Source organism: Dokdonia sp. Dokd-P16 (assembly GCF_003095655.1).
GTDB lineage: Bacteria > Bacteroidota > Bacteroidia > Flavobacteriales > Flavobacteriaceae > Dokdonia.
On the sequence record NZ_CP029151.1, the window covers coordinates 3,284,026 to 3,341,696 of the forward strand.

Consider the following 57,671-nt stretch of genomic DNA (forward strand, 5'->3'; position numbering starts at 1 on the left):
AATTACATTTTAGGGGTTTGCACTTTAACTAGTAATTAGGGAGAATATATTTTCAATACATTCTTCAAACCTATTTATAGGTTGACATCGATTTTTATTTTAGACCTACACACCTCTTACCACAACCTCTCTATTTATATTATTTTTCTTTCTGTCTTTTTGAATCAAGGACACCACTCCAATAATTATATATTTAAGTATATTTCCCTAGAAAAGCGAGAAATTATCGTTTAAAGGCATATAAAGACTACTTTTATAATTTAAAATCTTAAAACTTTAAGATTTTCTTATCTTCGCAACACCCTTAAATACCCCACTAATGCAGATGATTTATAATTTGTCTGAAATTGAGCATATTGCAAAAACAATAATCTCTTCTTCAAAAAGTAATATCCTTCTCTTTTATGGAGAAATGGGAGCAGGAAAGACTACACTTGTAAAATCGCTTGCAAAACAATTAGGAGTACAGGAGACTGCTAGTAGCCCTACCTTTTCAATTGTTAACGAATATATTTCTGATAATAACGAACTGTTATACCACTTTGATTTTTATAGACTAGAAAAAGAAGAAGAGGCTTTGGATCTCGGTTTTGAAGAATATTTAACTCAAGGAGATTGGATTTTTATTGAATGGCCAGAAAAAATCACCTCCTTTTTACCATTAAAAGCACAAAAGATTACGATTAGCACAATAGGTGCAAGTAAAAGACAATTAACCTTACATTAGATATGTTAAAAAAATGTTAAAGTGATTATTTTGCATTGTAGGAATTTTCTCTTTAAGCTTTTTTTAACAAAGGCAAAAAACAAAGGTTAAAACCTTTAAACGAAATTAAAGAATTTAATAGATAACCCCTTAAACCGTACATATATAATACTGGGTGCCTTTTTTTTCAAAACGGGCGCGAATATACATAAAAAATTAATTAGCAATATTTTGAGAGATTAGGGTGATGTTTGCAACAACAAATCATTACTCAAAACACTCTAAATTATGAAAATTAAAGCTTTATTTTTAGCACTAGTGATCGCTGGTGCAACAGCATTATCGTACACAGTTCATACTCAAGATGCAGAACAAGCAATCGAAAAAAGTAAAATTAAAGTACCAACATACGGATAAGAGACGTATACTTTCTATCAGTATGTTTACAGCCTTAGTTATAATGCTGTCACCTCTATTATTTTATGCATACCAAGGATTCCCAGACGTAAAGTCTTGGGAATCCTCTGTTTTTGGTACGATTCAAAGTAATTATTACGGAAGCATACACACACTAGCTTGGGTTTTATTTGGTAAGATTGTTCCGTTTTTCCTTTTATTTATTTGGTTTTTTACATGTAAACATTGGTGGTATCATGTTATACTAGTACCCATATCTATGTATGTGTTTCAAATTTTTAATATATTAAATGATGATTTAAAATTTATCGATACTGGTGAATTAGTATTAATTATACCTATAATAGCAATAGTCGCTGCATTATCCTACACTATTAGAACCAAAATTTTCGATCGCTTATATGGAGTAGATTTAGATCAAGAATTAAAGCGTGTTCGCTGGAATGGGAAAATTGTAAAAATCCCTGCAGACTCTCCACTTAATATTCCCGAGGTAGGTGATGATGAAGTAGATGACGAAGAGCTAGATGATTAGTCCGTAGGATCATCAAAGTTTCATGTTACAATAATGTCTCAGTTATTACTATCTAACAAACATTTAATAAACCTCTTTCTTTTTATCAGGGCGTACCCCTATCCTTCTTTCATTTCATTCTTGAAGTCTAGTGACCGGGCTTTACGTTTATACGCTTCGTGATGCTACGCTATCGCTTCACAACACTGCAGGGTAACCACTGCTATCCCTCACGCAAAAAATTAAACGGTATCCAAGAATTACATAGAGCTAAAGCTTGTTTAAACGCTAAGATTGCTTAGCAGATAACTGATTATTTCTATCCTAAATATCAATACACAAAAAAGCCCCAGTAACACATACTGAGGGCTTTTTGTAATCAATGCATGCTTTGCTTATCTCTTCAACGTAAAGTGTCCGTTTACGGTTCTTTGTGTTCCTTCCTCATCTACTTCTGTAAACTCTACGCGGAACCAGTAATCGTTTGATGGCATAGGCTGTCCATTAAAGGTACCGTCCCATCCAGCACCTACTGGGCTGATCTGCTTTAAGAGTTTTCCGTATCTATCAAAGATGAAGATCTTTGCATTTAAGTTTGGTGCTACTCCCAGTCCTATGATATTCCATGTATCGTGGAAACCATCTGCGTTTGGTGTAAAGAATCGTGGGTAGTCAATTATCCCTATCTCTACTTCTGATACGCTACAGTTACCACTGGCTAGTCTTCCAAAAACAGTGTGTGTTCCCAGTGTTACTCCTGTAAAAGTAGTACTGCTCTGGAACGGCCCATCATCTATGGCAAACTCATATTCTGAACTAGCATCTGCTCCTGTGATATTAATGACTTCTACCGTGTATAATCCGCTATTGTTAAAAGAAGATTCTACAACGACCGCTTCAAAAACAGGTGCGCTCTCTGCGCTATACACCGCTTCTGCCACATAATCACAGCTTGTACCATCTCCATAAGTAGCGGTAATCATCACTTGATACGTCCCTGCAGAATCAATAGTCACCTCAGGGTTTAAGGATACTAATGCACCATCACGTGTCCATGCATAACTATAAGTCACCCCAATCTGTGGACTCTCCACCGTACCATCAATGGTAAACGGATTAAGCGCTTGGCCTGTAATCTCATCTACACAAATCTGTCCGCCTTCATTAGTTAAATTGGTGTATGGTAACGGTTGTACAAATATCTCAAAATCTACTACCGTGCTACTTTCACAGCCACTTGCAGTGTTTACCGCTCTAGCATAAATCACCTGAGGATTTATGGTGTTTTCAAAAGCACTAGGAGTAGCAATCGCATTGACCATTGCCTGGGCATCTGCAAGGCTGGTGTAATAACTCACGGAAGTTGCTGCTACGTTTCCAGTGATAACAGCGTTTTGCTGAGTAAGATCAAAAGTTGCCGTACTCTGCTCTGGTGCGATATTTACTCCAAAATCGTCTGCACATTGCACGATATTATCAGCTGGAAATACCTCTGGACGTGATTCTACCGTAAAGATGATGCTGGTAAAATTCACGCATCCTGTGGTCGCATTTTCAATGCGCACAAATAATTCTTGATTATCTGCCACCGTGTATGGCGAGCTAAGCGCTGCTTCATTTGCTGCCGCTTGCACTTCTAGTTCATGGTAAGTAATGATAAAATCACTGGTTACCTGCGGCGCCGCAAGTAGTCCAGCCAAATCTGCGAGGGTTGTAAGATCTACACTTCCCATCGCGTCATCACCATCAAATTCTTCACAGAAGGTATAATCTACCGGTCCAGCTGCTGCCAAGATCGGTAGCGGATTTACCACTACTTCAAAAGGAACGACTACAAAACATAGATTTCCGTCGCTATCCAAGTCACTGTTTCCTGGCACATCACGTTCCACTCTTGCGTATAATGTTTGGTTGCCAGTCACCGTATTGATAAACGCAGTCACATCTGCAATGGCGAGCGTGGTGTCTTCTGGGTTCGCTTCCGCGAAAGCGAGTTCTGTATACACCGTTATATTCACCGGTTCTGCTCCAGCAATCTGCGTGATAGCAGCTGTTAAATCAAATATTTCAAAACCATCTGTTGCCGAACCTGAACCTGCATCAATCACCCCGTCACCATCAGTATCAATATCTGTAGTCGTATCACATACTTCTAGTGCATCTGGATTGGTATTTGGCGTTGGCAGTGGTAACACTTCAATATTAAAGGTCGTTCCATCACTACACCCTGCTGGGCTTGATACTACTGCCTGGATGGTCTGAGGATTTAAAACATTTGTGTACGCCGAAGGATCTACAATAGGAGTTCCTGCATTCAAAGCAGTAAGACTCTCATAATACACTACCGTAAGCAGCGGATCACCACCAGTGAGACTGGCTTGGTTTACGCTCAAATCAAACACCGTAAAGGTATCTGTATCATCATCACAAATCATAAGGTCTAGCTCGTCACCATTCGGGTTTGCCGTAGGTGGTGTCTCTACCGATATCTCAAAGGAACCGATGGCAGCACATATATTTGGAGAGCCGTCACTTACTTGTAAGCGTACCCAGATAGTTTCTAGTGGTGCTATCTGCGTTGCTGTATAAGCGGTAGGGTTTACAATTGGATTGATTCCCAAATCGGCATCTGCTTGTGTATTATGGTAAGTAATAACAAGGATTGCTGGATCTTGCGTTCCTATAATCGCAGCCTCATTTTGAGTAAGGTCAATAACCTCCATTAAATCATTATTATCATCACATGCTGCAAGAGTTTCAAGGGTTGTAGGAAGTTCTGGAATAGGGAATACTATAAGCTCAAACTCATAAATCTTCGTACAACTTGTGGCTGTGGTAGCGTCTGTATCTTGTGCAACTACATACAACGAAGTCATCCCTGAGATGTTATTATAAGGAACCGTAATATCTATCTGACCTGCGCCTGTATCTGCCGTTGCATTATCTAGTGTTTCATAAAAACGTAAGTCTATGTTTGTTACTGTTGCTAGTAAGTCGTCATTATACTGCTGCAAGTCAAAAGCTCCAAAGCCGTCATTATCTTCATCACAAGCAACTGCTGCTGGTAAAGGTTCTCCAATTACTGGCAGCGGATTCACCTGAAGGTCTACCGTAGTTTGAGCACCACACATTCCTGCCTGATCACTTGTAACTAAGATAAAAATAGTCTGCGGACTCATGCCTGTATTTACATAGGCTGTTGGGGTCGTTATCGCATTAGTTGCTCCAGCATCTAAGTCGGCTTGCGACTCATAATAGCTAACACTTAAAGTGGTGTCTCCTCCAGTGATTAAAGTATCAAGGCTCGTTAAATCAAAACTTGTAATCCCATCAGTATCGGTGCCTACCAGTGCTCCTGCGCTATCACACTCCTCAAAAACTCCAGGAGGTGTGATTGCTGGAATCATCGCTATGTTTAGATTGAAAGTGCCAACGACCGTACATCCTGTAGTTGTATTTTCTAGACGCACCCAGATTGGCGTGATTGGCGCACTTGCTAAGTAGTTCAGCGGATCTGCAACTGGCATATCACTTGCGCTTCCTACCATCGCCTCTGCGCTAGCCAGCGTTTCATGATACGTTAAAGTAACATCAGCAGTGGTTTGTGTTCCTAGAACAATTGCATCATTTTGAGTAAGATCAAAAAGCGCTTGTCCATCTACATTATCATCGCAAGAGGTTAAATCTGGGATTACTGTAGGAAGTACAGGTGCTGGTTGTACAGTAAGTGCTAGTTCGATAACACGGTAACACTGTGTTGCTGTTGCCGGGTCCGTATCGGTTGCTCGTACATATATTGTTCTAGATGCTGTTTCATAAGCCGCCGGAGTTGCTATCGATGGACTTCCCAGTTCCGCGGAAGCGAGTGTCTCGTGAAAAGTGAGTGACATAAACGTCTCTCCATTAATAATATCTGTAGTTACTTGGCCTGTAAGATCAAATACTGCATCTCCATCATTATCTGCATCACCATCATTTGCCATGGTATCACATTCTTCTACCGCTGCAATAGTGGTAGGTGATGGTAATGGGTTTACCACTAAAGTAAGTGTGGTGGTTTCAAAACAACTAGTTACGATATTCTCTACTCTAGCAAAGATGGTTTGGTTAGCCATTACGGTGTTTTGATATACATCTGGAAGAACAGGTGTCCCTGCATCGGCATCGCCTTGGGTAAGGTGATAACTCACTGCCCAGTCATTATTACCGCCAGTAATCTCATCATCACGGCTACGCAAATCAAAACTTGCAAACTCATCGGTATCACTACCGCTCTCTAAATCATCACAAAGCTCATACTCGGCAGGTTGTACCGGTGTAGGCAGCGGATTCACAATAAGGGAAAGGGTCGCTATATTACTACAAAAAGTAGCCGTGGTCGTTGGTTGCGCCGTATCTGTAACTACTGCAAAAACGATTGCCGTGTTACTGGTGTAAGCGGTAGGAGCTGCGATGGCAGGCGTTCCATTTTCCGCGGAAGCGAGAGAAGAAAACCATTCCACGCTGTGAGTTGCAGGGTCTAAACTTCCTAAAATATTTACTACCTGTGTACTTAAATCAAAAATCTGTAGTCCGTCGCTATTATCATCACACAGTGCAAAAGGAGTTGCATTTTCATTAGGCATCGGAGTATTAAGTACTCTCAGGGTAAGTGGTGTCGTGTCATAACAACCTATCGCATTAAATACACGAGCAAAAACTATTTGCTCAAAAGGGTCGTTGTTGATATACATTGCTGCGTCCAGTTCTTGACCTACAGGCGCATTATCTGCATCTGCTTGGGTGAGATAGTAAGCAACACTCAAACTAGTGTCTCCACCAGTAATTTCAGCATCTCTAGAAGAAAGCACAAAAAAGTCAAACACACCATCATTATCATCATCACAAGCCTCATAGTCGGCTGGAGTGACGGCCACAGGTACTGGGAAACTACGGATGCTCATACTCGTCGTTGAAAAACAACCTGTTGTATTATTAGTCACACGAACTCCTACAACCTGAGGATTGCTCGTGGTGGTAAACATCGTGCTATCTGGAATGCTTGTATCGCCAGTAGCAGCGCCAGCAGCGTCCAAGTGATAGGTTACCGTAAGATTTGCATTAAAACCACTGGTGATTTCTGCATCTTTTTGAGAAAGATCAACCGTTGTAAATCCATCTGCTACACCATCATCATCACACACTTGAAGCTCAGATGGCGTGATAGCCACAGGGTTCTGATTCACAATAATCTCAAAATTCATCGCAGTATCAAACGTCGTACACGTGCTACTCGTACTTCTTAAACTATAGAAAATAGTTTGAGGATTACTACTGTTTGAAAAAGATGCAGGACTTGCAATCGCTACTGGAGGTGTTGCTGTATAAGCTGCAATACTCTCGTAAAAAGTAACTTCTAAATCTGCATCTCCACCAGTGATCTCCGCTACATTCTGCGTTAAATCAAAAGTAGCTGCATTGGCTACAGCAGAACAAGTCTCAATACTACTGATTGTAGGTAGGAATGTTGGGTTGGGAGTGACGGTGAGTCTCACGTGCTCTCCAAGACCTACACATCCATTATCTGTATCTGCCTCTACACGAACCCAAATATCTTGCACACCACCAGCATTTGTAAATAACGGATTATTGCTATAAGCAGCTATATCCGTAATAGGATTAATCTCAGATAAGGCTTCTTGTTCTGTCTCGTAATAAGCAACAGATACTACCTGTGGTGAGAAAAATGTTTCTATCGTAGCGGTAGCTCCAGAGAAATCAAATACAGCAATACCATCACTATCGGTATCACACTCAATCTCATCTGCGAAGAGTGTTCCTGTTGGAATTTGAGAAGCACTCACAACCACATTGATGACGCCTTCTCGTGAACATCCATCTAGATTTGTAACAGTCACAGCAATAGCCTCATTAAAAGGAGAACCACTATTTACATAAGCCGTTGGATCAGTTATAGGTGTGCCAGAAGCGTCTACATAAGTAAAGGTCTCGTTAGCTGAATTTGTACTCAACTCGCTTTGTGACTGTGTTAAGTTTAAAGTCGTAACACCATTTGTATCATCATCACACTGACGTAAAGTTACTGGCGTGGTTAGGACTGGGAGCTCACCTACCACAAGTGAAATATTTCTAGTAGCAAAGCAATTTACATCACTATTATTTTCCACGCGTACTACAATAGTTTCTCCGCCGGCATTAGAATTAGTGTAAGCGAGTGGTAAAGGATTGTCATTATTGTTAGCATCTACACCTCCACTATGAAAGCTCACATTAAATAAAAAAGGGTCTTGAACTCCTAAAATAGTATCCGTAATACTAGATAAATCAAAAACAGTAATTCCATTAGTATCGTCTCCATCTGTAGCATCGTCACAAACTAAAAATGGCCCAGGATCATTTGCTACAGTTTGGTCGCTTACAGATATTACAAACGAACCTACTTCAAAACAATTTGAACTTAGCATGGTCTCTATACGGACAAAAATCTCTTCTGATGGACTTGTGTTTGTATAAGCCCCTGGGTTAGATATGTCATTTATATCCATTTCTGCATCCGATTGAAGCGTATGAAATGTAACCATTACATCTGTTTGGCCTGAGATAATAGCGGGTAACTGATCATTTAAATTAAATACTTCAACTCCATCGCCAGATGGATCATCGCAAACCATAATATCCATAGGATCATTATACATAGCAGACGCAAACTCTATCGCTACTGAATCCTCACCTATACAACCACTTCCAGTATCTACAAAAACTTTGTATTGACCATTAACCATTACATCGAGCGTTCCATTAACTTGAGCCGGTACAAACGGCTCAAACATACTAGTTGTAGTATTAAATTGTTGCCACTCAAATGTTGTAGTTGCAGTTGTATTATCTGTTGCATCTAGCGTTATAGTCTCTCCTTCACAAGCAGCATTGAAATTAATACCAACTTGATCTGCTCCAATATCTACACCCAAACTCAAACTACCACCACGCAAAAACACAGCTGAGTCAAAACCGTTATCAGAACGATCTGCAATTACCATTTTGAGCGTGTACGTTTCATTAGGTACTATTGCTACTGTCGTTGTGGTCAATACTGTAGTCAATCCATCAAACTGAGTAGGGATATCATTAAGATTATCATTAGAATTACTTACATACAATTCTGGAAAATAATTTACACCTAAGTCCTCTGAACCGCATAAAAATCCATTGATGGCATCTTGCGTAGGATCTAAATGTATTGTTGCTGTACTTACAGCAACATTTGAAGATCCTTGTATAGCGGCAATATTAGTACCTCCAAAAGCAGTACCCGAGTCATCTGGAATTCCTGGACCTTTTACTAAAAAAGCAAAGCCATCTCTAAAATTATCATCACACTCAAATTCATTTTCATATTCTTCAGAAGCAAAAATAAATTCGAAATCTACGGTGTCTATATTTGAAGAAAAAGTAAATTCAAATACAGTGGCATCATTAGTGACTGCGACGGTTCCATATAAGTTATCTAAAATCGTTTGAAGGTCAGTATCTCCATTCCAGCCACCTGCACTATTACCACCTCCATCATTATTAGGACCTTCTGCAAGTCTAGAAAAACCAGAGGTCAAAATAATCCCATCTTGAAAAGGAAAATTAGAACCATTTGCATTAAAGTAACCCCAGCTTTTTTCACTTGGGTTTGTAGCTCCTCCAGGGTTTTCTTGAAAATTAGTAAGCGCTACTTCTGCACATGAAGATCCGCTTATTAGAACATTTTGGATAAGCTCTTCTGCAGTAAAAGCAGATTCTGGATAAACTGGATTATTTACAGCTATACTCTGCGCTGATAAACTATTGTAACAAGAAAAAAATAAAATAATAGCTAGTAAAAATACTCTCATATAAAAATGCTTGAAATTTAAAAACAGAAAAAATATCTAGCGCATGAGTCTAGATTGAGATTTTCAAAACCTTCAGTATGTAATTAATAATTTACTTTCACTATTCTGTATTATAGAACAGTTGAGATTATAAAATCCATAACAAACATTGAAAATTAATTCTCATAATTATTGAGAATACTAAAAATATCTAAGCTATTGATTTTAAGGTTCGAATATATAAAAACATCGAGCTATAAATAAGAGGATATCCTCATATTGTGATAAAAAGAGTTATTTAATTAAAATCAATCCAAAAAAAAACCACATTCTAAAAAGAATGTGGTTTTTAAAGTGATGTGAGCCCTGCAGGATTCGAACCTGCGACCGCCTCCTTAGAAGGGAGGTGCTCTATCCAGCTGAGCTAAGAGCCCTAATCAACAATAAGTCGGGGTAGCAAGATTCGAACTTGCGACCTCCTCGTCCCAAACGAGGCGCGATAACCGGGCTACGCTATACCCCGAAATATACACTAAGTGTATAAATCTTTAAATAACAAAACAGATGGTTACTCATCTGTTTTGTTATGACTTGCGGAGAGACAGGGATTCGAACCCTGGGTAAGTGTTTCCACCTACGACGATTTAGCAAACCGCTCCTTTCGGCCACTCAGGCACCTCTCCTTTAATAAAATAATGAACTTGCTTGTTGTAAGCGGATGCAAATTTACATCAACAAATAGAAGAAAACAAGAATAATTTCAACTTTAATTCAAAAAAAAATAAAGATTATATACAGTGCTATTCTATTCAATTAAAAATCAGATACTCACCTCTAATTATTGCCAATAAAATAATTTAAAAAAAATCACATTTTCGCGAAAGCGGTATTCATCAATACCTTCTCAAAGCAAAATATCCAGTAAACGTCACGTTTGAAAGGGTATTTGCCTTATACCAAAATCCATTATCAAAAAGCATTTTACCATGATAGTTTCCATCCCAACCTTGACCATAAGGAGAAATAGTCTTGAGACGCTTTCCAAACCTGTCGTAAATTTCTATACTCGTAACTGTCTCTCCACGTATTACTACTCCCCTCACTTGCCAAGTGTCATTAACACCATCTCCATTAGGAGTGAAGTATTTTGGAAATCCCGGGTCAGGTTTGATACGCCTGCTATCCAAGCCACAACCGTTGCGGTCTCTTACATAAACCTGAATATCTGTCGCATCAATATTTGTAAGTAATGGACTAGATTGATAAGGGCCATTCTCACTAGTGCTAGAATATTCAAAATCACCTTCCTCTTCTAATTCTACAAGAACGTTTACTGTGTTTCCTTGATTTGAAATCACTAAGTTATCAATGATAGGAGGATCAATTATAGAAACCTCAAACGAGTGGGTTGCTGTACAAATAATAATTCCAGAATCAATAACTGTTTCTGTACTCACCTCCACCATATATACTCCTGAGGTATTGATTGTAACTAGAGCGTCTGATGATATACTCACCATTTCACCATCACTTATTGTACTCCACACAATGCGCTCATACGGTTCTAGATAGCTCAGGATTAATGGAGCATTATCTCTGCAAATCTCATAATTTTCGGCGAGATCAATTATGGGATTTAAATCAACCATTTCACCTGTAATTCCATCTGTGTAAGGGCCACAACCATAGGTGGTCGTAAAGCTTGTTTGCGTACAATTTTGTGCCTCTCCAGCAGCATTAAAAGGTGTTATGGTTACAAAGTATAAAGTTCCTTCAAGAAAGTCAAGTACGGCTGTAGATGTAGCTAGACCAATATCTGTATTTGCAAGTACGTCTGATCCTCCGGGTGTTGTACCTATTCTTATAAGATAACCCTCTACATTAGTCACTGCTGGCCATTCAAGTATTGGTGTGAGTGCAACTTCAGTTGCTCCATCTGCTGGCGCTATAAGTTGGGTGCAGTCTGGTATTTCCGTAGCAATATTTTCTGTAGTAAATGAGGTCTCTGCACAACCTGTGGCTTGTCCATTCTCATTATATGCTATCACGGTAACAAAATACGTCGTATCAGGTTCAAAATTTACATCGTTATTATACGTCAAAGTATTACCTAAATTCTGGGCACTTACGACATCGATTCCTCCAGGTGAAGTACCTATATTTATAATGTAGCCCGTAGCTCTAGGCGCATAAGGCCAACTTATTGTAGTGTTTAAAGAAACGTCTACTGCTCCATTTACTGGAAAACTTGCTTGCGTACAGGACGGAATAACGGTAACATCTTCCGTAGTAAAAGACTGACTATTGCATGACTGCGAGCCACTTACAAAAAAGGCTCGGATCGTAATGTAGATGATTGTACTTTCTGGCATTCCCTGCGGAGGATTAAAACTCGCTGAAATACCTACACTAAAATTATTGAGTATGTCTGCACCTCCTGCAGTAGTACCTAAGTCTATAAAATAATTAACTGCTCCTGCTACTGGCTCAAAACTTATTGGGGCAATTACAGAAACATTGGTTTCTCCTTGAGCTGGAGAAATAAGCAAAGCACAGCTGGTGTCTTGAACGGCCGCTTTCGCGAAAACGTGAAAAACACAAAACAGTCCTATTAAATAGAACCGAAGGCAACTCTCTTTACAGCTCAAGTTCATTCCACAAAGTTTTCAAAATAAAGACCTATCAAATATACTGACTAGTCGTTAAAGCATCTTGTAGGAAAAATAGGTGTGATTTTAAATCAATTAAAATCTAAAATAAAGAGGTTTGCGACTCAGAATCATCATCATCGTTGCCTACTTCACCATCTGCTTTTTTTACGGGTTGAGAAGAACTCTTTTCTGGAATTACTTCTTCCTCACCTACCACTTCAATATTTTCTTTTTCCTCTTCTACCTCCTCATAAGGTAAAGACTCCATCCAGTTTACACCTTTAAGCTTTTCTGTATAAAACGTATTACCTAGGGCACTTATACCTTTTACAGCTATAAAGTCTTCCATGGATACAATCTCATTTTCCTTAGCCTCCTTACCTCGCTGCTTGTAAAATATCATTTCGGCTACTGGTCGCCAGTCGGTAGAGACAAGCTCTAGCACGCTATTCTCATGATCAGATATAAATGTTTCTTCTTTATCTGGAGTATCTATAAGAAAACGCTTACCGTAATAACGATCTTTATTACCGTCCCAATAGATAGCCGTAATAGGCTTTTGCGGATTCCATTTTTCTAACACAATCATATCTTCATCAAAATGATGAGTCACTTCTGGAATAATCGTGCGCACATTACCATGCTGATTGATAATCAATAAACGGTCATCTGGACGGAATTCACCCAGAAGATCTCCGCGCTCATCTAGGTTAAGACGCTGTACCGTATTATCAAACCAAATTTTACGTGGTTTAAGCGTAGATAACCCTTTTTCTTTAAGCTCTACAGATTTAACTGCATTTTTAGAAACGATGTTACCTTTGGAAGATCGGCCTTTTATAATTACATCTGCAAAGTCTATTTCTAATCGGAGCTTCTTTATAGAGGCAACTGCTCTCAAGTATACCGTAACTAGTTCTGCTTCTCCATTAGGGTTTGCACTAAAATAAAGTACCTGAGCGCTTTTCTGGTCTCCAGCAAGCTTATAATCATTATTACGCGTAACAGAGGTAACGTTAAAACGCTTAACGTACGTAGGTAATCCATTACCTGCTCTGTAAATCATATTGTATGTTGTACGCTTATCCTTTTTCTTGAAAATAGCGACATGCAAAATATCCTTACCTATAAAGGTTTTAGACTCCACCTTTACCACCATCATCGTTCCAGACTTTGTAAATACAATTACATCATCTATATCAGAACAATCGGTTACATACTCATCTTTTTTAAGAGATGTTCCCACAAATCCTTCTTCACGGTTTACATAAAGTTTCGTATTTCTCAATACTACCTTGGCTGCTTGAATATCATCAAAGATTTTAATCTCTGTTTTGCGTTCTTTTCCTTCGCCGTAGTCCTTTTTTAATCTTGTGAAATAATCTATCGCATATTGCGTAAGATTATCTAGGTGATATTTTACTTGAGTGATTTGATCCTCTAATGCATCTATCTTCTGTTGTGCTTTGTCTATATCAAACTTAGAAATACGTTTTATACGTATCTCCGTTAGTCTTGTGATATCCTCAACAGTAACCGCTCTTTTTAGATGACCTATATGTGGTTTTAAACCGTCATCAATTGCCTTAATTACACCATCCCAAGTTTCTTGCTCTTCAATGTCACGGTAAATTCTATTTTCAATAAAAATACGCTCTAGTGAAGCATAATGCCATTGGTTTTCAAACTCACCTAACTGAATCTCAAGTTCTGCTTTTAATAAATCTTTTGTACGGTCTGTTGAGCGACGTAACATCTCTGTTACTCCCACAAAGAGTGGTTTATTATTTTCTATAACACAACTAAGCGGTGATATAGAAGTCTCACAATTTGTAAATGCATACAATGCATCAATTGTTTTATCTGGTGAGATTCCAGCAGGAAGATGTACTAATATCTCTACGTTTGCAGAAGTATTATCTTCTATTTTTTTAATCTTAATCTTACCCTTGTCGTTTGCTTTAAGAATAGAATCTATAAGCGATGTAGTAGTCTGCCCAAAAGGTAACTCAGTAATAACGAGCGTGTTTTTATCCTGCTGACTTATACGCGCTCTACAACGTACTCTACCACCTCGTAATCCATCTTTATAGTCAGTAAAATCGGCTATACCTGCTGTAGGGAAATCTGGATATAATGTAAATTTCTTATCCTTAAGATGCTTGATAGAAGCATCTATTAGTTCTATAAAATTATGAGGAAGTACCTTTGTACTCAAACCTACAGCAATACCTTCTGCTCCAGATGCTAGCAACATTGGGAACATTACTGGTAGATTTATCGGCTCCTTCTTTCGTCCATCGTATGAAGCTTGCCATTCTGTAATTTTTGGATTGTAGACAACATCAAGTGCAAACTTGGTAAGTCTTGCTTCTATGTAACGAGATGCCGCTGCGCGGTCACCTGTTAGAATATTTCCCCAGTTACCTTGGGTATCAATGAGTAGATCTTTTTGCCCTATTTGCACCATGGCATCACCTATACTCGCATCACCATGAGGGTGATACTGCATCGTGTGACCTACCACATTTGCAACCTTGTTATAGCGACCATCATCAAGCTCCTTGAGAGCATGCATAATACGACGTTGTACCGGTTTGAAACCATCTTCTATAGATGGAACGGCACGCTCTAGAATTACATAAGATGCATAATCTAGAAACCAGTCTTCAAACATCCCCGAAACTCGAGTGATGCTTTCTCCTCCACCGTCCACTACTTCTGCTGGAAGTGTTTCTGGATTTAATTCTTCGTCTTCGTTATGGTCGTTTATTTCTTCGCTCATTAATTGGTTGTAATAACACTTACTTTTTTAATGGTTCCATCGTGTCTTGCCACGGCGTTACAAATACATTTATGAATCTATGGTCGCCATAGGTCTGAACTCGCACTTCACGTTTGTCTTCATTTTCCTTAAAACTTGCGATAAAGCGATAGTTCATAGTATCTGAGGTCGTCCCTTTAACACTTTTTAGTTTCATATTCTTTAAAGTACCAGCTTCATTTCTTATTGATTTATAATAAGCTATACCTTCATCACTTTTCAAATATTCCTTTAAATCGCTAGACACAGAAAATTTTCTAAACTCAATTGGTTCATCACCCATCACAGCTTTGGCAAATCTTTTTGCTTCTCCTGTATTAATCTTCATTACCGTATTTATTACTGCAGAGGCACACCCCATCAATAAAATACTCACCATTGCAATTAATGTAAATCTCTTTATCATATTTCTTGTTTTAAAGTTCTATAACTATAGACGCTTAAAAACTTATAATAGTTGCCTCAATCTTTATTTATTCACGATTTCGCGAAAGCGCACTACTAATCCTCCTCCACTACTCTGTCTAGTTCTACCTTGAGATTCTCAATAATAAACTTCTGTCTATCTGGCGTGTTTTTACCCATGTAAAAAGACAATAATTCTTCAATCATCAAAGCTTTATCTAGCATTACTGGCGCTAGCCTTATATCTTCTCCTATAAAAAACTGGAACTCATCTGGTGATATCTCACCCAGTCCCTTAAATCGAGTAATTTCTGGTTTTGCACCTAGGCGCGCCATAGCATCTGCCTTTTCTTGATCACTATAACAGTACACTGTTTCTTTCTTATTACGCACTCTAAAAAGAGGTGTTTCTAATATGTATAAATGTCCTTCTTTTATAAGCTCTGGAAAGAACTGCAAGAAGAAGGTGATTAATAATAATCGTATGTGCATACCGTCAACATCGGCATCTGTTGCTATCACAATGTTGTTATAACGTAAGTCTTCTATAGATTCTTCTATATTAAGTGCAGCTTGCAAGAGATTAAACTCCTCGTTTTCGTAAACGATTTTCTTTGAAAGTCCGTAGCTATTAAGAGGCTTTCCTTTAAGACTAAAAACAGCTTGTGTGTTTACATCACGTGACTTTGTAATTGATCCAGATGCTGAATCTCCCTCGGTAATAAACAACGTAGTCTCGAGGTTACGTTCTTTCTTACTATCTGTAAGGTGGATACGGCAATCTCTTAATTTCTTATTATGAAGGTTTGCTTTTTTTGCCCTGTCTTTTGCTAGTTTACGTATTCCAGAAAGATCCTTTCGCTCACGTTCTGCTTGTAATATTTTACGTTGCAGTGCATCGGCTACAGGAGTATTTTTATGTAAAAAGTTATCAAGTGCAGTTTTAAGAAAATCATTAATATACGTTCTTACGGTAGGTAACTCACCTCCCATATCTGTAGATCCTAGTTTGGTCTTCGTTTGCGACTCAAAAACAGGCTCCATCACCTTGATACTTATGGCAGAGACAATAGATTTTCTAATATCTGATGCCTCATAACTCTTATTATAAAACTCACGAATAGTTTTTACTATGCTTTCGCGAAAAGCTGCCTGGTGCGTTCCACCCTGCGTAGTATTCTGTCCATTTACAAATGAATGATACTCCTCAGAATATTGCGATTTACTATGTGTAATTGCAACTTCAATATCTTCTCCTTTTAAGTGGATGATATCATATAAGCGATCTCCCTCTGCAATACTTTCTGAAAGTAAATCTTTCAGTCCATTTTCAGAAAAAAATTTCTCCCCGTTAAATACAATCGTTAATCCTGGATTAAGATACACGTAGTTCTTAATTAAACGTTCTACGTACTCAGAGCGAAATTTAAAGTTCTTAAAAATCTCTGCGTCTGGAACAAAAGACACTTTAGTACCGCGTCTGCGAGAGGTCTCATCTAGCAAATCTTGATTTGTTAGTTCGCCACGAGCAAACTCTGCACTTGCAGATTTTGCATCTCTAGTAGATTCTACTCTAAAGTAGCTGGATAATGCGTTTACCGCCTTAGTACCTACTCCATTTAAACCTACAGATTTTTTAAAAGCACGCGAATCATACTTACCTCCCGTGTTCATTTTTGAAACAACATCTACTACTTTTCCAAGCGGAATACCACGACCGTAATCACGTACGATTACTTTTTCTCCTTGTATGGAAATCTCTATGGTCTTCCCGGCTCCCATTACAAACTCATCGATACAGTTATCAAGCACCTCTTTTACAAGGATATAGATACCGTCATCTGCGCTAGAACCATCACCTAGTTTACCTATGTACATCCCTGGACGCATGCGGATGTGCTCCTTCCAATCGAGCGATCGGATATTATCTTCGTTGTATTGTGTTTCTTGAGTCATAAAATGTCGTGGAGTCGCTAATATAAGGACTTGCAATGGCTTAAAGAACCTCAAAATAAAGAAATAATTAACAATTTTAAAAATAGCATTGTTGATTACCAAATTCTCTATGCTTTCGCGAAAATATGATTAAATTATTCTCTCTCCTTTTTCTTTACAAACCATGCGATTTGTATCTTTCTATCCTTACAAAGTTAGATTTTATGGCAGTATTAAATGGATTAAATCGAAGATTATTATTAATCGCCTTTGTAGGTGGCGCCATTGCTATACTACTGATTTATAAAAGCCAAACAACAACATCTCCCGAAGTTCGTACAGCCGAAGATTTACTAGAAAAAGTAATGAACGCTAGTGGTACAAAAAAGCGTTACAACAACATAGAAAACATACGCTTTGAAAAAGCTTTTCATCTATACCACGAAGATGGAACTGTAGAAATAGATCGTACTGAGTTACATCAATATGATTTTAGTAATGGAACACAACGTAATGTAAGTTGGTCATCAGATACTACAAATTATGAACTTATACAAAAGGACACAGCTATATACCAGACTATAAATAATATCAGAGACACTATTACAACAAAAGTTTCACTACAGAATAAACTAAATGCCGCTACTTTCGTTTTAGGACTGCCCTACACTTTAGATAGTGATAGTTCGACAAAAACATACAATGGCTTACAAGATTTTGAAGGCGTAAGATCACATGAACTGGTCGTTACATTTACAGGTAGCGAAGATGTCTGGAGCCTTTATTATGAGCCAAAAACGTTTGCATGGCTAGGTTACTGGGTACAAACCCCAGATCACTATAGCCTTGTTATTAATGATGAAATGACAGAGGTGGACGGATTTCAATTTTCGCGAAAGCGTAACAGTTACCGCACAGATTCCTTCAAAGTGAGACAATACTTAAGAGCAGATTACGATTACTCAAACTATGAAATAAAGTAAATTAAGACTGTACTTTTGCCTCGATAATCTCGATAGCAGACTGCACCGTTTCCATTTTTTCTATCTCATCATCTTCAATAGTAATATCAAAATGATCTTCTACGTCAAGCACGACATCTACAAGGTTTGCAGAATTTACGTTGAGTTCTTGAGTTAAGTGGCTTGTAGGTTTTATATCATCTACAGAGACATCTTCTGGTAGGTAAATTTTGATGATATTCTTTAATGCTTCGTAGTGTTCGTTATTCATAATCTTATGTGTAAGCTGTGATAATTACCACAGTGTGTTATTTTAAATATTTAGTTATTCAAATTTCTTAAAAAGCATACAGCAATTAACATCGCCAAAACCAAAACTAGCTTTTGCCGCTACGTTTACAGGCATATCAATGGTTTGTGTGAGAACTTTATCTTGAGCTACGCGCGCTAATATTTCCGGATGTATGTGAGCCGAGTTAATATTTCCAAAAATACGACCTTCTTCAAGTTCTAAAATAGTCGCTACGGTCTCAATACTCCCAGCCGCCGCGAGACAGTGTCCCGTCATACTTTTAAGAGAATTGATATAAGGAAAATCCTTTCCTTTTAATCCTAAGGCTTCACTCCAATTTGCGACCTCGGTAGGACACATCCCTGTAGAGGTGAGATGCCCATTTATGGTATCAATTTCCGTCGCAGATACTCCTGCATTTTTAACGGCAGTTTTTATACAATGCTGTACAGCCTCACTATTAGGTGCAGTCATAGTACCGCCATTACGCTGTCCTCCGCTATTTACTGCACCACCTAAAACTTCGGCATATATCTTTGCCCCTCGTTGTTGTGCACTTTCGAGAGTTTCTAGCACTAATGCTCCTGCTCCAGCACCTGGCACAAAACCATTTGCATCTTCCTGCATAGGTCTGCTCCCAGCTTCTGGATCTTCATTATATTTTTTTGTGAGTACGCGCATCGCATCAAAACCTCCCCAAATATAAGGACCGCTATCATTGCAACTGCCTACAAGCATTCTCACAGCATCACCGTTGCGCACACGCTCATAGCCCATAAGTACGCTTTCTAGTCCTGTAGTGCAAGCACTAGAATTAGTAGTTACTTGGTTTCCACAACCTAGATACCCTCCTAAATATGCACTAATACCACTTGCCATCGTTTGCACAACAGAAGTACTTCCTAAGCGGCGTACTTTGCCTTCATCAGTTAGGTATATAGCACTTCTAAATTTTTCGGCACCTAGTAAGGAAACTCCAAAAACGATTCCGCTATCATAATCAACGGTGTCTTTATCCGTAGGTGCAAGTCCAGCGTCTGTCCACGCATCTACTCCTGCTATCATTCCGTACTCAATTCCAGAACTTTGTAAATCTCGCAGTTGTAAAGCTGTAAAATAGTTTTCGAGCATTCCTTTTGGAATTTCTGGCTGCCCTGCAATCTGACACCCAAAGTTGAGGTCTGCTAGTTTCTGGTGAAATTTAATTCCACTTTTACCTGAGAATATGGCATCAGAAAATGCTTTGAGACCTATTCCATTAGGTGCACAAACGCCCATTCCAGTTATAACTACTCTATTTTTCATTATTTAGTACTAAAAATTCCTGCAAGTGTTCCTTTTACACATACCTCATCTTGCGCATTAAGAAGCTTCACATTACATTTTAATTTATTAAATCTAAAATAGGCCTCCTCTGATACAACGGTCACTTTCTCGCCAGGCATCACAGGTTTTAAAAACTCAACATCTGCGCTAGTAAATGCTACTTTTAAAGCAGCTAGATCTTGACCTGCCAACTTAGAAATACCCAGACTTACTAAACCTATTTGCGCCATGCATTCTGTAAGTATCACGCCAGGTGTAACAGGATTACCCTTAAAGTGTCCTTCATAAAAATAAGATGCTCTAGAAAATGTATAAGAACCAACAATATATGAGTCACCCAGCTCTTCTATCTGATCTACAAATAGAAAAGGTGCCGTATAAGGTAATAGCGCTATGATCTCTTCACTACTCATCGTATATGCTCTCCTCCATCTACAGGAATCACTGTCCCGTTAATCCAGGATGCTTCATCACGTGTTAATAAATACACAGCATTGCCTACATCCTTAGGCAGTGTTAATCGCTTATAGGGATTACGTTGTTGTGCCATTTCTTTCATATGCTCACTCCCAGGTATGAGGCGTAAGCTCTCTGTATCTGTCACTCCTGCTTGAATACAGTTAGACGTAAGACCTAGTGGTGCAAACTCTAATGCAATCCCTCTCGAGATGGCTTCAAGAGCTGCTTTGGCCGCAGCAACTGCGCCATATTGTGGCCATGCTTTGCTGCTACCTTCACTTGTAAATGCAATGGCTCTAGCAGATGGGGTAAATAATTCCGCTTTCGCGAAAGCGGATACCCAATCATAATAACTCACTGCCATAGCGTCCAGTGTGCCTTTAAAATCCTCGTTACTAAGCGTAGCGCCGTCTTCTGAATATAAAGGCTTCAAATTACCACGGGCGATGCTATGCACCACTACTTTTATGGCTCCTACACCCACAGTATCTTTTATTTCAGTGATAGTAGCTTGACGCTTATCTGCATTAAGGGCATCTGTATTATATGATAAAATGGTCGCTCCAGAAACTTCCATCTCACGCATAGCGTCTTCAAAAGCTGCTATCACACTACGACGAGATCTATGAATGATGATGATATTCATTCCCTCATGCGCTAGTTTCTTTGCGGTGGCTAGCCCAAGACCTGAGCTACCTCCTAAGATTACTGCATATTTATTCTTATAAGATTGACTCATCACTTACCATTTTAATAATACACGTTGCGCCGAGAATCCTGGACCAAAACTCAACATAATTCCTAAGTCTCCTTCCTTACATTCTCTATCAAGAAAACGTTCTAAAACGTACAACACAGTAGCACTACTCATATTTCCATATAATTTAAGTATCTCCTTCGTGTCGTCTATATTCTTTCCAAGCTTACCAAAGAGATCCTCAACCGTTTCTACAATTTTACGTCCTCCTGGATGAAATATAAGATGATTTACATCTTCTATACTATATCCATTCTTTTCTAAAAAAGGATGAATTATATCTGGAAACTTATCTGCTATCTGTTGTGGCACCTGTTGATCTAGAATCATCTGTAAACCACTATTTACAAGCTTAAAGCCCATCATTTCTTGAGCATCATAAAAGTGATACATTTCTGTATCCACTATTTGCGGCCCGCTATCTTCTTCTTTACTTGACATGAGAACGCAAGCCGCACCATCTCCAAAGATAGCTGCACTCACCACGTTTACCATCGAGTAATCATCATGTTGAAAGGTAGCCGTAGGACTTTCTATCGCAATTACTGCTGCTCGTTTTCCAGGATTTGCTTTAAGAAATTCATTTGCATATAGCACACCACTTACTCCAGCAGCACAACCCATCTCCGTTACCGGTAATCGTACAATATCTTGGCGTAGTTTGAGCGCGTTAATTAGATATGCATCTAGCGAAGGTATCATGATACCTGTACAGCTTACCGTAATGATATAGTCTAGGCTAGTACCTTCCCATGAGGCTTTAGTAAGCGCTTTAGATAACACCTGCTCGCCTAGTTTTACAACCTCACGAGTGTAAATGTCATTTTTTTCTTGAAAACTTGTGGCTGTAAACACCTCTTCTGGCGCCATAATGCTATAGCGCTTGTCTACAGCAGCATTACCAAAAATCTTCTTAACCTTACGTTTAAAACGATCTTCTTGCCCATCTAGCCATAGGTCTAGAAAAGGCATTATCTCTGCTGTAGTACGTGAATATTGTGGTAACTGTTTTGCTACCGTCGTAATGGTTACGCTCATATAGTTTTTATCACCCACAAATATCTAAACGCCCATTTCCATTGTATGGAATAGTCGTCTAGTGCAAGTTGTTTTGAATAGGTTTCTAATTCTTTTCTTCTAAAAGAACGGGCAATGCTCACTCTTCCGTCGTATTTAGCAATCTTACTTTTCATAAATATACCGCTAAAAAGCTGAAATAAACGGTACGCTATCTTACTTCGCTGTAAATCGTTAACTATGATACCAATACTTGCCAACTTTTTAAATTTCTCCATAAACACCAATAGTTGTTCATCAGAAAAATGGTGCATTGTTAAGGTACATATAATCACATCACATTCAAACGTAGTTTCATCTATCGTTAATATATTCTGGCGGCTAAAGGTTAAGTTATCATAGTCCTTAGATTTCTCTCGGGCGCTATCAATACTTTTATCATTGATATCAACCCCAAAAAACGAAATATCAATAGTGCTTTTTTGAAAGTGCTTAGCTATGTGTCTCAATACCTCTCCATCGCTACAACCCACATCTACTATCTTCCATTTCCTTTTCTCGGGGTGTGCACTTATTAATTCTTCTAGCGCGGTAATCGTAATGTGATTACCTCCTAGGTATTTATTTACCGTAGCGAGGTCCTTTAATGCTAGATGTAAGTCTGCCTCCGGAAGACTGGGGTCATCCATTAACTCAGGAGTGGTGCTACGATTTTTAAAATTCATTATGTTATAAGATTTCCGTGTGTAGACTGTATCACGCTACTTAATAATTTTGGCGACTTTTGAAGTATCCCTACTCCTAATCTAGTTATCGTTGTATTATGCAACCCACGCTGTATAAGCGCCCCGTTGCGCATTCTCTTGGCAAAGTTGCGTTTCCATTGTTTTGTGTATTCTTTCTCTAGCTGTTCTCGTTTATTTAGATTTCCTCTATGATCAATAAGACACTCACTAGCAATCTTTGCGCTATGTATTGCCATTGCCATACCGTTACCGCATAAAGGATGTATAAGTCCTGCACTATCACCTATCATAAGTATGTGATTTTCCACAGCAGATTTATCTTGAAATGAGATCTGACTAATGGTGAGTGGTTTTTCAAAAATAGGTTCCGCTTGCGCGAAAAATTCTTTTAAATAACGATTTTGCTCTAACACCTCAACTCGATATGTGTCTAAGTCTTTATGCTTTTTGAACGAATTTACATCTGCTAGATAACAAACATTTATTGCGTCTGTTTCCACTTTTGATAATCCGCAGTAACCTCCTGAAAAATTGTGCAATGCTACTAGATCTTCTGGAAATTGTCCAGCATAATGTGCTTTTACACCCATCCAAGGGGATTTTGTACTTATAAATTTTCGCGAAAGCGTAATATCTAATCCGCTTCTCTTACCAAAAGCTCCAAGAGCATAAGGCGCCCGAAAGCTTTTATCTTTTGTAGTGACCTCAAATTCCTCTCTCCCGAAAGTAACATTTATCACTGTTGCCTGCTCAAATACCAACCCTAAACTTAAAGCTCGTTCATATAGCGCTAGATCTAAAGCATACCTGCTAATCCCAAAACCTCCTAAGGGAAGTGCAATCTCAAGTGCATTTCCAGAGAGTCCAGAAAATTGAAAACGGTTTATTTTCTTAGCGCCATTAGTTATGGGATATATACCTAACGCATCAAGATATGGCAATACTTCATTAGAAACGTACTCTCCACATACCTTATGCTTAGGGTATGTATTTTTCTCAATAAGAACCACAGAGAAGTCAGCTTGCAGCAAGTGTACAGCGGCTGTGAGTCCTGCAAGACCCCCACCTATTATTATGATATCACAATCTTGTTCCACTATGTGAATTTACAGATTAGATTGCATAAAAAATCCCCAAAACATAAGTTTTGAGGATTTTGTGATTTCTGTTTAACAGAAGGATTTAGTTCCCTCCGTTTGCTTCTTTCATTGCATCCTGCTTCATCTCTTCGTTAGGAACAATAGCAAGTTGAACACGTCTGTTTTGAGCACGTCCCTCTGCAGTATCATTACTTGCAGCTGGCTGCGCTTCACCGTACCATACCGTTGTAAATCTTCCTGCAGATAATCCAGTACCCACCATATAATTAGTAACTGCGTTAGCTCTATTTTGTGATAAGGTCATGTTATTTGTATCCGACCCTACACTATCAGTATGTCCAGCAACTACAACATTAGTTTGATTATATTCTTTCATAATATTAGAAAGTTTATTTAGTAACGTTTGGCTTGCTGTATTAACGTTGTACTTTGCAGTATCAAAGTAAACACCAGAGGTTTCATCAAATGTCACTACAATGCCATCATCTATACGCTCTACAGTAGCTCCTGGAAGTTCTTGCTCGATTTGTTGTGCTTGCTTATCCATCTTGTTACCAATTAGAACACCTGCTCCACCACCTACTACACCACCTATAACGGCTCCTAGTTCTCCATTTCCACCTTTACCAGCATTGTTCCCAATGATAGCTCCAAGGATTGCTCCACCTGTAGCTCCTATAACAGCTCCTTTCTGTTTGTTGTTTGCATTTTTTGTAGCCTCACAACTTGTGAAACCTGTAAGCATTGCTGCTCCTAATGCTATTACTGTGATATTTCTTACTATATTTTTCATAATCTTAATTCTTTAAGTTGATTGTTGACTACAGACTACTCTGCTATTTTTGTAAAATTCATTGTGATATTAAATGGCTTTCCTTCTACGCTTACTGTCTGTGACATTTGTAATTGATCTTCAGAAAGGTAAGAAAGTGCAACTCTAAAACCAGCATTAGTTTCAGACTTCATTTTGGCATCTGTTGGTTTTACAAGAATATTATAATTCATATCATCCCCTTCATTATCTGGAATACTCCATACGAAGTAACGCTTCTCTATATCACAGCCTACTCCAGAAAGTTCGTAGTTTCCAAAGTTATTATTTGGGATAAAACGCCATGTACTTCCTTCCATACATTCTTGTGATGCGTCATTGAAAAGGTTGATTTTAAAAGTTCCTTGACGATCATAACTTACTTCGTTAAGCGTCCAAGTTCCTTTGAGTGTTTTTTTAGATTGCTTTACCACTTGAGATGGTCCACAGCTTGCTATAGTAGCAACTAAAAGAACGAGTATTACTGATTTTATATATTTCATAATAGTTAGGGTTAAATTAAAAAAAGCAACCTTTCATAAGTGAAAGGCTGCGTTTTAAGTATGTTTAGATAGTCTTATCTTTTAAATAATCTACTTACTAAAGAAAGTAAGAAGAGTACAATAAAGATGAAGAATAATATTTTTGCAATGCTTTCTGCACCTTCTGCGATTCCTCCAAATCCAAATACTGCTGCGATGATTGCAATGATGATAAAAATAACTGTCCAGCGTAACATAATATATTGTTTTTATTGATTAGTATGATGTAAAAGTATCTGTATATGCCGCTTTATTTTTATGCTTTAGCAGCTTTTAACTAGGATCTGTTAACGATACGCCAATAATAATTGCAAACATTGGTTTTTGCTTAAAATATTAACATCTTAAACCATCGTATAAAACAAAGCCCCTAACTACATGATGTAGTTAGGGGCTTTTAATTTTTTTATACTTGTCTTAGTAATCTAGTAACTCTTGAAGTGTGCTAGCTAATCGCTCTACAGGTAAATACTGTTTCTCAAGTTCTGCATCAAAAGGTATAGGAGTATCTAAACTCGCAACACGTCTTACAGGAGCATCTAGGCTTTCAAAACATTCTTCCATAATCATTGCCGAAATATCAGACATTACAGATCCAAAGGCGCTGTCTTCTGTAAGTAGTAACACTCTTCCCGTTTTACGTACAGAGGTAATTATTGCTTCTTTATCTAACGGCTGTAACGTACGCAAGTCTAGTAAATCTGCAGAGACATTAATACTATCAAGCAACTCAATTGCCCAGTGCACGCCTGCGCCATAGGTTATAATAGTTACTTGCTCGCCTTCTCTTACTAATGAAGCTCTACCTAGAGGTAATGTGTAGTAGTTAGTTGGCACCTCTTGACGGATGCTGCGATATAATTTTTTATGCTCAAAAAACAGTACTGGATTAGGGTCTTCTATTGCAGTCGCTAGCAATCCTTTTGCATCTGCTGGAAACGCTGGATACACCACTTTTAAACCTGGTGTATGGGTAAACCACGCTTCATTTGTTTGCGAGTGAAAAGGACCTGCCCCCACACCAGCACCACAAGGCATACGTATCACCACATCTGCGGGTTGAGACCAACGATAGTGTGATTTTGCGAGGTAGTTTACAATAGGATTAAACCCAGAAGTTGCAAAATCTGAGAATTGCATTTCCATCAGTGCTTTTTTACCATTGATTGCAAGACCCATAGCTGTCTCTACAATGGCGCTCTCGCAAATAGGTGTGTTACGCACACGATCGCGACCAAACTGCTCCACAAAACCATCAGTGATTTTAAATACACCTCCGTATTCGGCTACATCTTGCCCCATGATCACAAGATCATCATACTTCTCCATAGACTGTCTCAGTCCTTGGGAAATTGCATCAATCAAGCGGAGTTCTTCTGTGTCTTTGCTTGGTACGCTTTCGCGAAAGCTAAACGGAGCATATACATCATTCATCTCAGTTTCTAGATTAGGAGTTATATTCTCCTCTGCATATGCTTTATCTAGATGTTCTGTGATTTCCTCTTTAATAGAGACTTCATAAGCATCTTTTGTCTCTTGAGAGAGAATCCCTTCTTGAATTAAGTACTTTTCAAAATTAAGTAGCGGGTCTTTTTCTCCCCATACTTCCATTAATTCCTCAGGAACATACTTGGTACCACTTGCTTCCTCGTGACCACGCATTCTAAATGTTTTAAACTCTATTAAAACAGGACGCGGATTGTTACGAATATCTTCAGTAATTTCTGAAATCTTAGTGTAGACCTCTAGAATATTATTCCCATCAATGATGTGAGATTCCATCCCATAACCTTTTGCTCTATCTGCAAGATGCTCACAATTATATTGCTCACTAGTAGGTGTCGATAGTCCGTATCCGTTATTCTCTATGCAGAATAGCACAGGTAACTGCCACACAGAAGCGACGTTTAGCGCTTCGTGAAAATCTCCTTCACTTGTTCCACCTTCCCCAGTAAATACTGTGGTTACAGCCTTCTCACTACGTAATTTATGTGCAAGTGCAATACCATCTGCCACACCTAGTTGCGGACCTAAGTGAGATATCATACCTACAATATTAAATTCTTGTGTCCCAAAGTGAAAACTACGATCGCGTCCCTTTGTAAAGCCGCTCATTTTCCCTTGCCACTGTGTAAATAATCTATATAAAGGAATCTCACGAGTAGTAAAAACACCGAGGTTACGGTGCATAGGTAATATGTACTCTTCTGGCTTCATCGCAGCAGTAACTCCTACGGAGATTGCTTCTTGGCCTATTCCAGAAAACCATTTTGACACCTTTCCTTGTCTTAGTAAAATAAGCATGCGCTCCTCTATTAATCGAGGTTTAAGCATTGCTCTGTATAGTCTAAGTAAGGTATCGTTATCTAAAGATGCTCTATTGTAAATAAAGGTTATGCTAGATTTTGTTGTAGTCGCCATTAGGTTGTTATCTATTACCTCAAATGTAGCGAATTATAAGAACGAAAACGATATCGCGATTTATTTTGATTTCATTCTAATTTATCATTACCTCTCTAGCATAAAATAACCCATTATGGCATAAGTACCGTAATGGGCTATTAGTATATATTCAAAAAATTCTCCTATTCAGGTGCTACGTAATCTTTATGAGTAAGCACCCATAATTCAACTTGCTCATCCTCTCGCCAGTGTTGGTCACGTTTTGTCTCTTCAGAGGCTTTTCTAACTTTCTTTTTTAAGCATTTTTCTAATTGGAATCTTCCACCTTTTTCAAGCTCTTGCTCTATAGGGTGCGTATCAATTAGATGTGTGATTTTGGCAAGGTTAGAAAATATGAGTACTAATTTTCCGTCTGGCAATAATGCATCTTTTGCCTTGGTAAAAAATGTTGGGAAAAGATCTTCATTATAATACATTGCCTCATCTATATTCTCAAGCTTTTGAGAAGAAGGCAACCACGGCGGATTAAAAACAATAAGCTCTGTAGGCTTATTAAATTTACCAAAATACGGCGCATAATCCAGCTCAATCTTACGCGAGAGCTTTGTGTCTCCCATAGATTCCTTTAATCCTATAATTGCATTAGGATTTGTATCTGTCCCAAATACTTTTTGAAAACCAGACTGTACCATCTGCAATGATAATACACCACTACCTATACCTACATCAATAGCCGTTTTCTTAGATCCTTCATAACGCTTTAACCAGTTGTCAAAAAGCTTAAGATGATCAAAACGAGTTGGAAAATACGTTCCATAATAAGGGTGAACTTTATTACGTAACACAGGAATTACAATTCCATTTTTATACCACTGCCATGCACTATTAAGTCCTTGAACTTGAGGAAACGTAAGTAAAAAGTCTTCTGTTTCTGGGTATAGCTTTTCAAACCAGCCTATGGAAGGTGCTTTTTTTACAGCAAGCGCATGATTTACCACTTCTATCACAATAAAGTTTGACATTCTATGGTACGCTTCACGGTGCGCACGCTGCTCTTCAAAAGAATCATTAGGCATTGTTCTGTCTAAATGAACTTTGAGCGCCTTAAGTAGCGTCAACCCATCACTATAAAATGCTGAGATTAAAACCTCCTTTCCTTGCTCTAGTAATCTAATGGTGCGTTTTACATCTGTATCACGCTCAAAAGTACCTCTTCTTTTTTCTGAAGTAATAGGGGTCGGTCTATGTAATGGTATGTCTGTACTCATGCTGTTATGTCGTTTAGTAGTGGGATTGTATCTCTATAATTATAAGTTGTAAAGAACATCCCATAATCAATTATTGCAGTGCGCGAAGATATAAACTGCTTCTTAAAGGTACGCTATTAAAACCCATCGATATAAGGCGATATAAAAGTTATTGAAATATTTAAGGTTGACTATAATAATGTTTCCGCTTTCGCGAAAATGTGAGAAAAAGCAGCTCAATTTTTTATAATAAAACACATAGTTGACAATCTCAAACTGTACGCTATTTCCATACTTTTGTAAGATGGTTATAATTATAGGAGCTGGATTATCAGGATTACTTACAGCATATCGATTACAAGAACAAGGGATTCCCTATACCATTCTCGAGGCGAGATCTCGCGTAGGAGGAAGAATACACACACTTTACAATGAGAAGCAAGCTCCCGTAGAAATGGGCGCAACATGGTTCGGAGATTATCATACGGAGGTTGTTCGACTTTTGGAGGAGTTAGACATTCCTAGATTTACACAGCACATGGATGCTACTGTTTTTTATGAACCTGTGGGCAGCAATGGAGCACAGCAAGTAAAAATCCCACCACAAGCAGCTAGTTATAGAGTAGCGGGCGGAACATCTGCATTAATCAATGCGATTTACAACAAGCTAGATAGCGCAAATGTTTTACTAAATCAATCTGTAAAATCCATTCGCTACATAAATAATAAAGTGCAAGTTTTAAGTAAAGACACCTTTGAAGGAGATGTAGTCGTTCTTGCGTTACCTCCAAAACTTTGGGGTTCTCATATTAATTTTGAGCCGCAATTATCAGATAATTTAAAACAACTTTCATTACAAACGCACACCTGGATGGAAGACTCCATAAAAGTGGCGATTACCTATCCTACCCCTTTCTGGAAAGAAGCGCAAAAGCCTAGTACACTCTTTAGCAACATAGGACCCGTGACTGAATTTTACAACCATGAAAATGTTGAAAAATCAAAATTTGCGCTTTGCGGCTTTGTAAATGCTTCATATAGCAAACTGAGTAATGAAGAACGTCAAAAGCTAGTTGTAAATCAGCTGGTGAGTGTTTTTGGCGCAAGTGCGCAAGACTATATAGCATATCACGAATGCGTCTGGAGCAATGAGCCACAAACTCATGTAGTATCTGAGAGTCCATTATTTCCTCATCAAAACAACGGCAACCCACTATTTCGTGAGTCTCTATGGAATAACAGTTTATTTATCTCAAGTTCAGAAAGTGCAAAAGAGTTTCCAGGATATATGGATGGTGCAATTTCATCGGCAAATGAAACTGCTGCCAAGATTATAAAACGATTAGACTTATAATAAGTTGCTTAAATGTTTTAAATTATTTTAATCAAAAATAACGGGCAAAAAAAAATGCGACTTCCCAAAGGAAGTCGCATTTTTTTTAGTTGGTCGAATTTTATTAATGTACAGCTACTTTATTTAAAGCGTCTGCAATAATTGTATCGCCTTTTATAATTTCAAAAGTAGATTTATTTGCTACATCGTCATTTAATGTGCGCACTAATGTTTGTGCAACATCATTTCGGCTTATCTCACCTCTTTTATTGAGCTTTTCGGCAAGCTCTATTTTATTTGTTAGTTCGTTATCTGTAAGACTTCCAGGTCTTACAATAGCATAATTTAATCCGCTGTCTTTTAGATATTCATCAGCATTATGCTTCGCTTTCAAGTAATCCTGTAACTCTTCTGCCTCAGAAGGATTATCTGCACCCATGGAGCTTAACATCACAAACTTCTTAATGTTATGCTGTTTTGATGCGTCAATCATTTTCTTTGCACCTTCTTGATCAACCTCTACAACTTTCTTTCCTCCAGATCCTGCTGCAAAAAGTACTTTATCGTATGATTGATTAAAAACCGGACTTACATCCTCTTCTAGATCTCCCATAACCGTCTCTACTCCTTGTGATTCGAAAAAGCTTTTTTGCTCTTCTTTTCTCACCATTGCGATTGGATTGAAATATTGAGATTCTTTTAATAAGTTAACTATTTTTTTTCCTGTGGTACCATGTGCACCTGCTACTAATATCTTTTCCATGACCTCAAGATACAGGCTTATCGCGTGTTTTAAAAAAAACGACTCTCAGTTTAACTATGATTTAATAGAAATGAGTAAATATTTAAGTTATTCATTAAAGTTATTAACACTATGAGGAAACTTTTAAGAGTGCGCTTTCGCGAAAGCGTAACCCTAAAATATCACGTCTTGACACCTCTTAACTGCTTATAAAACCTATAGAAAATTCTTATCTTCGTAACACAACCCTAAAGAAGGAAAAGATGAATAATATACCAAGTGTAGATCTCGCAGATTTTTTAAGTGATGATCCTAACCGTAAAGCAAAATTTGTTCAAGAAATAGGTTCTGCATACGAAGACATAGGATTTGTATCATTAAAGAATCACTTTCTAGATGACCAGCTTGTAGATGGATTATATAAGAATGTGAAGGGCTTTTTTGCACTTCCTGAGGATACTAAGAAAAAGTACGAAATAGAAGGTGGTGGTGGCCAGCGTGGTTACATTTCTTTTGGAAAAGAACATGCAAAAGGAAAGAAAGAAGGAGATTTAAAAGAATTCTGGCATTTTGGTCAAGAAGCAGACGAAGACGCAAACCTTGCCGAAGCGTATCCAGAGAATATTGATGTAGCGGAGTTACCAGAGTTCAATGAAAAAGGTATGGAAGCATACCGCATGCTAGAAAAAACAGGTATTTATGTACTTAGAGCGCTAGCACTATATATAGGTCTTGATGAATTCTATTTTGATCACTGGGCAAATAATGGGAACAGCATCTTGCGCCCTATTCATTACCCACCTATTAGTGAAGAGCCTAAGGGAGCGGTACGTGCCGGAGCACACGGAGACATCAACCTGATTACATTATTAATGGGAGCATCTGCTGGAGGTCTTCAAGTGTTACGTAAAGATGGAGAATGGATAGACGCTATACCTAACGAAGATGAGCTAGTAATAAATGTAGGTGACATGCTAGAGCGCCATACTAATAATAAGTTACGTTCTACCATACATCGTGTGATTAATCCGCCTAAAGAAGAATGGGGAACGGCTCGTTACAGCATTCCTTTCTTTATGCACCCACGATCAGATATGAAACTTAACTGTCTTGATGAGTGTATAAGTGAAGAGCACCCTAAAGCGTTTGAGGATATTACTGCAGGAGAATTTTTACACCAACGCCTTGTAGAAATAGGATTGATTAAAGAATAAATATGGACTTAGGCGACCAATTAAAGAATCTTTTTCCTGATCACACTCCGGAAAAAGATCCTATAGAAAATCTTGATATAGAAGATACACTCTGGATTCAAAATGACCCACTCATCTGTAAATATGAGAAACGTAAAGGCAAACCCATTACAATAATTGAAGGTTATACTGGAGAAACATCAGACTTTAAAATCCTAGCTAAAGAGATTAAGGTCTTACTTGGTGTAGGAGGAAGTTTTAAAAATGAAAGTATTATCATTCAAGGCGATTACAGAGATCGCATCATGAGTTTTTTAAAAGAAAAAGGCTTCAAAACTAAACGTGTAGGCGGCTAGTATATCTATTATTAAAACTGTTGCCATTTTAAAATATCCCTCCGTATTATGAAGAAAACGTTACACGTTACTAATGGTGACAGTCTTAATGACCGCCTATTAACTATGAAAATAGATGGTGATTATGCAGTATGGAGAGAGATGCTTTGTGAGGGAAAAACAATAGTAGACCTTGCGAGTAGTGCTTTTAGAAAAACACGTGTTTCCTTTTTTAAAAACAAATACCCCGAGCAAGCGGGAGATTATGATGAGAAATTTGGTAGTCAGCTAGCAATTATTGCAGATGCTCATCATTACGAAGAAATTATATTGTGGTTTGAATATGATCTTTTTTGCCATATTAATATGCTCGCCTGTATAAGTTTTATAAAATCTCTCGGATATAAAGGAAGTGTTTATCTAGTATGCAGTGGCAGGGTCTCTGGAGAAAAGGATTTATTTGCGCTCTCTCAATTATCTGACAAGCAATTACTGATTCACTATAAAGACAAAGTACTACTCAATAATCATGACCTTTTTATTGCAGATGACTTATGGAGACTTTATTGTGGTAAAGACCCACTTAAGCTGGATCCAAAAAGAGCCAAAGATTCTAATTTTACTTATTTATCTAATTGCATAAGCGCTCATAAAGAACGTTTTCCTAGTGTAATCACCGGTCTCAATACGCTCGAAACAAATATGCTTAGACTCATAAGAAAGTATAATATTAAAACACCACATCAATTATGTGGCTATATGCTCAATTATCAAGGGTACTATGGCTACGGTGATATACAAATCAAAAAAATGATCACTCGCATGTCTCCATTTTTTACGGACACAGAAGGTCGTCTTACCCTCACAGAGAAAGCAAATAACATTCTAGACAATTCATACAATGTTTTTAAAGAAATGAAGTACCCCTGCACATTAGGAGGTGCATCAAAGTATGAATATGTTTACAACAACGATAACCATCAACTTACAAAAGCTCAATAAATGACAATAGCACCATCAGAACTTATACTTAATCCAGACGGTAGTATTTACCACCTAAATTTAAGACCAGAACACCTTGCATCTACAATAATAACTGTAGGAGATCCTGACCGTGTAGATACGGTTACAAAATATTTTGACAGTGTACGTTTTACAACGCAAAAACGCGAATTCAAAACAAGCACCGGAACTTATAAAGGAAAAGAAATCACAGTTATTTCAACTGGGATAGGTACAGATAACATCGACATTGTACTCAATGAACTTGATGCGCTAGTTAATATAAATCTAGAAACAAGAGAAATAAATGAAGAGCACACTAGTTTAGATATTGTACGTATAGGTACAAGTGGCTCTATCCAAGCAGATATTCCTGTAAACTCTTTCTTAATGAGCCGCTATGCGATAGGACTAGACGCCCTACTCCACTTTTATGATAGTAAACATGTACAGCATCCAGCAATCCAAAAAGCTTTTATAGAACACATGTCATGGGCACCAGAAAAAAGTGATCCTTATGCAGTGGCTTGCGATGAGCAACTTGCAGATAAATTTGCTTCAGATAAAATAGTCGATGGATTTACTGCTACAAATATTGGATTTTATGGGCCGCAAGGAAGAGTGTTAAGACTTAAAACGACTGACGCTACCATGAATGACAAATTAGGAACTTTTTGCTTTCGCGAAAACGTGACTAGCAAAGAACTTAAGGTTACGAATTTAGAGATGGAAACTTCTGGAATATATGGCCTCGCAAAATTACTAGGACACCGTGCCGTTTCTCTTAATTGTATTATTGCTAATAGAGCAAATATGACTTTTAGCGAGCAACCTACAGAGCAAACCGAAGCTCTTATCCAGTATACACTTGACGCGCTTACTAAAAATTAATACGCTTTAAGTCAATTTCATTTACATTAAGAGGAGCATTTATTGCTCCTCTTTTAACATAGACTTAATCCTTTCAGGGTGGTGCTTTTGTACATTTGAGTAAATACCCTGAGATGATTAAACTTACCGACGAAAATTTTAGACATAGAGATTTAAACTGGCTTAGTTTTAACGAGCGAGTACTTCAAGAAGCTGAGGATGTTGAGAATAATCCACTGTATGAGCGTCTTAAGTTTCTAGCGATATACTCTACTAATCTCGATGAGTTTTTCCGAGTACGCGTGTCACAGTTGCGCCAACTCAAAAGAGTTAAAAAAGAAATTAGAAAGCAATTATCCCTCAAACCAAATAAGATTGTAAAAGAGATAAAAGCTACGGTACATGAGCAGCAGCAACGTTTTGGTCACACTTTTAGAAAAGTGATCATCCCAGAACTTGAAAAGCATCATATTCACATCCTTACCTCAAAAACCTACACAGATAAGCATAAAATTCTTGCAGATGGCTGGTACACTTCTACCATAAGAGAACATCTTGATGTAAAAAAGGTTGACCTTGGGGATAAGAATGATATTTTTCTAGAAGATCAGTCACTATACTTTTACGTACTTTTTAAGGACACCTCAAAAGTGGGATTTGTCACTATCCCTACCCATAAAGTAGATCGTTTTGTACACCTAGTTAAAGATAATGACGAGCACTATCTTACTTTTATTGATGACATTATTCATTATAAAATGGATACTATTTTTCCTGATGAGCAAATACGTGGCATTTTTGAAGTAAAGATTTCTAGAGATGCAGAGCTATACCTAGATGATGAGCTTGACGGTATACTCGCAGATCGTATTTATGAATCCTTAAAACGACGCCACAAAGGGCAGCCTACAAGACTGCTTTATGATGCTTCTATGGATAAAGATGATGCAAAAAAATTAAGAAAGCTCTTGCGTGTAGGTAAAGTAGACATGATGCCAGGCGGTCGCTATCACAACTTCAATGACTTTTTTCAGTTTCCAGACCCTACAGAAAATCCTGAGCTACATTTTGAAAAACAACCATTAATAAAACATAATGCGCTCGAGAGAGCCACAGATTACTTTAAAGTATTAAAAGAACGTGATCATCTCGTACATTTTCCTTTTATGTCTTTTCATTATGTGGAGCGTTTTATAGAGCAAGCCTCAGAAGATAAAGATGTCACAGAAATAAAGATATCCTTGTATCGCGTTGCAAGTGAATCTCCGCTTACTTCGGCGCTTCTTAAGGCCTTAGATAACGGTAAAAAGGTGTTTATATTCATCGAAGCAAAAGCTCGCTTTGACGAAGAGAATAACATTACTTGGGGACGCACTTTTGAAGAGAAAGGAGCCACTGTTATTTATAGCTATCCGCGTATCAAAGTACATTCAAAAATATTACTTGTAAAGCGCAAAGAGGAAGGTAAAAACCGCCGATACATTTATATAGGTACTGGTAACTTTAATGCTAAGACCTCAAAAATCTATGCAGATCATGGTTTCTTTTCGGGAGATAAGAAATTGGGTAAAGAACTTAACCGTGTGTTTAAAGTACTAGAGGGAGACCTCATTGTACCTCGCAACAAACATTTACTCGTTTCTCCATTTACCACGAGACGCACTTTTGAAAAACTCATTAATGATGAAATCGATTTTGCTCAATCTGGTAAACACGCAGAGATCAAAATAAAAATGAATAGCTTTGAGGATAAGGATATGATTAAACTCCTCTATAAAGCGAGTCAAGCTGGAGTAAAAATCACAATGCTTGTGCGCGGCTTTACCGCTCTTATCCCTGGAGTAAAAGGACTGAGCGAGAATATCTATATGACTTCCATTTTAGATAGATACCTCGAGCATGGACGTATTTACTGGTTTAATCATGATGGCGATGAGCAGTTATTTATGGGAAGTGCAGACTGGATGACTAGAAATCTAGATAGACGTATTGAGGTACTTGTTCCTATCACAGACACAGATTGCCGTAAGGAGTTAAAAGAGATTTTTGACATTCAGCTATCAGATAATGTCAAGGCTCGTATTCAAAATAAAGAAGAGAATAACGCTTTCGCGAAAGCAGAAAAAGAAACACCAAAAATTAGATCACAATATGCTATTTTTGACTATCTAAAAGCGAAGCACAATTAAGCATATGACTACAGTACGAATAGGTGGAGTACCAGAACATTTTAACCTTCCTTGGCATCTAGCAATAGAGGATGAAATGTTTATTGAGCAAGGAGTACATGTACAGTGGATAGATTTCCCAGAAGGTACAGGTGCTATGAATAAAGCTTTACGTGATAACGAGATTGACCTTGCGGTTATATTAACTGGTGGAATCATTAAGGACATCGCAAATGGTAATCCGTCAAAAATTTTACAAATATTTGTTTCTTCTCCATTACAATGGGGCGTTCATGTTGCTGGCAGCAGTACATTACAGTCTATAGAAGAACTTGAGGATAAGGTATGTGCAATAAGCCGCTATGGCTCTGGATCACACGTAATGGCTCATGTACAAGCAGAACAAAGAGGATGGAATACAGATGAACTTAAGTTTAAAGTAATAAACACCTTAGATGGAGCTATTACAGCACTTACAGAAGGTACTGCAGATTATTTTATGTGGGAACACTTTACTACAAAACCTATTGTAGATAAAGGAGTCTTTAAGAGATTGGGTGATTTTCCTACGCCTTGGAGTTGCTTTGTGATTGCGGGTAGAGAAGATTTTATTGCTGAGCATTATGATGCTATTAACGTCGTACTAGAAACCATCAATACAGTTTCGGCAGATTTTAAAAATATCCCTTCTATAGATCGTACGCTGGCTAATAGATATGAGCAACAGCTAGAAGATATTCAAAAATGGCTCACGATGACCACTTGGTCTCAAGAGCAGATCACAAACAAAGAAATTGAGCGCATACAATCACGACTATCAGATTTAAAAATGATTGATAACAAGCTTGAAGCGAGTCTCTTTAAAGCAACACTATAATATTTACTACATACTCACGCAACCTTTCCCATAGATAAGCATCTATAGGGTACAAACTACATATTTTTTCTAATGACCATTTTTTTTAGTGTGATAGCAATCCTTATTGCTATCAATTTCCTCCTATTGCAATTTTCATGTAATGAAGTTACAGATCCTGAAGCAGAGGAAGAAGAAGAATAAAAATTCAACCTTTAAAGCAAAACGACGCCGAAAGCAAATTAAAATTTTCGGCGTCGTTTTTTTATGTCTTAATCTACCATTTAATAGGAGCTTGTCCTTTACTCAGTAAGATATCATTAACTGCACTAAAATGTTTGTTCCCAAACCAATATCCGCGATTTGCGCTTAGTGGTGAAGGATGCCCAGATAATAGTATAAAATGTTTTGAAGCATCTATTTTCTTTCCTTTCTTTTTGGCAAATCCTCCCCAAAGTAGGAAAATAATGTTTTCACGCTTTCGCGAAAGCGTATCTATCACCACATCTGTAAACTGCTCCCAGCCTTGTTTTTGATGTGACCCAGCCTCACCTGCTCGTACCGTAAGCGTTGCATTAAGAAGTAAAACGCCTTGTGCTGCCCATCTATCAAGATTGCCAGATATAGGTGTTTCAATCCCCATGTCTGCCGCTATTTCTTTAAAAATATTTTTAAGTGACGGTGGATGGTTAATTCCTTCTTGTACAGAAAAACATAATCCGTTAGCCTGCCCTGCTCCATGATACGGGTCTTGACCTATAATCACTACCTTAACCTTATCAAAGGGACAATGATCAAAAGCCGAAAATATCTCTTCGCCGGGTGGATAACACGTTTGTGTATGGTACTCCTGTGCTACAAAATCTGTAAGTGATTTAAAATATGGCTTATCAAATTCTTCCCTAAGTTCTTGCTTCCAGCTTGCTTCTATTTTTACGTGCATTATCCGTATTTTTGTTAAGAAGTTTGTTCTTATTATTAGACAACCCAAAGCTATAGAAAAAGAAAATAATTACAAGAGTCGTTTGTGGCTCTATTACGCTTTCGCGAAAGCGAGATCCCTATGATAAAGATCACTAATAAAACATTACAAGATTTAGAGTTTGATACTGTATGTGAGCAAGTCTCAGAGCGCTGTACTACAGACAAAGGTAAGGCAAAGGCACTAGCTATAGAGCCATACCCTACTCCTAAACAAGCAATTTTTGGGCTTCATCAAACTAATGAATATCTATCTTCTCGCACTGCAGATGCCGCGATACCTAATCATGGTTTTGACAGTCTTGATCATGAGGTGAAGTATCTTGCTATTGAAGATAGTACCTTAGAAAAAGGGAGTTTTAAAAAGCTCGCTAGTATTTCTGAGACTGTAAATATTCACCTCAAATTCTTTAAAAAATTTGAGGAGCTCTACCCTACTTTATATAATACGGTAAGAGAGACAGAATACACTACAGATATTATTGATACCATCACGCGCATTATTGATAAATACGGCGAGGTACGTGATGATGCAACTCCTACGCTTGGAACATTGCGTAGAGCAATTAACCAAACCAAAGGACGCATCAATTCTAGTTTTGCTAGCGCTTTAGGTCAATATGCCGGTTATGGATACCTAGATGATATACGAGAGACTATTGTAGATAATGTGCGCGTGCTTGCTGTTACTGCAATGCATAGACGTAAAGTCAAAGGTTCTATTATGGGAAGCTCAAAGACTGGAAGTATTACCTACATCCAGCCAGAAGCGACATTGCAGGCACAAAGAGAACTTAATAATCTCGTTTTTGAAGAAGATGAGGAGGTAAAACGCATACTCAAAGAGCTCACAAATAGCATGCGACCTTATATTCCGCTTTTTGAGGAATACCAAGAGTTACTAAGTGATATTGATCTGATTGCTGCCAAAATGAAGTACGCCGAAAAAATGAACGGCTTACTCCCTAAAATCACTACAGATCGCGAACTCACTATAAAAGATGCCTATCACCCATTATTGCTTTTAAGTAATAATGCTAAAAAAGAAAAAACCTACCCACAAGATATTCACCTAAATCAAGAAAGCCGCATTATTGTGATTTCTGGACCTAACGCCGGCGGTAAGAGTATTACGCTTAAAACCGTAGGATTACTTCAATTAATGTTGCAAAGTGGGATGCTCATACCTGTACACGAGTATTCTCGCATGTGCTTATTTGATAAAATCCTCACAGATATAGGTGATAATCAGAGTATAGAAAATCACTTGAGTACCTATAGTTATCGCCTTAAAAACATGAATTACTTCTTAAAGAAGTGCGATAAAAACACGCTTATTCTCATTGATGAATTTGGTACAGGATCAGATCCAGAGCTTGGTGGTGCCCTGGCAGAGACGTTTCTAGAAGTTTTTCACGAGCGCGAGGCTTTTGGAATTATTACCACACACTATGCAAATCTGAAGATGATGGCAAATGAAACGCCAGAGATTGTAAATGCAAATATGCTTTTTGATGCGCGCACGCTGGAGCCGCTATTTAAATTACATATGGGAGAAGCTGGTAGCTCTTTTACCTTTGAGGTAGCACAAAAAAATGGCATCCCCTACTCGCTTATTAATCGCTCAAAGAAAAAGGTAGAGCGTGGCAAAATACGTTTTGACAAGAGTATAGCAAACCTACAAAAGGAACGCAGCAAGCTATCAAAAACTACGAGTTCGCTTAAAGCGAAAGAACAACAAGCAGCAAAAGAAAAAGCACAGCTTGCCGAAATAAATGAGAAAGTACAAAGTAAGCTAGAGGCGTATCAAGAACTGTATGACAGCAATCAGCGCTTGATTTATCTAGGTACGAAGCTGGATGGAATCAGTAAAAAATTCTATCACGATAAGAAAAAACGCGACCTCATGGACGAGTTCATGAAAATCGTACAAATAGAAAATAGCAAGCGCAAAAAACAAAGTGCTAAACAAGCAAAAGCCGAAAAAGCAAAAGAGCAAGCCACAAAAAAGGAAGCCGAAAAACACGTAAAAGTAATACGCGAGAAAAAGAAAGAGGCTAAGAAAAAAGAACCCGAAGCAGTAAAACCAAAGGTGACTTTAAAAGAAGGAGATCGCGTGCGTATGTTTGATGGGAAGGCTGTTGGTGTTATTGATAATATAGAAAAAGGTAAAGCCACTGTAGATTACGGGATGTTTACTACAAATGTCTCTCTGGAGCAACTAGAACTTGTACAACGCAAGAAGAAGAATGCAAAATAAAAACATCATCCTTTTTGACGGAGTTTGCAACTTGTGCAACGGCGCCATCACTTTTATCATACAACGTGATAAAAATGATGTGTTTAGATATGCGCCTTTGCAAAGCGAAGTAGGAAAAGAACTTGCTGTAAAGCATCATATAGACCTCAATAAGGTAGACTCTATTATTTTAGTGACTGAAGACAAAGCCTTTGCAAAGTCTACGGCTGCTCTTCGTATTGCAAAACAACTCTCTGGTGGATGGCCTTTGCTTGCTGTGTTTTTAATTCTCCCGAGGTTTTTGCGTGATGCGGTTTATGACTTTATTGCCCGCAATCGTTATAAATGGTTTGGGAAAAAAGATGCCTGCATGATTCCTACTCCGGAGCTTAAGAGTAAGTTTTTAGATTATGAGCAGCCACAATAGTTCGTTCACTCATTGAGATGACCCACTCACTCAATAGTCATTTTATTTCCAATGGTGTACTTATAGATTTGACCAACTATAAAAATCACACCAATGAAAAGATTTACAATATTACTCGTCTTTTGTTTGATAGGTTACGCTTTCGCGAAAGCGTCTACAAACCCACCGCAAACTAAAAATACTAACCTATCAAAAGTAACTGTCTACTTAAGCGGCGCTCAAATAGAGCGCACTGCAGAAGTTTTGGTAACTGAGGGAACAAATAGCTTTCTATTTGATAATCTGTCCAACGATATTGATGAGAGCAGCATCCAGATCTCTGGCTTAAAAAACGCTTCTATATTATCTATTAACTTCGGAATTAACTATCTCACAGAACAACTCAATACGAAGAAAGTAGACAGTTTACGAAGTTTAAAAACTAAACTTGAGACGGATATCCTCAAACTCAACAGTCTTATGAGTGGTTTGCACAAAGAGGAGGAAGTAATTACAGCAAACCAACGATTAGGTAGCAACACCACAGAAATAGACCTAACTAAAATCAAGGAGCTATCTACTTACTACAGAAAACGTGTAACCGAAATTAAAAATGGAATCCTCGATGCTGAAATTGAAAAAACAACCTTACAACGTCGTGTAAATGATCTTACGAAGCAATTTAACGAGCTTAACATCTCAGAAGAAAAAAGTAAAGGACAAATTACTCTAAAACTCAACGGTGAGCAGAGAGAGACATTAAAACTTAAGATCACATATAATGTGAGTGAAGCAGGATGGTATCCAGAATATGACTTAAAAGCAATTGCAACAGATGCACCATTACAATTATCTTACAAAGCCCATTTGTATCAAAAAACAGGAATAGACTGGGATGATGTAAATCTGGTATTATCAACAGGAGATCCTAACACTAATAATCTTAAGCCAACTATTGATACAAAGTACTTACGTTTTGTAAATCGAAATTATCGTAATAATAGTACAACGACTCGCGCATACAATTATAAATACAACCCAACCATTAAAACCATCACAGGAATAGTTACTGAAGATAATGGACCGTTACCTGGCGCAAATGTTATAGTAAAAGGAACAACAAACGGAACGCAAACAGACTTTGATGGAAAATACACACTTCAAGTAAATGAAGGAGAAACGCTAGCGTTTTCCTTTGTAGGCTTTAAAACTAAGGAAATTCCTATTCACGCTAGTATTATCAATGCAAACTTAGAAACAGATAATGCGCTGGACGAAGTCGTAATTACTGCTTATGGTACATCCAGATCTCAAAAAAGTCTATCATATGCAGTTACCACTGTAGAATCTGAAGATATTAGTAGTACTTTACAGGGAAAAGCTGCAGGAGTGCAAATACGCGGGGCAAGTAGTATCACAACGGCTACAGGTGATCAAAAAACAGAAGGAATTACAACAACCACATTTGAAATCAATAAAAAATACTCAATTGAGTCTGATGGAGATGTGACCGTAATAGAAATTGATAAGTTTGAAGTACCAGCAACCTATGAATACTTTGTCGCTCCTGCTATAAATGAGAATGTATTTCTTACAGCTTCTATAAAAGACTGGGTGCGTTATAGTTTACTTCCTGGAGAGGCAAATATTTATTTTGAAGGTAGCTTTTCTGGTAAAACCTATATCAATCCGCTAGAGACTACGGAGGAATTATCTGTGTCACTCGGAGTTGATCCTAATATTATTGTGAAGCGCAAACAGCTAGATAATTTCAAGTCTACTTCTTTTATTGGTTCGCAACGTATTGTCGACATGGCGTACTCAACAACAGTGAAGAATAATAAAAGTACAGGTATCAATCTAAAGATGGTAGATCGTGTTCCTGTATCACAAAACAAGGAAATCAAAGTAGATGATATTGAAACTTCAGATGCTTCTTATGATAAGGATACAGGTTTACTAGAATGGACTATAAACCTTGCACCATCAGATAGCTCTAAAAAGGAATTCAGATACGAACTAAAATATCCTAAACATAAGAGAGTAAATCTTTAGTAATTATAAAAATACGTGTCTATCAAATATAATAGGCTGCTAAATGTATAATTCATTTCACCTTTTCGCGAAAGCGTAAACACCTATAAACACTACACGTAACAAGGTTATTCTATTTCTGGCACGCTGATTGCGAACTAACTAACAAGCGCATACCGAAAGACGGTAACGTATCAACCCTAATACTTTTATATTATGAAAAAGCTATTAATCGCAGTATTGTTTCTAGGAGGAATGACTGCACAAGCAAACACAGTGACAGATCTCGATCACACTACAGAAAGAGGGCCACGTTACAATGTACCACAGTCTATCACATTTACAGAAGGTGGTGTTGAATTTGAAGTTTTTATAAGTGGACAGTTTGATTTTGCTCGTTCTGGAGAACGTTTTCAAATTCGCAATCAAGGTCGCAGAGGATATGCTCAAAGTGCACCAGGTACAACTTACGGAGTGAGTTTTCCATACAGAGGTAACAGCTTTGTAAAATATGATTGTCGCGGAGACATCTATCAAGTAGGCCGTAATGTGATAAACTATAACCGAAAAGGAAAAGTAAATCAAATAGGCACGGTAGCACTTCGTTATGAAAATGGCAAACTAGCTCGTGTAGGCGACATGCACGTTATTTATAACAGAAGCGGCCGTATTGTAAAGCTTTCAAGATTTGCACGCGGAAACAACGCACTTTATAAAGCAAATAAAATAAAAGTAAATACTAAAAATAATAAGCGTCTCAGAGGTTAGAAATAATTCCGAAGATGACTAAACGATAACTTTGGTTGGTTTTTTAAAGCCTCGGTCTGTTTCATTACAGGCTGGGGTTTTTCTATGTAATGAATTAGCTTCTTTTTCTAACGATGTTGAGTACTTTATCCATAGCAACGTTAATGTCGTGGGATAACTTTAGAACATAAGAAATCGCAAGGTAACTTAATGCAATAATGGAACCTTTCAAGGCTATAGCTATTATAGGATGTATACCAAAATCCCAAAAATAACATAGACAAAACACACCTATAATTAGCCCAAAAGTCTTGAGCGAATTCTTTGAAAATGGCTGCATTTTAAATTTAGATTGTACCACAAAAAGTTTAGCAACCGAGTATCCTACTGTGGCAATAAGCGTTGCCACTCCAGCACCATTAATCCCTAATACTGGGATTAAAATCATATTTAATATAATTGCTACAATCACGGCAACCACACCTATTACTAGCACGATGCGATAATAATCACTATTAAAAATGATTGCATTGTTGATCCCAAGGCAGTTATCTAATAGTTTTGAAGCGCTTATAAATAGTACCACATACAAGCCAGTAGCATACTCTGGACCTACAATTAAGTACAAGCTTTTAATGTTACAAACGATAAGGAGAAATAACAAACCAGAAATTACCAGCAAACTCAGGCTACTCTTTTTATATAGCACATTCATATCACTCCACTGCTTTTTATTAAGCATCTCTGCCACCATAGGATACGTAATCTGGTGCATCGCTCTAGAAGGCACACCAATAACCGTAGCGATGTAAATAGCAACAGCATAATAAGCTACATTTTCTATCGCCACATATTTACCTATCATAAACTTGTCTATGTCAATAAGTAAGGTCGCCACAGAACCCGCAATTATGATAAGCGTGGAGTATTTTATAATAGCGATGCGCTGTCTATCAAGTTTTGAAGTGGTATTCGCACGCTTTCGCGAAAATGTGATTACCGGCCTACGTTGCTTGAAGGCATACACCATCATGATGATCATTCTAACTATATAAATTACGACTGTTAGAATTATAAAGGTATCTACATCAATTGCAGATATTGCTAGTAAAATAAGTAGCAGTGTAACCCCTAAGCGATGAAAAACCTCTTTTAAGAAATTACCAAATGTACTTTTGAGCTGCACCTTAGACCATGAAAAGAAAATTTCAAAATACGCCGAAGACAACGCTATTATGAAGATATACCAAACATAACCAGCTACTATCTCATTTTTTGACGAAAGGAAATCTGCTATTTGTTGATGTAAAAAATAAGTGATTCCAGTAAGAGGAATTATTAGGACCAATGGCAATAACAACATCCAACTCAAAAAACGATCTTGATCTTCTCCCTCAAAAGATGAGTAAAACTTGACTATCGTGTTTTGAACCCCAAAAGCCAGAAAAGGCACTAAAATAAAAGCTGTAGAAAGAATAAAGCTCACTAGACCATAATAGGTGTCGCTCATGAAATTCACGTACAGAAACAACGTGTTTACCGCTCCTAGTCCAAAGCCTAAGTAAGTCGTGATAAGATTCTGAAAAGATTGTTTTAATACGATTCCCACAGTTTTCTTTTATAGATGCGCTATTAAATTACTCAGTTGCGCTGTGAGTTCTCTCCTGTGATAGTTGGCTACTTCGTTTTCATTACTAGCATACTTGTAGCCACCTGTAAATAAAGCTTTGATTACTGTTTTCAACTTTTTCTCTTGACTGTAATCTACAAAACTTCCTGTTGCTGTTTTTTCTATAATAGTTCCTATATCTGCTCCCTGCGGCCCTATAGCAACTATAGGTCGCTGTGCGCTTAGGTATTCAAAGAGTTTTCCGGCAATGATACCTTTTGTTTTTTCGGCATTGATTTCTATGAGGAGCAAGGCGTTTGCTTGTCCTTGTAAACGCTGTGCTTCTTGGTGACTTACATAACCAACGAGATTTAATTGTGATTCTAGACCGCATTCCGTTATTGCGTCAATGATTTCTTGACTCACTTTACCTACAAGCTGTATTTCTAACGCTTTAGAAAAAGCTGGTAACTCATCACATAATTCTCTCAACACCTTCCACAACAACTGCGGATTGCGATCTGAGAGCAAGGAACCTATATGAGATAATACAAATCGTTCTGAAGGATGATGCGGAGTGATTATTCTATCATCAAACCCGTTTGTGATAACGGTAATAGGTCTTTTGGTAATTGACTGAAATTCTCTTTTTGTTCCTGGGCTGGTTACAATTATATGATTTGCAGTAGTGAGTACTTGCTTTTCTAACAGCTTGTGACGCGCATTTGTTTTGGCGGTCATTCGCAATTTATCGTGATACCCAATAGTCGTCCACGGATCTCTAAAATCGGCCAACCAATTAAGGCTAGGTTTCCAGTTTTTAAGTTGGTTGCCTATGAGATGTAGGCTGTGTGGTGGTCCTGTAGTGATGATTTTCTCAATATTGTTTTCTTCGATATACATTTTCAAGTACTCCACAGAAGGCGCTACCCACCCTACTCTAGCGTCAGGCACAAAGAAATTACCACGCACATAAAGCATCGCTTTTTGCAACAGACTTTGCTTTCCTTCCTTAGGTAAAATACCAGATGAAATGGTTTTAGTTTGTTTTCGCGAAAGCGTACTCGCCCACCCATACGGCTCTCTAATAGGCTGTTTTATAACCGTCACCTTATCTGAAACCTCAGCAACCAAAGAATCATCTAAAATGGGATAACTTGGATTTTCTGGAACGTAAACAATAGGTTCAACACCAAATTCTGGTAGGTACTTTGCAAACTTCAACCAGCGCTGCACCCCAGGACCACCAGCCGGTGGCCAATAATATGCGATGATGAGTACCTTATTATTCATTAAGCCTGTGCTTCTGTATCACGGTTTTTTACCGTGTAGAATATCCCACCGGCAACTAGTAAGAAAAGTAATAAACTACTTCCTAGCATAATCATCCCTCCGGTTTTTACCACTTGTGGCTCAAAAGTCATCACCACTTCGTGAGCACCTGCAGGCACTTTTATACCTCTCAAGGCATAGTTTACTGGTAAAATGGTAGTTTCTACACCATCTACGGTTGCAATCCATCCATTTTTGTAATAGTTCTCTGCAAAGACCATAAAGCCATCGCTTCCATTTTCTACTTGGTACACGAGTTTATTAGGCTGTATCTCTTTTGTTTGTACCACTGCCGTGCTATCACGTTGCGGTTGGAAGTTTCCTAATTCCTCACGTAAAGCCTCACGGATGAGTACTGTATTCTTTGTGTCTACTTTAGTGAGACCATCAAACTCTGCATTATAATCTGGTACGTACTGTATCTCGTTTACAAACCAAGCAGGACCGTTTGCTTCTGGATTTTTACTAATGCTCATCCCTTTTTCACCATCTTGAAGAATGTATTTTACATTATACATATTGAGAATCTCTGTATTCCCTTGAGCAATCTGTTGAGTGTATAGATCATCAATCGTACGCGGTTGTACGGCAGAATATCCATTAAGCGAATTGAAATAGTACGAAGTATGGCTATTATTAAATCCTCGAGCAAGATCAATCACGCGGAAGTAGCTATCATCCTTTCTGATTTCTTCATCGATAGGAGTAATCTGGAAGTTCTGATCATACTGTCGCTGGGTAATAAAGTTCTCTTCATTTACAGAACGTCTATCTACACCCACAAGATCAAAAACTATGAGCGCACCAATCGTGATTATTGCGATATTTTCTGAAATCTTTTTCTTGAGTGTTAACCACAAGGCTACACCTATAAAAAGCACAAATAATAAAGACCTCAACACATCACTTTTTAATACAGCGAGGCGATCTTCTTTTATGGCATTTAATATTTCTGGTTGCTCGATGGCCATCTGTCCTTCGGCGGCAGAGCGTAGATTAAATAAGCTTCCGCTAAAAAGGTAGAGGATCACAAAAAGACCTGCTAGTGAACCTATAGCGATGAGTAATTTCTTTTGCTTTTCGGCTTGATCAACTCGGTCGTTTAAAAATCTATGTAAACCCACCATTGCTGCAATAGGTAATAACAACTCTAAAATCACCTGTATACTCGTAACCGCTCTAAACTTATTGTATAATGGCACGTAGTCAATAAAGAAACGTGTAATTCCTTCTACGTTCTTTCCCCAACTCAGTACTAAGGAAACAATCATACCTGCTAGTAACCACCAGCGCAATCTTCCATTTACTAGAAACAGTCCTAATAATGCAAGTGCAAAAACTGTTACTCCGAGGTATGGCGGTGCTTCTACAAATGGCTGCTCTCCCCAGTATAATCTCGTTCCTTGAGCATAATAACTTACTTCGTTAGGAGGAACTCCTAATGCACTTAACTTTTTCGCGAAAGCAGAATCACGACCCAAATCGGCAGCGGTACCGGTTCCCATAAAATCTGATGCAATGAGATTGAGAGACTCTAGCTTTCCGTAACTCCACTGCGTGATGTAATCAAACCCAAGACCGTCTTCAACAGCGTCTTTTGCTAGGTCATCTTTTAATAATTGCTCTCCACGTATACTTGTCTTTGCATATTCGGCCGTAGCAAGCAAGGTCGTTGCGTTTGTAGCCAGACCAAGTAGCACTGCTATGACTAATATTCCCGAAGCTTTAAGAAAATGTGGGAGTTGTTTTTTCTTGATAGCGTCTATCAAGTAAGCAATTCCTAAAATCACGCATAATAAACCTAAGTAATAAGTCATCTGGTAGTGATTTGCTTGAATTTCTAGTCCCATTGCAACGGCAGTGAGTAAAAATCCCCAAAGATATCTTTTTTGATAGGTGAGTATAATACCAGCAAGTACGAGTGGGAAATAACCTATGGCGTGCACCTTTGAGTTATGCCCTACGCCTATAATGATTATGAGATAGGTAGACAGACCAAAGGCAAGCGCACCAACTACGGCAAGCTTCCAAGGGACACGCATCACGAGCATTAATGCATAAAAAGAAATAAAATATAGAAAAAGATAATCTGCTGGGCGTGGTAAAAAGCGAATCACACGGTCCAACTTATCCATCATATCATACTCAAACCTCGCTCCCATCTGGTAGGTAGGCATCCCTCCAAAGGCACTATTAGTCCAGTAAGTCTCCTCACCCGTCTCTGCTCTAAAGTCACGATGTTGCTTTGCCATCCCTTCATAGAGCTTGATATCATTTTGATAAATACGCTTTCCAGATAATACTGGATTGAAGTATACGAGTGCCACGACTATAAAGCCAAGTACAACTAGAATATGCGGAAGCAGTTTTTTAAAATCGATGTTCATATTTGTTTAGTCAGTAGTCGTTAGTCACCGAGCTTTCCCCGTCCCTGAAGGGTGGCTCGGTCTAAAATTCTCACCGAGCTTTCCCCGTTCCTGAAGGGTGGCTCGGTTTACTCATTATAATTTTTCTCCCTTTAGGGCTGGGGAAATAAAAATTCCTCATCGAGCTTTCCCCGTTCCTGAAGGGTGGCTCGGTTTACTCATTATAATTTTTCTCCCTTTAGGGCTGGGGAAATAAAAATTCCTCATCGAGCTTGCTCCACCTTTGAAATTCTCACCGAGCTTTCTCCACCCTAAAGGGTGGCTCGGATTACTCATTATAATTTTTCTCCCTTTAGGGCTGGGGAAATAAAAATTTTATTTCAAAGCTGCTACTAGTTCATCTATGCTTACAGTCTCTTGTGAGCCTTCTGTCATATTTTTGAGCGTGTATTGTTTTGCATCCATCTCTTCCTTTCCAGCAAGTACTAAAAACGGAATATTGCGCCGGTTTGCATAGGTCATTTGCTTTTTCATTTGCTTATTGCTCGTCACGGCATCTGGATATAACTCGGCAGAGATTCCTGATTGGCGTAATTTGCTTATCGCTTGCATTGCGTAGCCCGCTTCTTGATCTCCAAAGTTTACAAAAAACACTTTTACACCTTCTGTCGCCTCTTCTGGAAACAAGCCTAGCTCTTCTATCACAAGGTAAATACGATCTAGACCAAACGAGATCCCAACCCCACTCATATCTTTAAGCCCAAAAATACCTGTAAGATCTGCATAGCGACCACCGCCACCTATACTTCCCATCTCTACACCTTCTGGAGCACTTACTTCAAAAATAGCTCCCGTGTAATAGTTGAGTCCGCGGGCTAGTGTTACGTCTAATTGTAGTGTTGCGGTTTGTAAACCTAAGTTTTCTATGGCATCATTAATAAACAATAGTTCGTTAATTCCTTCCATTCCCGTCTCAGATTCTGCAAGCAAAGTTTTAAGTGTTGCTAGCTGATCACCAAAAGTGCCAGATAGTGTAAACAACGGTGCTACCTTATCTATCGCCTCTTGAGTAATGCCTTTTTCAAGCATTTCTTTGGTCACGCCCTCTTCTCCTATTTTGTCAAGCTTATCTAGCGCTACGGTAAAATCTATGAGTTTATCACTTGCACCTATCACCTCTGCAATACCGGAGAGTACCTTACGGTTGTTCATCTTGATAGTCACTCCTTCTAGCTTTAATGCGCTAAAAACAGCATCATATAACTGTACAAACTCTACTTCTTGCCAAAGAGAATCACTTCCTACCACATCTGCATCACACTGATAGAACTCGCGGAAACGTCCTTTCTGTGGGCGATCTGCTCTCCATACGGGTTGCATCTGGAAACGCTTAAATGGAAATACAATATCATTCTGATGTTGTACTACGTATCTCGCAAAAGGTACCGTAAGATCGTAACGAAGTGCTTTTTCTGAGATTTGTGGTGTGAGTGCTGTTGAGTCCGCTTTCGCGAAAGCGTCATCCTTCACTTTACGTAAATAGTCACCACTATTCAATATCTTAAATATCAAGCGGTCACCTTCTTCTCCATACTTACCCATCAATGTGCTGCTGTTTTCAAAACTAGGCGTCTCGATAGGCTGAAAACCAAAACGCTGAAACTGTGTGCGTATGGTGTTCATAATATAGCTGCGTTTTGCAACTTCTTCTGGTGAAAAATCTCTGGTTCCTTTAGGTATAGAAGGTTTTGTACTCATATGATATGTTAGACGTTAATCCTTTACGTTTATATTTTGGTAATCTGGTAATTGATTCTATTTGAATATCACCTTACACTTTATTTATTATAGAGGCTATTGCTCTTGCTTTCATTTTCATGACTTCCTAATCATAGAGAAATACTGTTTCGGAAAATGACCTATTGCATTCACTTTTACTAATCCACATCCTCAATTATTCACGTAGTAAGTGCCTCTTAGTAAACTTATCGATTCTCCTTTTGTTTTGTTGTTGTAATAGTGATGGATAAAGGTTCATCAAAATATTTATAATAAAAATCATAAATCCAAAGACAATATTAATCTTCAGACTATAATAGAAACAAAAAAAAAGCACAAAAATAAATGCCATTAAATGACTAATTTCTGCTCTTGTCATTTCTTCTCTTATTTCGAAAAAATCAGTTTTACTATTTTTAATCTTTATTTTTTGATTAAAAAACTTAAAGAAAGTATTTTCAATAACCCACTTAATCTTTTTAATTCCAATTTTTCTATTAATTCTTTCACTTGTAATAAAATTGAGATTTGATAATTTCGAATAAAACCTTGTTTTCATAAGGATTAAGTTCATTATCATACCTACAATCCAAGATAAAAAAGCAATAGATATTCCAAAACTAATTCCCAGTATTATGTCTCTCATTATTATCACGGATAAAATCAATCTAAATATTGCTTTCGCGAAAACGTGATAAACACCCACCAAAAGCTATTTTACATTAATCATTGCTGAGAAGATGTTTACAGTCAAATCCCTGCAAATCCACTACCAACATTACCAAACGGCATTGCACAAATATCTTAAAAAATGAGGGGTTGCGAGCAAGATTTTGAAACTTTGACAAGACTTCTTAGTTCATTCTCTTTTACTCATGTGAGTCGCTACGCAAAAACAATGCTCTCTAGCCCCGATTGTAGTGTAAATCCCGCAAGCAATGGCGTAGCCATGCTGAGGAATTGCAACGGAAAGCGGGAGGAAACGCTAGCAAATACACAAAACTTAATACGCTCCTAATAGCTAAAACAAAAAAGAATCTAGAAATAATGGTAACGTTTTGACCACTTGATAGTCTTATTGTAAATTGTTCCAACCAATTCTGATCTAAAAATATGTTTTCACTCTTCCGCGAGAATCTTCGTATTGCCTTTGATAGTATCAAAAGTCAGCTTCTTAGAACTGTCTTAACCGTTTTTATTATTGCGATAGGAATTACGGCTTTAGTAGGTATACTTAGCCTTGTAAAGGCGCTTGAGAACACAATAAGCTCAGATTTTGCAAGTATGGGAAGTAATACATTTAACTTACAACGTTATGAGTTTACCTCTAGACGCTCTGATGAGAAGCAAGTCATTAATCCAATTATAGGCTATCGTCAAGTAAAAGAATTTACGGAACAATATAACTACCCTACTGCGCTTACAGCCATCTCTTTTCAAGGAACTCGTAGTGCTGAGGTGAAATATGAAAATGATAAAACAGATCCAGAAGCAAGTGTAGTTGGTGTAAATGAGAACTTCTTAAACAACTCGGGACTCAAGCTAGAAAAGGGACGAAACTTTACTTCTTTTGACATTGATAATAATACGCGTGTTTGTGTGTTAGGGAGTGATTTTTATAAAAATATATTTAAAGATGACAATCCTATAGGAAAAACAATAAGCATACGCGGAACCAAGTTTAACGTGATAGGAATGCTCGAAGAAAAAGGTGCCACCTTCGGTAACAATCAAGATTTACGAGTACTTATCCCGATACAAGTAGCGCGAACAATGTATACTCAAGCTAACATTAATTATAATGTAAGTGTTATGGTAGAAGATGCCGAGTATATAGATAGTGCTGAGGAAGAAGCGATCTTAACCTTTAGAAACATACGCGGTCTCTCACCTGTAGAGGAGAATAACTTTGGTATAGGACGTAGTGATGACCTGATTAATCAGATTAGTGAGATTACTGGTGTACTAGGTGTTGCTGCTTGGGTAATTAGTATAATCACCATTTTTGGCTCATGTATTGCTCTTATGAATATTATGCTCGTTTCTGTAACAGAGCGTACACGTGAGATAGGTGTAAGGAAAGCGCTAGGCGCAAAAAAATCTGTAATTGCTGCACAATTTCTTTATGAAGCGATTATCGTAGGGCAACTAGGCGGACTTCTAGGAATCATACTTGGTATAAGTATAGGAGCACTAATAGCCTCTGTTGCCGGTTTTGTATTTACAACTCCCTGGGGAGCAATCATTGCGGCTACTATTATCACTTTTGTGATTGCAATTCTATCCGGATTATTCCCTGCTATAAAAGCGGCTAAGCTTGATCCAGTAGAGTCATTGCGTTATGAGTAATGCGTAGTAATTATCTAGATAATTTTATTCTTACAATCTGCAATTATTTATCAAAAGGCTATATTCGTATGACCTAACGATTCATGTATGCAACCCATTCATATTTTACTTCTCATTGGAGGATACTTCGGTATCTTAATGCTTATAAGTTACCTTACAAGTAGAGGAGATTCTAACACAGACTTTTTTAAAGCTGGAAAGCAATCCCCTTGGTACCTTGTCGCTTTTGGGATGATAGGTGCTTCACTATCTGGAGTTACCTTTATTTCTGTGCCTGGATGGATTGAGGCATCAAGCTTTAGCTACTTTCAAGTCGTACTTGGGTACACTGTGGGTTATGCTGTGATAAGTCTTGTATTGCTACCACTCTATTACAAACTGAACCTTACCTCCATTTATACTTATCTTGAAGGAAGATTTGGTACGTACTCCTATAAAACAGGAGCTTCTTTTTTCTTATTAAGCAGAATTATAGGCGCGAGTTTTAGACTATACTTAGTAGCAAACGTATTGCAATTACTTGTGTTTGATGAGATGGGTGTTCCGTTTTTTGTAACCGTAACGATTACTATACTTCTAATTTGGCTCTACACCTTTAAAGCAGGTATCAAAACCATTGTATGGACAGATACCTTACAGACACTCTTTATGCTCATCGCGGTAGGTGTTGCTATTTACTTTGTAAGTGACGAGATGGGACTTAATGCTAGTGCCGTAGTGAACCTGATCTCTGAAAGTGATATGAGTCAGATTTTCTTTTTTGACGACTGGAAAAGCGGCGACTTCTTTGTAAAGCAATTCTTATCTGGAGCTTTCATTTCAATTGTAATGACAGGACTTGATCAAGATATGATGCAAAAAAATCTTACCTGTAGAAACCTAGGAGACGCACAAAAAAATATGTTCTGGTTTACCATCGTGCTTACTATTGTAAATCTCGTTTTTCTTGCTTTAGGTTTATTACTTACAGTATATGCTTCTCAAAATGGAATCGATGCACATAAAGATGAACTCTTTCCAACTATTGCCGTAAATAGCGGTTTAGGAATAGGGCTTGCAGTTGTTTTCTTACTAGGACTAATTGCTGCAGCATATTCTAGTGCAGACAGCGCCCTTACATCACTTACTACTTCCTTTAGTATAGACATATTAGAGATTGAAAAGAAATACGACGCCATCAAACAAGTTGCTATACGTAAGCGCATACATATCGCTATGTCTATAGTGCTTATACTTGTAATCATCATATTCAAATATGTGATTGCAGATGCTACGGTAATTGCAAAACTTTTTACGTTTGCAGGATATACTTACGGTCCGCTATTAGGACTTTATGCCTTCGGCTTATTTACAAAGTGGAATGTAAACGACAAGTATGTTCCTGTCGTTGCGATTGCTTCGCCTATTGTAGCCTACTTTACAAGCGCTTTTGCTTCGACGGTTGGGTTTGAATTTGGCTTCTTTATATTGATCTTAAATGGTGCCTTAACGTTTCTTGGACTGCTTATTATTAAGGAATAATGGTTACGCTTTCGCGAAAGCGTGATTAAAAAAAACCTAGTCTTAATATTGACCAGTAGCGAGCATTACAAGGGTACAAGCAGATTCTGTGAGAATACCTTTTGATTGTAATTTGGCAGCAAATAAAGGATTATCTGTTCCTGGATTAAAAATCACACGCCTCGGGTTGAGGTCTATGATAAAATCATAATACTCCTCTTGACACTGTGGATTAAGATATAAAGTTATGGTATTAAGATTTTCTTTGAGGGTCTCTAATTGTGCTACTGCAGTATCAAATGTTATAATATCTGTAGTGCCTACTCTTCCTTCTCTCAACCCTACGGCAATGACAGGAATGTCTAGAGCATCTAAACGTATAATAGCACTGTGCGAGTATCTTTGTGGCTTCAATGAAGCGCCTATGACCATGGTAGCTTTTATCATAAGGTAAAGTTAAATAATAATTATGGTGTAACGTTGACTCAATTAAACCGTCTATAGGCTAAGTTAACTTATTTGTTAGGTTAGTTTTTAATACGTTTTGATGGTTAGTGTTTATTAAAAACAAAACCTAACAAAGAAATCCCGAGAACTCGAGTCTCGGGATTTTGTTTTTGGAGACTTTTCGGGCCAAATAAACCCTCCTAGGTTAAAAAATTGTTAATTCAATCCCTCCGATGAAACTTTGCTTACTTTTTCTCGTCTATGAGTATATACTGTAGTCTCAACACTGGAACTAACTTTTGGTTTTATAAATTATTTGAATTAGCCTTTAAAATATTTTAAACCTGCTTTCTAAAGAGTCTATTAGGTTTTAAAAGGTTTTTGCTAGCGCAGAAACCTTTTTTTATGCTTGCTGTTTTCTATAAACACTAGGTAAGCTCCATTTCTTTACTACAGCGAGTGTTCTGATAAGAATAGTGATACTGCCTGCAATAAGCATCGCATATACTTTAGGTAAGCCAGAAGTTTCAAGTGACAAATAGATACTTCCGCCTAGTATACATACGGTGGCATATATCTCTTTATGAAAAATCACAGGGATTTCATTACATAATATATCACGCAACACTCCACCAAAACATGCAGAAATAGTACCTAGCACTACACAAATAACGGGATGTAATCCTGCTGCACTTGCTATTTGAACTCCTGCCATCGTATATAAAGCAATCCCAATAGTATCAAACAAGAACAAAGAACGTCTCACATACTTAAGCTGACTTCTAAAAATAATTGCAACAATAGTTGCTGCAAAAATCACGTATACAAACGTCATATTGAGCATCCAGCTCACGGGCGTTTTACCAATAAGTATATCTCTCAATGTACCACCACCTACAGAGGTGACAAGCGCAATAATAAGAATCCCAAAAACATCCATTTTTTTGCGCATAGCCGTAAGCGCACCAGATATTGCAAAGGAGATAGTACCTAGAATATCAATAATTGTAGTAATCTCCATTATTGCTGTGTGTAGTAGTTATAATCTGCAAGGACGCGCTCTACAAATTGAATATTATTCTCGTCTAGAGTAGTTACATCCATTTTCTCCCTGAGCCTATCTGCTAGTTTTACAATCACATTGTGATTACCATTACGTTTAGCGTTTAAGAATAGCGTCTTAATAAGCTGCACATCTTTATCATTAAAGACCGTTACTTGAGGATAGGTAGGTATATAATCTACAGGAATATCTACTATGAGACTATCAGAAAGACGCACGCGTTTCTTTTCTGTTATTACGGTAGTTCCTGCTGCCATATCTCCTAAGCGTTGTCCTTTCTCACTTATCAAGATACTTACAACGGCAATTCCCCCAGAAGAACCCGCGATATCAATAATGCGCATAATCCATCGCACAAAATAGCTTCCAAAACCTGGTTTTGAACCATCGAGTTTTACCACTCTTAGTTTCATTGCTGCTTTTCCTGGTGTTTTTCCGTCCCAAAATGTTTCAAAAAGAATAAAATATAAGAAGATAGGCAATCCTAACACCATGTAATAAACCCATAAATCGCCCATAGACTGAGTGTCTAAACCAAATTGTGCAATTAAAAATAAAGAAAGAATCCAATAAGCTATCAAAATCAATCCATCAATTAGATATGCAAGAATGCGATCGCCTATGCTCGCAACATTCTGATAAATACTTACATTTTGAGCGGTTTCTATTTGAAAGTTATCCATATATTCTTTTTCTTTACCTCTATAACAAAGTGTATATGCGTGAGGCTGCTTTTGTCAAGCAAAATAAGGATAAATGGTTAACATTTGAAAGTGTTCTGGTCAACAAAGATCAGATTCATCCAGATGAGCTATCTAGTCTTTACATGGAAGTGACAGATCACCTTAGTTATGCGCAAACATTTTATCCTCAAAGTAAGACGCTGGAGTATTTAAATCACCTCGCCTCTCAGTCTCATCAAATCATTTATAAGACAAAACGTGAGTCAAGCAAGCGCTTTATAACATTCTTTACCGAGGAGTTTCCGCTTATTATGTATCGCTACCAACGACAATTGCTTATCGCTTTTTTAACTTTTTTACTGTTTAGTATTATAGGCGCTTACAGCGCTGCAAATGATGGCTCTTTTGTAAGAGGCATTATGGGTGATGGTTATGTAAACATGACTCTTAGTAATATTGAGAAAGGCGACCCAATGGGTGTTTATAAAAAACAAGGAGAACTCAATATGTTTTTAGGGATTACCATTAACAACATAAAAGTTGCGTTGATGGCTTTTGTCTACGGAATCTTCTTAACCATAGGATCGTTATATATCATCATGCGCAACGCTATCATGCTGGGCAGTTTTCAATACTTCTTTTTTGAGCAAGGCGTAGGTTG

The 57,671-nt window shown here is 37.9% G+C and carries 45 protein-coding genes and 3 tRNA genes (1 of these 48 running past the window's edge); 18 read left to right on the forward strand and 30 right to left on the reverse strand.

All coding sequences use genetic code 11. The annotated features are described in order from the left end of the window. Positions 1–325 precede the first annotated feature (325 nt). The 3 genes from tsaE to DCS32_RS14620 all read left to right on the forward strand — a co-directional run bounded on the left by tsaE (position 326) and on the right by DCS32_RS14620 (position 1,658). Positions 326–727 (forward strand): tRNA (adenosine(37)-N6)-threonylcarbamoyltransferase complex ATPase subunit type 1 TsaE, encoded by a 402-nt coding sequence (gene tsaE, locus DCS32_RS14615; RefSeq protein WP_317047375.1) that lies wholly within the window; start codon positions 326–328, stop codon positions 725–727. Between the two features lie 267 nt (positions 728–994). Then, on the forward strand, positions 995–1,123 hold the full coding sequence (locus DCS32_RS16300; protein ID WP_262497443.1) for a hypothetical protein: 129 nt from the start codon (positions 995–997) through the stop codon (positions 1,121–1,123). A 22-nt stretch (positions 1,124–1,145) separates the two neighbouring features. Next, entirely contained in the window at positions 1,146–1,658 is a 513-nt protein-coding gene (locus DCS32_RS14620) for a hypothetical protein (protein ID WP_108878952.1), read from the forward strand. 374 nt (positions 1,659–2,032) lie between these two features. On the opposite strand, the gene DCS32_RS14625 is transcribed toward DCS32_RS14620, so the two are convergent. The 8 genes from DCS32_RS14625 to DCS32_RS14660 form a co-directional block, all read right to left on the reverse strand. After that, positions 2,033–9,520 carry a T9SS type B sorting domain-containing protein gene (locus tag DCS32_RS14625; protein ID WP_108878953.1) on the reverse strand — a complete coding sequence of 2,496 codons (7,488 nt, stop codon included), beginning with the start codon at positions 9,518–9,520 and terminating at the stop codon, positions 2,033–2,035. Between the two features lie 339 nt (positions 9,521–9,859). After that, positions 9,860–9,933 (reverse strand) — tRNA-Arg (locus DCS32_RS14630). Positions 9,934–9,947: 14 nt separating this feature from the next. Next, positions 9,948–10,022, reverse strand: a tRNA-Pro gene (locus DCS32_RS14635). A gap of 71 nt (positions 10,023–10,093) precedes the next feature. Beyond that, a tRNA-Ser gene (locus tag DCS32_RS14640) sits at positions 10,094–10,182 on the reverse strand. Positions 10,183–10,392: 210 nt separating this feature from the next. After that, positions 10,393–12,153 (reverse strand): T9SS type B sorting domain-containing protein, encoded by a 1,761-nt coding sequence (locus DCS32_RS14645; RefSeq protein WP_108878954.1) that lies wholly within the window; start codon positions 12,151–12,153, stop codon positions 10,393–10,395. A 97-nt stretch (positions 12,154–12,250) separates the two neighbouring features. After that, positions 12,251–14,935, reverse strand: a complete 2,685-nt coding sequence (locus DCS32_RS14650; RefSeq protein ID WP_108878955.1) for a DNA gyrase/topoisomerase IV subunit A — start codon at positions 14,933–14,935, stop codon at positions 12,251–12,253. A gap of 19 nt (positions 14,936–14,954) precedes the next feature. Beyond that, complete coding sequence (locus tag DCS32_RS14655; protein ID WP_108878956.1) at positions 14,955–15,380, reverse strand: hypothetical protein; 426 nt, start codon at positions 15,378–15,380, stop codon at positions 14,955–14,957. 95 nt (positions 15,381–15,475) lie between these two features. Then, a complete protein-coding gene (locus DCS32_RS14660; protein WP_108878957.1) occupies positions 15,476–17,335 on the reverse strand; it encodes a DNA topoisomerase IV subunit B in 1,860 nt (619 codons plus the stop codon). 203 nt (positions 17,336–17,538) lie between these two features. Between DCS32_RS14660 and DCS32_RS14665 the strand changes: the two genes are divergently transcribed. Then, positions 17,539–18,297 carry a hypothetical protein gene (locus tag DCS32_RS14665; protein WP_162533670.1) on the forward strand — a complete coding sequence of 253 codons (759 nt, stop codon included), beginning with the start codon at positions 17,539–17,541 and terminating at the stop codon, positions 18,295–18,297. Position 18,298: 1 nt separating this feature from the next. Here DCS32_RS14665 and DCS32_RS14670 read toward each other — a convergent pair whose 3' ends face one another. The 12 genes from DCS32_RS14670 to DCS32_RS14725 all read right to left on the reverse strand — a co-directional run bounded on the left by DCS32_RS14670 (position 18,299) and on the right by DCS32_RS14725 (position 28,997). Next, complete coding sequence (locus DCS32_RS14670) at positions 18,299–18,547, reverse strand: phosphopantetheine-binding protein (protein WP_108878959.1); 249 nt, start codon at positions 18,545–18,547, stop codon at positions 18,299–18,301. Positions 18,548–18,601: 54 nt separating this feature from the next. Continuing rightward, on the reverse strand, positions 18,602–19,873 hold the full coding sequence (locus DCS32_RS14675) for a beta-ketoacyl-[acyl-carrier-protein] synthase family protein (RefSeq protein WP_108878960.1): 1,272 nt from the start codon (positions 19,871–19,873) through the stop codon (positions 18,602–18,604). After that, positions 19,873–20,307 carry a 3-hydroxyacyl-ACP dehydratase FabZ family protein gene (locus DCS32_RS14680; protein ID WP_108878961.1) on the reverse strand — a complete coding sequence of 145 codons (435 nt, stop codon included), beginning with the start codon at positions 20,305–20,307 and terminating at the stop codon, positions 19,873–19,875. Before DCS32_RS14680 ends, DCS32_RS14675 begins: the two co-directional genes overlap by 1 nt. Continuing rightward, positions 20,304–21,092 carry an SDR family oxidoreductase gene (locus DCS32_RS14685; RefSeq protein ID WP_108878962.1) on the reverse strand — a complete coding sequence of 263 codons (789 nt, stop codon included), beginning with the start codon at positions 21,090–21,092 and terminating at the stop codon, positions 20,304–20,306. Before DCS32_RS14685 ends, DCS32_RS14680 begins: the two co-directional genes overlap by 4 nt. Positions 21,093–21,095: 3 nt before the next feature. Continuing rightward, positions 21,096–22,148, reverse strand: coding sequence for a type III polyketide synthase (locus DCS32_RS14690; RefSeq protein ID WP_108878963.1), 1,053 nt, complete (start codon positions 22,146–22,148; stop codon positions 21,096–21,098). Next, a complete protein-coding gene (locus DCS32_RS14695) occupies positions 22,145–22,852 on the reverse strand; it encodes a methyltransferase domain-containing protein (protein ID WP_108878964.1) in 708 nt (235 codons plus the stop codon). The genes DCS32_RS14690 and DCS32_RS14695 overlap by 4 nt, the downstream gene beginning before the upstream one ends. After that, complete coding sequence (locus tag DCS32_RS14700) at positions 22,852–23,970, reverse strand: NAD(P)/FAD-dependent oxidoreductase (protein WP_108878965.1); 1,119 nt, start codon at positions 23,968–23,970, stop codon at positions 22,852–22,854. The genes DCS32_RS14695 and DCS32_RS14700 overlap by 1 nt, the downstream gene beginning before the upstream one ends. A gap of 85 nt (positions 23,971–24,055) precedes the next feature. After that, on the reverse strand, positions 24,056–24,766 hold the full coding sequence (locus DCS32_RS14705; RefSeq protein ID WP_108878966.1) for an OmpA family protein: 711 nt from the start codon (positions 24,764–24,766) through the stop codon (positions 24,056–24,058). A 35-nt stretch (positions 24,767–24,801) separates the two neighbouring features. Beyond that, entirely contained in the window at positions 24,802–25,287 is a 486-nt protein-coding gene (locus DCS32_RS14710; protein ID WP_108878967.1) for a lipocalin family protein, read from the reverse strand. A 74-nt stretch (positions 25,288–25,361) separates the two neighbouring features. Beyond that, positions 25,362–25,523 carry a DUF1328 domain-containing protein gene (locus tag DCS32_RS14715; RefSeq protein ID WP_108878968.1) on the reverse strand — a complete coding sequence of 54 codons (162 nt, stop codon included), beginning with the start codon at positions 25,521–25,523 and terminating at the stop codon, positions 25,362–25,364. A gap of 220 nt (positions 25,524–25,743) precedes the next feature. Then, positions 25,744–27,747, reverse strand: a complete 2,004-nt coding sequence (locus DCS32_RS14720; RefSeq protein WP_108878969.1) for a thiamine pyrophosphate-dependent enzyme — start codon at positions 27,745–27,747, stop codon at positions 25,744–25,746. 164 nt (positions 27,748–27,911) lie between these two features. After that, positions 27,912–28,997 (reverse strand): methyltransferase, encoded by a 1,086-nt coding sequence (locus tag DCS32_RS14725; RefSeq protein ID WP_108878970.1) that lies wholly within the window; start codon positions 28,995–28,997, stop codon positions 27,912–27,914. A 283-nt stretch (positions 28,998–29,280) separates the two neighbouring features. On the opposite strand from DCS32_RS14725, the gene DCS32_RS14730 reads away from it, so the two are divergent. Then, on the forward strand, positions 29,281–30,330 hold the full coding sequence (locus DCS32_RS14730; RefSeq protein WP_108879308.1) for a flavin monoamine oxidase family protein: 1,050 nt from the start codon (positions 29,281–29,283) through the stop codon (positions 30,328–30,330). Between the two features lie 103 nt (positions 30,331–30,433). On the opposite strand, the gene DCS32_RS14735 is transcribed toward DCS32_RS14730, so the two are convergent. Beyond that, entirely contained in the window at positions 30,434–31,072 is a 639-nt protein-coding gene (locus DCS32_RS14735; protein WP_108878971.1) for an SDR family oxidoreductase, read from the reverse strand. A gap of 242 nt (positions 31,073–31,314) precedes the next feature. Here DCS32_RS14735 and DCS32_RS14740 point away from each other — a divergent pair, with 242 nt between their 5' ends. From DCS32_RS14740 to DCS32_RS14765, 6 genes are all read left to right on the forward strand, one after another. Beyond that, positions 31,315–32,265, forward strand: a complete 951-nt coding sequence (locus DCS32_RS14740) for an isopenicillin N synthase family dioxygenase (RefSeq protein WP_108878972.1) — start codon at positions 31,315–31,317, stop codon at positions 32,263–32,265. Between the two features lie 2 nt (positions 32,266–32,267). After that, positions 32,268–32,600 carry a translation initiation factor gene (locus DCS32_RS14745; protein WP_013751998.1) on the forward strand — a complete coding sequence of 111 codons (333 nt, stop codon included), beginning with the start codon at positions 32,268–32,270 and terminating at the stop codon, positions 32,598–32,600. 48 nt (positions 32,601–32,648) lie between these two features. After that, positions 32,649–33,581, forward strand: coding sequence for a DUF1835 domain-containing protein (locus tag DCS32_RS14750; RefSeq protein ID WP_108878973.1), 933 nt, complete (start codon positions 32,649–32,651; stop codon positions 33,579–33,581). After that, entirely contained in the window at positions 33,582–34,472 is an 891-nt protein-coding gene (locus tag DCS32_RS14755; protein ID WP_108878974.1) for a nucleoside phosphorylase, read from the forward strand. Between the two features lie 113 nt (positions 34,473–34,585). Next, positions 34,586–36,640 carry a polyphosphate kinase 1 gene (gene ppk1 / locus DCS32_RS14760; protein ID WP_108878975.1) on the forward strand — a complete coding sequence of 685 codons (2,055 nt, stop codon included), beginning with the start codon at positions 34,586–34,588 and terminating at the stop codon, positions 36,638–36,640. A 4-nt stretch (positions 36,641–36,644) separates the two neighbouring features. Continuing rightward, a complete protein-coding gene (locus DCS32_RS14765; RefSeq protein WP_108878976.1) occupies positions 36,645–37,496 on the forward strand; it encodes a substrate-binding domain-containing protein in 852 nt (283 codons plus the stop codon). 256 nt (positions 37,497–37,752) lie between these two features. Here the strand turns inward: DCS32_RS14765 and ung are convergent, their stop codons facing one another. Next, positions 37,753–38,418 (reverse strand): uracil-DNA glycosylase, encoded by a 666-nt coding sequence (gene ung / locus DCS32_RS14770; protein ID WP_108878977.1) that lies wholly within the window; start codon positions 38,416–38,418, stop codon positions 37,753–37,755. A gap of 120 nt (positions 38,419–38,538) precedes the next feature. Here ung and DCS32_RS14775 point away from each other — a divergent pair, with 120 nt between their 5' ends. From DCS32_RS14775 to DCS32_RS14790, 4 genes are all read left to right on the forward strand, one after another. Continuing rightward, the gene (locus DCS32_RS14775) at positions 38,539–40,716 is read left to right on the forward strand and encodes an endonuclease MutS2 (protein WP_108878978.1); all 2,178 of its coding nucleotides are present in this window, start codon (positions 38,539–38,541) and stop codon (positions 40,714–40,716) included. Beyond that, on the forward strand, positions 40,706–41,122 hold the full coding sequence (locus DCS32_RS14780; protein WP_108878979.1) for a thiol-disulfide oxidoreductase DCC family protein: 417 nt from the start codon (positions 40,706–40,708) through the stop codon (positions 41,120–41,122). Before DCS32_RS14775 ends, DCS32_RS14780 begins: the two co-directional genes overlap by 11 nt. A 93-nt stretch (positions 41,123–41,215) precedes the next feature. Beyond that, positions 41,216–43,156: a DUF4139 domain-containing protein gene (locus tag DCS32_RS14785; protein WP_108878980.1), complete on the forward strand. Its 1,941-nt coding sequence runs from the start codon at positions 41,216–41,218 to the stop codon at positions 43,154–43,156. A gap of 195 nt (positions 43,157–43,351) precedes the next feature. Beyond that, positions 43,352–43,903 carry a hypothetical protein gene (locus DCS32_RS14790; protein ID WP_108878981.1) on the forward strand — a complete coding sequence of 184 codons (552 nt, stop codon included), beginning with the start codon at positions 43,352–43,354 and terminating at the stop codon, positions 43,901–43,903. 94 nt (positions 43,904–43,997) lie between these two features. Here DCS32_RS14790 and DCS32_RS14795 read toward each other — a convergent pair whose 3' ends face one another. From DCS32_RS14795 to DCS32_RS14815, 5 genes are all read right to left on the reverse strand, one after another. Beyond that, a complete protein-coding gene (locus DCS32_RS14795; protein ID WP_108878982.1) occupies positions 43,998–45,491 on the reverse strand; it encodes a polysaccharide biosynthesis C-terminal domain-containing protein in 1,494 nt (497 codons plus the stop codon). Between the two features lie 9 nt (positions 45,492–45,500). Continuing rightward, positions 45,501–46,784: a glycosyl transferase family 1 gene (locus DCS32_RS14800; RefSeq protein ID WP_108878983.1), complete on the reverse strand. Its 1,284-nt coding sequence runs from the start codon at positions 46,782–46,784 to the stop codon at positions 45,501–45,503. Further along, on the reverse strand, positions 46,784–49,210 hold the full coding sequence (locus tag DCS32_RS14805; protein WP_108878984.1) for a YfhO family protein: 2,427 nt from the start codon (positions 49,208–49,210) through the stop codon (positions 46,784–46,786). The genes DCS32_RS14800 and DCS32_RS14805 overlap by 1 nt, the downstream gene beginning before the upstream one ends. A 354-nt stretch (positions 49,211–49,564) precedes the next feature. After that, complete coding sequence (gene hisS / locus DCS32_RS14810; protein WP_108878985.1) at positions 49,565–50,947, reverse strand: histidine--tRNA ligase; 1,383 nt, start codon at positions 50,945–50,947, stop codon at positions 49,565–49,567. A gap of 196 nt (positions 50,948–51,143) precedes the next feature. Then, on the reverse strand, positions 51,144–51,614 hold the full coding sequence (locus DCS32_RS14815; RefSeq protein WP_108878986.1) for a hypothetical protein: 471 nt from the start codon (positions 51,612–51,614) through the stop codon (positions 51,144–51,146). A 467-nt stretch (positions 51,615–52,081) separates the two neighbouring features. Between DCS32_RS14815 and DCS32_RS14820 the strand changes: the two genes are divergently transcribed. Together DCS32_RS14820 and DCS32_RS14825 are read left to right on the forward strand one after the other, a co-directional pair. After that, complete coding sequence (locus tag DCS32_RS14820; protein ID WP_108878987.1) at positions 52,082–53,317, forward strand: ABC transporter permease; 1,236 nt, start codon at positions 52,082–52,084, stop codon at positions 53,315–53,317. A gap of 87 nt (positions 53,318–53,404) precedes the next feature. Further along, positions 53,405–54,838 carry a sodium:solute symporter gene (locus DCS32_RS14825; RefSeq protein WP_108878988.1) on the forward strand — a complete coding sequence of 478 codons (1,434 nt, stop codon included), beginning with the start codon at positions 53,405–53,407 and terminating at the stop codon, positions 54,836–54,838. A 42-nt stretch (positions 54,839–54,880) separates the two neighbouring features. On the opposite strand, the gene DCS32_RS14830 is transcribed toward DCS32_RS14825, so the two are convergent. The 3 genes from DCS32_RS14830 to DCS32_RS14840 form a co-directional block, all read right to left on the reverse strand. Further along, entirely contained in the window at positions 54,881–55,264 is a 384-nt protein-coding gene (locus tag DCS32_RS14830) for a CoA-binding protein (RefSeq protein WP_204161784.1), read from the reverse strand. Positions 55,265–55,667: 403 nt separating this feature from the next. Next, positions 55,668–56,285, reverse strand: coding sequence for a trimeric intracellular cation channel family protein (locus DCS32_RS14835; RefSeq protein ID WP_108878989.1), 618 nt, complete (start codon positions 56,283–56,285; stop codon positions 55,668–55,670). Continuing rightward, positions 56,285–57,010 carry an RDD family protein gene (locus tag DCS32_RS14840; RefSeq protein ID WP_108878990.1) on the reverse strand — a complete coding sequence of 242 codons (726 nt, stop codon included), beginning with the start codon at positions 57,008–57,010 and terminating at the stop codon, positions 56,285–56,287. Before DCS32_RS14840 ends, DCS32_RS14835 begins: the two co-directional genes overlap by 1 nt. Positions 57,011–57,045: 35 nt before the next feature. On the opposite strand from DCS32_RS14840, the gene DCS32_RS14845 reads away from it, so the two are divergent. Continuing rightward, positions 57,046–57,671, forward strand: the 5' portion of a protein-coding gene (locus DCS32_RS14845; protein ID WP_108878991.1) for a stage II sporulation protein M. Its footprint extends 367 nt past the window's final position; only the first 626 of its 993 coding nucleotides appear in the window; the start codon lies at positions 57,046–57,048; its stop codon lies off the right edge, out of view.

Excerpts from the sequence above, each read along its gene's own strand:
- DCS32_RS14670 (WP_108878959.1), bottom strand. The coding sequence starts at position 18,547 with ATGAATAACGAACACTACGAAGCATTAAAGAATATCATCAAAATTTAC.
- DCS32_RS14660 (WP_108878957.1), bottom strand. The coding sequence starts at position 17,335 with ATGACTCAAGAAACACAATACAACGAAGATAATATCCGATCGCTCGAT.
- DCS32_RS14840 (WP_108878990.1), bottom strand. The coding sequence starts at position 57,010 with ATGGATAACTTTCAAATAGAAACCGCTCAAAATGTAAGTATTTATCAG.
- DCS32_RS14745 (WP_013751998.1), top strand. The coding sequence starts at position 32,268 with ATGGACTTAGGCGACCAATTAAAGAATCTTTTTCCTGATCACACTCCG.
- DCS32_RS14675 (WP_108878960.1), bottom strand. The coding sequence starts at position 19,873 with ATGAAAAATAGAGTAGTTATAACTGGAATGGGCGTTTGTGCACCTAAT.
- DCS32_RS14730 (WP_108879308.1), top strand. The coding sequence starts at position 29,281 with ATGGTTATAATTATAGGAGCTGGATTATCAGGATTACTTACAGCATAT.
- DCS32_RS14775 (WP_108878978.1), top strand. The coding sequence starts at position 38,539 with ATGATAAAGATCACTAATAAAACATTACAAGATTTAGAGTTTGATACT.
- DCS32_RS14710 (WP_108878967.1), bottom strand. The coding sequence starts at position 25,287 with ATGAAATATATAAAATCAGTAATACTCGTTCTTTTAGTTGCTACTATA.
- DCS32_RS14665 (WP_162533670.1), top strand. The coding sequence starts at position 17,539 with ATGGCAGTATTAAATGGATTAAATCGAAGATTATTATTAATCGCCTTT.
- DCS32_RS14725 (WP_108878970.1), bottom strand. The coding sequence starts at position 28,997 with ATGAGTACAGACATACCATTACATAGACCGACCCCTATTACTTCAGAA.
- DCS32_RS14685 (WP_108878962.1), bottom strand. The coding sequence starts at position 21,092 with ATGAGTCAATCTTATAAGAATAAATATGCAGTAATCTTAGGAGGTAGC.
- DCS32_RS14830 (WP_204161784.1), bottom strand. The coding sequence starts at position 55,264 with ATGATAAAAGCTACCATGGTCATAGGCGCTTCATTGAAGCCACAAAGA.
- DCS32_RS14755 (WP_108878974.1), top strand. The coding sequence starts at position 33,582 with ATGACAATAGCACCATCAGAACTTATACTTAATCCAGACGGTAGTATT.
- tsaE (WP_317047375.1), top strand. The coding sequence starts at position 326 with ATGATTTATAATTTGTCTGAAATTGAGCATATTGCAAAAACAATAATC.
- ppk1 (WP_108878975.1), top strand. The coding sequence starts at position 34,586 with ATGATTAAACTTACCGACGAAAATTTTAGACATAGAGATTTAAACTGG.
- DCS32_RS14620 (WP_108878952.1), top strand. The coding sequence starts at position 1,146 with ATGTTTACAGCCTTAGTTATAATGCTGTCACCTCTATTATTTTATGCA.
- DCS32_RS14835 (WP_108878989.1), bottom strand. The coding sequence starts at position 56,285 with ATGGAGATTACTACAATTATTGATATTCTAGGTACTATCTCCTTTGCA.
- DCS32_RS14650 (WP_108878955.1), bottom strand. The coding sequence starts at position 14,935 with ATGAGCGAAGAAATAAACGACCATAACGAAGACGAAGAATTAAATCCA.
- DCS32_RS14680 (WP_108878961.1), bottom strand. The coding sequence starts at position 20,307 with ATGAGTAGTGAAGAGATCATAGCGCTATTACCTTATACGGCACCTTTT.
- DCS32_RS14805 (WP_108878984.1), bottom strand. The coding sequence starts at position 49,210 with ATGAACATCGATTTTAAAAAACTGCTTCCGCATATTCTAGTTGTACTT.
- hisS (WP_108878985.1), bottom strand. The coding sequence starts at position 50,947 with ATGAGTACAAAACCTTCTATACCTAAAGGAACCAGAGATTTTTCACCA.
- DCS32_RS14625 (WP_108878953.1), bottom strand. The coding sequence starts at position 9,520 with ATGAGAGTATTTTTACTAGCTATTATTTTATTTTTTTCTTGTTACAAT.
- DCS32_RS14815 (WP_108878986.1), bottom strand. The coding sequence starts at position 51,614 with ATGAGAGACATAATACTGGGAATTAGTTTTGGAATATCTATTGCTTTT.
- DCS32_RS14705 (WP_108878966.1), bottom strand. The coding sequence starts at position 24,766 with ATGAAAAATATAGTAAGAAATATCACAGTAATAGCATTAGGAGCAGCA.
- DCS32_RS14645 (WP_108878954.1), bottom strand. The coding sequence starts at position 12,153 with ATGAACTTGAGCTGTAAAGAGAGTTGCCTTCGGTTCTATTTAATAGGA.
- DCS32_RS14785 (WP_108878980.1), top strand. The coding sequence starts at position 41,216 with ATGAAAAGATTTACAATATTACTCGTCTTTTGTTTGATAGGTTACGCT.
- DCS32_RS14655 (WP_108878956.1), bottom strand. The coding sequence starts at position 15,380 with ATGATAAAGAGATTTACATTAATTGCAATGGTGAGTATTTTATTGATG.
- DCS32_RS14715 (WP_108878968.1), bottom strand. The coding sequence starts at position 25,523 with ATGTTACGCTGGACAGTTATTTTTATCATCATTGCAATCATCGCAGCA.
- DCS32_RS14820 (WP_108878987.1), top strand. The coding sequence starts at position 52,082 with ATGTTTTCACTCTTCCGCGAGAATCTTCGTATTGCCTTTGATAGTATC.
- DCS32_RS14720 (WP_108878969.1), bottom strand. The coding sequence starts at position 27,747 with ATGGCGACTACAACAAAATCTAGCATAACCTTTATTTACAATAGAGCA.
- ung (WP_108878977.1), bottom strand. The coding sequence starts at position 38,418 with ATGCACGTAAAAATAGAAGCAAGCTGGAAGCAAGAACTTAGGGAAGAA.
- DCS32_RS14740 (WP_108878972.1), top strand. The coding sequence starts at position 31,315 with ATGAATAATATACCAAGTGTAGATCTCGCAGATTTTTTAAGTGATGAT.
- DCS32_RS14765 (WP_108878976.1), top strand. The coding sequence starts at position 36,645 with ATGACTACAGTACGAATAGGTGGAGTACCAGAACATTTTAACCTTCCT.
- DCS32_RS14800 (WP_108878983.1), bottom strand. The coding sequence starts at position 46,784 with ATGAATAATAAGGTACTCATCATCGCATATTATTGGCCACCGGCTGGT.
- DCS32_RS14690 (WP_108878963.1), bottom strand. The coding sequence starts at position 22,148 with ATGAGCGTAACCATTACGACGGTAGCAAAACAGTTACCACAATATTCA.
- DCS32_RS16300 (WP_262497443.1), top strand. The coding sequence starts at position 995 with ATGAAAATTAAAGCTTTATTTTTAGCACTAGTGATCGCTGGTGCAACA.
- DCS32_RS14750 (WP_108878973.1), top strand. The coding sequence starts at position 32,649 with ATGAAGAAAACGTTACACGTTACTAATGGTGACAGTCTTAATGACCGC.
- DCS32_RS14780 (WP_108878979.1), top strand. The coding sequence starts at position 40,706 with ATGCAAAATAAAAACATCATCCTTTTTGACGGAGTTTGCAACTTGTGC.
- DCS32_RS14790 (WP_108878981.1), top strand. The coding sequence starts at position 43,352 with ATGAAAAAGCTATTAATCGCAGTATTGTTTCTAGGAGGAATGACTGCA.
- DCS32_RS14825 (WP_108878988.1), top strand. The coding sequence starts at position 53,405 with ATGCAACCCATTCATATTTTACTTCTCATTGGAGGATACTTCGGTATC.
- DCS32_RS14735 (WP_108878971.1), bottom strand. The coding sequence starts at position 31,072 with ATGGAAAAGATATTAGTAGCAGGTGCACATGGTACCACAGGAAAAAAA.
- DCS32_RS14695 (WP_108878964.1), bottom strand. The coding sequence starts at position 22,852 with ATGAATTTTAAAAATCGTAGCACCACTCCTGAGTTAATGGATGACCCC.